Source organism: uncultured Devosia sp., assembly GCF_964244875.1.
Taxonomy (GTDB): Bacteria; Pseudomonadota; Alphaproteobacteria; order Rhizobiales; family Devosiaceae; genus Devosia.
On record NZ_CAXTKA010000006.1, the window covers coordinates 109341 to 165124 of the forward strand.

At 64.2% G+C, this 55784-nt stretch carries 57 protein-coding genes and 1 tRNA gene (1 of these 58 only partly in view); 24 read left to right on the plus strand and 34 right to left on the minus strand.

Annotated features, from left to right (window positions below):
• A protein-coding gene (locus ACFE8X_RS09245) for a L,D-transpeptidase (RefSeq protein WP_375451172.1) crosses the window boundary here: on the plus strand, window positions 1–633 show its 3' portion. 15 nt of this gene lie to the left of the window's left edge; only the last 633 of its 648 coding nucleotides appear in the window; its start codon lies beyond the left edge, outside the window; it ends in the stop codon at window positions 631–633.
• Window positions 634–826: 193 nt separating this feature from the next.
• Here the strand turns inward: ACFE8X_RS09245 and infB are convergent, their stop codons facing one another.
• The 4 genes from infB to rimP form a co-directional block, all read right to left on the minus strand.
• A complete protein-coding gene (gene infB, locus ACFE8X_RS09250; protein WP_375451173.1) occupies window positions 827–3706 on the minus strand; it encodes a translation initiation factor IF-2 in 2880 nt (959 codons plus the stop codon).
• 66 nt (window positions 3707–3772) lie between these two features.
• Window positions 3773–4450 carry an RNA-binding protein gene (locus tag ACFE8X_RS09255; protein WP_375451174.1) on the minus strand — a complete coding sequence of 226 codons (678 nt, stop codon included), beginning with the start codon at window positions 4448–4450 and terminating at the stop codon, window positions 3773–3775.
• Window positions 4428–6026: a transcription termination factor NusA gene (gene nusA, locus ACFE8X_RS09260; protein ID WP_375451175.1), complete on the minus strand. Its 1599-nt coding sequence runs from the start codon at window positions 6024–6026 to the stop codon at window positions 4428–4430. Before nusA ends, ACFE8X_RS09255 begins: the two co-directional genes overlap by 23 nt.
• On the minus strand, window positions 6026–6691 hold the full coding sequence (rimP, locus tag ACFE8X_RS09265; RefSeq protein WP_375451176.1) for a ribosome maturation factor RimP: 666 nt from the start codon (window positions 6689–6691) through the stop codon (window positions 6026–6028). Before rimP ends, nusA begins: the two co-directional genes overlap by 1 nt.
• Window positions 6692–7209: 518 nt before the next feature.
• On the opposite strand from rimP, the gene ACFE8X_RS09270 reads away from it, so the two are divergent.
• Window positions 7210–7485, plus strand: coding sequence for a hypothetical protein (locus ACFE8X_RS09270; RefSeq protein WP_375451177.1), 276 nt, complete (start codon window positions 7210–7212; stop codon window positions 7483–7485).
• 103 nt (window positions 7486–7588) lie between these two features.
• Here ACFE8X_RS09270 and ACFE8X_RS09275 read toward each other — a convergent pair whose 3' ends face one another.
• The 6 genes from ACFE8X_RS09275 to lnt all read right to left on the minus strand — a co-directional run bounded on the left by ACFE8X_RS09275 (window position 7589) and on the right by lnt (window position 12540).
• Complete coding sequence (locus tag ACFE8X_RS09275) at window positions 7589–7975, minus strand: winged helix-turn-helix transcriptional regulator (protein ID WP_375451178.1); 387 nt, start codon at window positions 7973–7975, stop codon at window positions 7589–7591.
• Window positions 7976–8088: 113 nt separating this feature from the next.
• Window positions 8089–8793, minus strand: a complete 705-nt coding sequence (gene trmB, locus ACFE8X_RS09280) for a tRNA (guanosine(46)-N7)-methyltransferase TrmB (RefSeq protein ID WP_375451179.1) — start codon at window positions 8791–8793, stop codon at window positions 8089–8091.
• A gap of 8 nt (window positions 8794–8801) precedes the next feature.
• Window positions 8802–9131 (minus strand): DUF5615 family PIN-like protein, encoded by a 330-nt coding sequence (locus ACFE8X_RS09285; RefSeq protein ID WP_375451180.1) that lies wholly within the window; start codon window positions 9129–9131, stop codon window positions 8802–8804.
• Window positions 9131–9370, minus strand: coding sequence for a DUF433 domain-containing protein (locus tag ACFE8X_RS09290; protein WP_375451181.1), 240 nt, complete (start codon window positions 9368–9370; stop codon window positions 9131–9133). The genes ACFE8X_RS09285 and ACFE8X_RS09290 overlap by 1 nt, the downstream gene beginning before the upstream one ends.
• Before the next feature lie 66 nt (window positions 9371–9436).
• A complete protein-coding gene (metK, locus tag ACFE8X_RS09295) occupies window positions 9437–10693 on the minus strand; it encodes a methionine adenosyltransferase (protein ID WP_375451182.1) in 1257 nt (418 codons plus the stop codon).
• Between the two features lie 245 nt (window positions 10694–10938).
• Window positions 10939–12540 (minus strand): apolipoprotein N-acyltransferase, encoded by a 1602-nt coding sequence (lnt, locus tag ACFE8X_RS09300; RefSeq protein WP_375451183.1) that lies wholly within the window; start codon window positions 12538–12540, stop codon window positions 10939–10941.
• A 250-nt stretch (window positions 12541–12790) separates the two neighbouring features.
• Here lnt and tsaB point away from each other — a divergent pair, with 250 nt between their 5' ends.
• The 5 genes from tsaB to ACFE8X_RS09325 all read left to right on the plus strand — a co-directional run bounded on the left by tsaB (window position 12791) and on the right by ACFE8X_RS09325 (window position 15498).
• Window positions 12791–13408, plus strand: coding sequence for a tRNA (adenosine(37)-N6)-threonylcarbamoyltransferase complex dimerization subunit type 1 TsaB (gene tsaB, locus ACFE8X_RS09305; RefSeq protein ID WP_375451184.1), 618 nt, complete (start codon window positions 12791–12793; stop codon window positions 13406–13408).
• Complete coding sequence (rimI, locus tag ACFE8X_RS09310) at window positions 13405–13884, plus strand: ribosomal protein S18-alanine N-acetyltransferase (protein ID WP_375451185.1); 480 nt, start codon at window positions 13405–13407, stop codon at window positions 13882–13884. Before tsaB ends, rimI begins: the two co-directional genes overlap by 4 nt.
• Before the next feature lie 89 nt (window positions 13885–13973).
• Entirely contained in the window at window positions 13974–14366 is a 393-nt protein-coding gene (locus ACFE8X_RS09315) for a Fur family transcriptional regulator (RefSeq protein WP_375451268.1), read from the plus strand.
• A complete protein-coding gene (locus tag ACFE8X_RS09320) occupies window positions 14363–15169 on the plus strand; it encodes a lysophospholipid acyltransferase family protein (protein ID WP_375451186.1) in 807 nt (268 codons plus the stop codon). The genes ACFE8X_RS09315 and ACFE8X_RS09320 overlap by 4 nt, the downstream gene beginning before the upstream one ends.
• An 86-nt stretch (window positions 15170–15255) precedes the next feature.
• Complete coding sequence (locus tag ACFE8X_RS09325) at window positions 15256–15498, plus strand: hypothetical protein (protein ID WP_375451187.1); 243 nt, start codon at window positions 15256–15258, stop codon at window positions 15496–15498.
• On the opposite strand, the gene ACFE8X_RS09330 is transcribed toward ACFE8X_RS09325, so the two are convergent.
• Together ACFE8X_RS09330 and pncB are read right to left on the minus strand one after the other, a co-directional pair.
• Window positions 15495–15755, minus strand: coding sequence for a hypothetical protein (locus tag ACFE8X_RS09330; RefSeq protein WP_375451188.1), 261 nt, complete (start codon window positions 15753–15755; stop codon window positions 15495–15497). The two genes, ACFE8X_RS09325 and ACFE8X_RS09330, sit on opposite strands and share 4 nt — an antisense overlap.
• 124 nt (window positions 15756–15879) lie before the next feature.
• A complete protein-coding gene (pncB, locus tag ACFE8X_RS09335) occupies window positions 15880–17187 on the minus strand; it encodes a nicotinate phosphoribosyltransferase (protein WP_375451189.1) in 1308 nt (435 codons plus the stop codon).
• A gap of 288 nt (window positions 17188–17475) precedes the next feature.
• Here pncB and ACFE8X_RS09340 point away from each other — a divergent pair, with 288 nt between their 5' ends.
• Window positions 17476–19269: a methyl-accepting chemotaxis protein gene (locus ACFE8X_RS09340; protein ID WP_375451190.1), complete on the plus strand. Its 1794-nt coding sequence runs from the start codon at window positions 17476–17478 to the stop codon at window positions 19267–19269.
• A gap of 27 nt (window positions 19270–19296) precedes the next feature.
• Here the strand turns inward: ACFE8X_RS09340 and ACFE8X_RS09345 are convergent, their stop codons facing one another.
• From ACFE8X_RS09345 to ACFE8X_RS09355, 3 genes are all read right to left on the minus strand, one after another.
• Complete coding sequence (locus ACFE8X_RS09345) at window positions 19297–20445, minus strand: winged helix-turn-helix domain-containing protein (protein WP_375451191.1); 1149 nt, start codon at window positions 20443–20445, stop codon at window positions 19297–19299.
• Window positions 20446–20759: 314 nt separating this feature from the next.
• Window positions 20760–20835 (minus strand) — tRNA-Ala (locus ACFE8X_RS09350).
• Between the two features lie 194 nt (window positions 20836–21029).
• Window positions 21030–21437 (minus strand): TIGR02300 family protein, encoded by a 408-nt coding sequence (locus ACFE8X_RS09355; protein ID WP_375451192.1) that lies wholly within the window; start codon window positions 21435–21437, stop codon window positions 21030–21032.
• A 170-nt stretch (window positions 21438–21607) separates the two neighbouring features.
• On the opposite strand from ACFE8X_RS09355, the gene ACFE8X_RS09360 reads away from it, so the two are divergent.
• The 5 genes from ACFE8X_RS09360 to ACFE8X_RS09380 all read left to right on the plus strand — a co-directional run bounded on the left by ACFE8X_RS09360 (window position 21608) and on the right by ACFE8X_RS09380 (window position 25392).
• Entirely contained in the window at window positions 21608–22249 is a 642-nt protein-coding gene (locus tag ACFE8X_RS09360; protein WP_375451193.1) for a (d)CMP kinase, read from the plus strand.
• Between the two features lie 177 nt (window positions 22250–22426).
• The gene (gene rpsA / locus ACFE8X_RS09365) at window positions 22427–24163 is read left to right on the plus strand and encodes a 30S ribosomal protein S1 (RefSeq protein ID WP_375451194.1); all 1737 of its coding nucleotides are present in this window, start codon (window positions 22427–22429) and stop codon (window positions 24161–24163) included.
• A gap of 71 nt (window positions 24164–24234) precedes the next feature.
• Window positions 24235–24741 carry a GNAT family N-acetyltransferase gene (locus ACFE8X_RS09370; protein ID WP_375451195.1) on the plus strand — a complete coding sequence of 169 codons (507 nt, stop codon included), beginning with the start codon at window positions 24235–24237 and terminating at the stop codon, window positions 24739–24741.
• Window positions 24742–24788: 47 nt separating this feature from the next.
• Window positions 24789–25079, plus strand: coding sequence for a BrnT family toxin (locus tag ACFE8X_RS09375; protein WP_375451196.1), 291 nt, complete (start codon window positions 24789–24791; stop codon window positions 25077–25079).
• On the plus strand, window positions 25060–25392 hold the full coding sequence (locus tag ACFE8X_RS09380; RefSeq protein ID WP_375451197.1) for a BrnA antitoxin family protein: 333 nt from the start codon (window positions 25060–25062) through the stop codon (window positions 25390–25392). The genes ACFE8X_RS09375 and ACFE8X_RS09380 overlap by 20 nt, the downstream gene beginning before the upstream one ends.
• Window position 25393: 1 nt before the next feature.
• On the opposite strand, the gene ACFE8X_RS09385 is transcribed toward ACFE8X_RS09380, so the two are convergent.
• The gene (locus ACFE8X_RS09385) at window positions 25394–25819 is read right to left on the minus strand and encodes a GNAT family N-acetyltransferase (RefSeq protein ID WP_375451198.1); all 426 of its coding nucleotides are present in this window, start codon (window positions 25817–25819) and stop codon (window positions 25394–25396) included.
• Window positions 25820–26020: 201 nt separating this feature from the next.
• On the opposite strand from ACFE8X_RS09385, the gene ACFE8X_RS09390 reads away from it, so the two are divergent.
• From ACFE8X_RS09390 to ACFE8X_RS09425, 8 genes are all read left to right on the plus strand, one after another.
• Entirely contained in the window at window positions 26021–26302 is a 282-nt protein-coding gene (locus ACFE8X_RS09390; RefSeq protein ID WP_375451199.1) for an integration host factor subunit beta, read from the plus strand.
• Between the two features lie 28 nt (window positions 26303–26330).
• Window positions 26331–26693, plus strand: coding sequence for a lipopolysaccharide assembly protein LapA domain-containing protein (locus ACFE8X_RS09395; protein WP_375451200.1), 363 nt, complete (start codon window positions 26331–26333; stop codon window positions 26691–26693).
• A 36-nt stretch (window positions 26694–26729) separates the two neighbouring features.
• A complete protein-coding gene (locus ACFE8X_RS09400; RefSeq protein ID WP_375451201.1) occupies window positions 26730–27377 on the plus strand; it encodes a phosphoribosylanthranilate isomerase in 648 nt (215 codons plus the stop codon).
• 60 nt (window positions 27378–27437) lie between these two features.
• Window positions 27438–28649, plus strand: a complete 1212-nt coding sequence (trpB, locus tag ACFE8X_RS09405) for a tryptophan synthase subunit beta (protein ID WP_375451202.1) — start codon at window positions 27438–27440, stop codon at window positions 28647–28649.
• 152 nt (window positions 28650–28801) lie between these two features.
• A complete protein-coding gene (gene trpA, locus ACFE8X_RS09410) occupies window positions 28802–29626 on the plus strand; it encodes a tryptophan synthase subunit alpha (protein ID WP_375451203.1) in 825 nt (274 codons plus the stop codon).
• 151 nt (window positions 29627–29777) lie between these two features.
• Window positions 29778–30755 carry an acetyl-CoA carboxylase, carboxyltransferase subunit beta gene (gene accD, locus ACFE8X_RS09415; RefSeq protein ID WP_375451204.1) on the plus strand — a complete coding sequence of 326 codons (978 nt, stop codon included), beginning with the start codon at window positions 29778–29780 and terminating at the stop codon, window positions 30753–30755.
• Between the two features lie 162 nt (window positions 30756–30917).
• Window positions 30918–33425 carry a methyl-accepting chemotaxis protein gene (locus tag ACFE8X_RS09420; RefSeq protein ID WP_375451205.1) on the plus strand — a complete coding sequence of 836 codons (2508 nt, stop codon included), beginning with the start codon at window positions 30918–30920 and terminating at the stop codon, window positions 33423–33425.
• A gap of 366 nt (window positions 33426–33791) precedes the next feature.
• Window positions 33792–35084, plus strand: a complete 1293-nt coding sequence (locus ACFE8X_RS09425; RefSeq protein ID WP_375451206.1) for a bifunctional folylpolyglutamate synthase/dihydrofolate synthase — start codon at window positions 33792–33794, stop codon at window positions 35082–35084.
• Between the two features lie 3 nt (window positions 35085–35087).
• On the opposite strand, the gene ACFE8X_RS09430 is transcribed toward ACFE8X_RS09425, so the two are convergent.
• From ACFE8X_RS09430 to rpmI, 12 genes are all read right to left on the minus strand, one after another.
• Window positions 35088–36758 carry a glycoside hydrolase family 3 protein gene (locus ACFE8X_RS09430; protein WP_375451207.1) on the minus strand — a complete coding sequence of 557 codons (1671 nt, stop codon included), beginning with the start codon at window positions 36756–36758 and terminating at the stop codon, window positions 35088–35090.
• 115 nt (window positions 36759–36873) lie between these two features.
• The gene (trxA, locus tag ACFE8X_RS09435; protein ID WP_375451208.1) at window positions 36874–37197 is read right to left on the minus strand and encodes a thioredoxin; all 324 of its coding nucleotides are present in this window, start codon (window positions 37195–37197) and stop codon (window positions 36874–36876) included.
• A gap of 79 nt (window positions 37198–37276) precedes the next feature.
• On the minus strand, window positions 37277–40711 hold the full coding sequence (gene addA / locus ACFE8X_RS09440; protein ID WP_375451209.1) for a double-strand break repair helicase AddA: 3435 nt from the start codon (window positions 40709–40711) through the stop codon (window positions 37277–37279).
• Window positions 40708–43704, minus strand: coding sequence for a double-strand break repair protein AddB (gene addB / locus ACFE8X_RS09445; RefSeq protein WP_375451210.1), 2997 nt, complete (start codon window positions 43702–43704; stop codon window positions 40708–40710). The genes addA and addB overlap by 4 nt, the downstream gene beginning before the upstream one ends.
• Window positions 43701–44393 carry a nucleotidyltransferase family protein gene (locus tag ACFE8X_RS09450; RefSeq protein ID WP_375451211.1) on the minus strand — a complete coding sequence of 231 codons (693 nt, stop codon included), beginning with the start codon at window positions 44391–44393 and terminating at the stop codon, window positions 43701–43703. Before ACFE8X_RS09450 ends, addB begins: the two co-directional genes overlap by 4 nt.
• 96 nt (window positions 44394–44489) lie before the next feature.
• Window positions 44490–46916 carry a phenylalanine--tRNA ligase subunit beta gene (gene pheT, locus ACFE8X_RS09455; RefSeq protein WP_375451212.1) on the minus strand — a complete coding sequence of 809 codons (2427 nt, stop codon included), beginning with the start codon at window positions 46914–46916 and terminating at the stop codon, window positions 44490–44492.
• A complete protein-coding gene (locus ACFE8X_RS09460) occupies window positions 46913–47560 on the minus strand; it encodes a 3'-5' exoribonuclease domain-containing protein (RefSeq protein ID WP_375451213.1) in 648 nt (215 codons plus the stop codon). The genes pheT and ACFE8X_RS09460 overlap by 4 nt, the downstream gene beginning before the upstream one ends.
• A complete protein-coding gene (locus ACFE8X_RS09465; protein ID WP_375451214.1) occupies window positions 47557–48021 on the minus strand; it encodes a hypothetical protein in 465 nt (154 codons plus the stop codon). The genes ACFE8X_RS09460 and ACFE8X_RS09465 overlap by 4 nt, the downstream gene beginning before the upstream one ends.
• A gap of 20 nt (window positions 48022–48041) precedes the next feature.
• On the minus strand, window positions 48042–48341 hold the full coding sequence (locus ACFE8X_RS09470; RefSeq protein WP_375451215.1) for a hypothetical protein: 300 nt from the start codon (window positions 48339–48341) through the stop codon (window positions 48042–48044).
• A 21-nt stretch (window positions 48342–48362) separates the two neighbouring features.
• Window positions 48363–49493 (minus strand): phenylalanine--tRNA ligase subunit alpha, encoded by a 1131-nt coding sequence (gene pheS, locus ACFE8X_RS09475; protein ID WP_375451216.1) that lies wholly within the window; start codon window positions 49491–49493, stop codon window positions 48363–48365.
• A gap of 204 nt (window positions 49494–49697) precedes the next feature.
• Window positions 49698–50102, minus strand: a complete 405-nt coding sequence (rplT, locus tag ACFE8X_RS09480; protein ID WP_375451217.1) for a 50S ribosomal protein L20 — start codon at window positions 50100–50102, stop codon at window positions 49698–49700.
• Between the two features lie 20 nt (window positions 50103–50122).
• Entirely contained in the window at window positions 50123–50323 is a 201-nt protein-coding gene (rpmI, locus tag ACFE8X_RS09485) for a 50S ribosomal protein L35 (protein ID WP_375451218.1), read from the minus strand.
• Between the two features lie 286 nt (window positions 50324–50609).
• Between rpmI and ACFE8X_RS09490 the strand changes: the two genes are divergently transcribed.
• Window positions 50610–50924 (plus strand): hypothetical protein, encoded by a 315-nt coding sequence (locus ACFE8X_RS09490; protein ID WP_375451219.1) that lies wholly within the window; start codon window positions 50610–50612, stop codon window positions 50922–50924.
• Window positions 50925–51039: 115 nt separating this feature from the next.
• Here ACFE8X_RS09490 and ACFE8X_RS09495 read toward each other — a convergent pair whose 3' ends face one another.
• The 4 genes from ACFE8X_RS09495 to ACFE8X_RS09510 form a co-directional block, all read right to left on the minus strand.
• Window positions 51040–51600, minus strand: coding sequence for a methyl-accepting chemotaxis protein (locus ACFE8X_RS09495; protein WP_375451220.1), 561 nt, complete (start codon window positions 51598–51600; stop codon window positions 51040–51042).
• Window positions 51549–51860, minus strand: coding sequence for a HAMP domain-containing protein (locus ACFE8X_RS09500; protein WP_375451221.1), 312 nt, complete (start codon window positions 51858–51860; stop codon window positions 51549–51551). Before ACFE8X_RS09500 ends, ACFE8X_RS09495 begins: the two co-directional genes overlap by 52 nt.
• 20 nt (window positions 51861–51880) lie before the next feature.
• Entirely contained in the window at window positions 51881–52741 is an 861-nt protein-coding gene (locus ACFE8X_RS09505; RefSeq protein WP_375451222.1) for a hypothetical protein, read from the minus strand.
• Between the two features lie 74 nt (window positions 52742–52815).
• Window positions 52816–53694 carry a glycosyltransferase family 2 protein gene (locus tag ACFE8X_RS09510; RefSeq protein ID WP_375451223.1) on the minus strand — a complete coding sequence of 293 codons (879 nt, stop codon included), beginning with the start codon at window positions 53692–53694 and terminating at the stop codon, window positions 52816–52818.
• Between the two features lie 126 nt (window positions 53695–53820).
• Between ACFE8X_RS09510 and ACFE8X_RS09515 the strand changes: the two genes are divergently transcribed.
• Both ACFE8X_RS09515 and ACFE8X_RS09520 read left to right on the plus strand, forming a co-directional pair.
• Window positions 53821–54240: an Hsp20 family protein gene (locus ACFE8X_RS09515; protein ID WP_375451224.1), complete on the plus strand. Its 420-nt coding sequence runs from the start codon at window positions 53821–53823 to the stop codon at window positions 54238–54240.
• 15 nt (window positions 54241–54255) lie between these two features.
• The gene (locus ACFE8X_RS09520) at window positions 54256–54543 is read left to right on the plus strand and encodes a DUF1150 family protein (protein WP_375451225.1); all 288 of its coding nucleotides are present in this window, start codon (window positions 54256–54258) and stop codon (window positions 54541–54543) included.
• A 99-nt stretch (window positions 54544–54642) separates the two neighbouring features.
• Here ACFE8X_RS09520 and ACFE8X_RS09525 read toward each other — a convergent pair whose 3' ends face one another.
• Complete coding sequence (locus tag ACFE8X_RS09525; RefSeq protein ID WP_375451226.1) at window positions 54643–55110, minus strand: PTS sugar transporter subunit IIA; 468 nt, start codon at window positions 55108–55110, stop codon at window positions 54643–54645.
• A gap of 45 nt (window positions 55111–55155) precedes the next feature.
• The gene (locus ACFE8X_RS09530) at window positions 55156–55731 is read right to left on the minus strand and encodes an HPF/RaiA family ribosome-associated protein (protein ID WP_375451227.1); all 576 of its coding nucleotides are present in this window, start codon (window positions 55729–55731) and stop codon (window positions 55156–55158) included.
• Between the last annotated feature and the right edge of the window lie 53 nt (window positions 55732–55784).

The window sequence follows — 55784 nt, forward strand, 5'->3', positions numbered from 1 at the left end:
CTTTTCATGATCGGACTGCCCCTGACGCTTGCCGCATGCGCCACGGGCGGCCGCGGCCGGGTGGCAGAGGGCCCGATGATCAATCCGGAATATGTCGCGATGTATTCCACCCCGCTCAATGAACCGTTCCTGATCGCTCCAGTCGACTTGCGTCGCGTCGATCCGCAATGGTGGCGCCAGCAGGTGGAATATGCCAGCACCGAAAAGCCCGGCACTATCGTGGTCGACACGCCCGCCCATCATCTCTACCTGATCGAGGGCGGCGGCACTGCCATGCGCTATGGCATCGGCGTCGGCCGTGAAGAGGCGCTGCAGTTCAAGGGCCAGGCCTCCATTGGCCGCAAGGCCGAGTGGCCGACCTGGACGCCCACGCAGAACATGATCCGCCGCGATCCCGAGCGCTATGCCGATTATGCTTCCGGCCTGCCCGGCGGCCTGGACAATCCGCTCGGACCGCGCGCGCTCTACCTTTACAAAGGCGGTCGCGATACCTATTTCCGCCTGCATGGCACCACCGAGCCATACACCATCGGCACCAATGTTTCCTCGGGCTGCATTCGCCTGATGAACCAGGATGTCATCGATCTTTATGGCCGCGTTCCCACCGGCGCCCGTGTTGTAGTCTTGAGCTAACCCATATTCGGGTCATTCCCGCGGGAGCGGGAATCCTTGTTTCGGTCTCCGTAGTCACCCGAAACGAAGATCTCCGCTTTCGCGGGAATGACCCGGACAGACCAAAAGCGCAGCCTCCGGGCTGCGCTTTTTTTTGACATGAAAAAAGGGCGCGGGGATAAGCCGCGCCCTGGTTCATACCGGTGCTGGCACGCTAGAGCGTGCGCTGTACCGTTTCGACGCGGAAGCATTCGATGACATCGCCCTCGCGCATGTCTTCGTATTTCTCGAACGCCATGCCGCATTCCTGGCCCGTCTGGACCTCGCGCACTTCGTCCTTGAAGCGCTTGAGCGTCGACAGCTTGCCTTCGTGCACCACCACGTTGTCGCGGATCAGGCGCACGCCGGCGCCGCGTTCCACGATGCCCTCGGTAACCCGGCACCCGGCGACCTTGCCGACCTTGGAGATGTTGAAGACTTCCAATATCGTCGCATTGCCGATGAAGGTCTCGCGGCGCTCGGGCTTGAGCAGGCCGCTCATCGCCGCCTTCACGTCATCCACCAGGTCGTAGATGATGTTGTAGTAGCGGATTTCGATGCCGTCGCGGGTCGCGAGATCGCTCGCCTGCTTGTTGGCACGCACGTTAAAACCGATGACGATGGCGTTGGACGCCGCTGCCAGGGTCACGTCCGACTCGGTGATGCCACCGACTGCCGACATCAGGATCTGCGCCGAAACTTCGTCGGTCGACAGCTTGTTGAGCGAAGCGGTGATCGCCTCGACCGAACCCTGCACGTCCCCCTTAATGATCAGCGGGAACTTGGCGATGCCGGCGACCTTGAGCTGGTTCATCATCTGCTCGAGGCTGGTGGCGCCGCCACCCGCCGTCTTCTCGCGAATGGCCCGCTGGCGGTATTCGGTCACTTCACGGGCGCGTGCTTCGCTTTCGACCACCGAGAACCGGTCGCCCGCATTGGGCACGCCGGTAAAGCCCAGCACTTCCACCGGAACCGACGGCCCGGCATCCTTGACCTGCTCGCCCTGATCGTTGATCAGCGCCCGCACGCGCGCGAACTCGGTGCCGGCCACGACGATATCGCCGATTGCCAGCGTACCGCGCTGCACCAGCACCGTCGCCACCGCTCCGCGACCGCGATCGAGCTTGGCTTCGATGACCAGCCCTTCGGCGCGGCCGTCGCGGGCCACTCGCAATTCGAGCACTTCGGCCTGCAGCAGGATGGTTTCCAAAAGCTTGTCGAGACCCGCCTTGGTCACCGCCGAGACTTCCACGTCCAACACATCACCGCCCATGGATTCCACGAACACTTCGTGCTGCAACAATTCGGTGCGCACCCGCTGCGGATTGGCCGATGGCTTGTCCATCTTGTTGATGGCCACGATGATCGGCACGCCCGCTGCCTTGGCGTGGCGGATCGATTCGATGGTCTGCGGCATGACGCCGTCATCGGCCGCCACCACCAGCACCGCAATATCGGTCGCCTGCGCACCACGCGCACGCATGGCCGTAAACGCCTCATGGCCCGGGGTATCGAGGAAGGTGATCTTGGCGCCGCTCTTGACCACCTGATAGGCGCCGATGTGCTGGGTGATGCCGCCGGCCTCGCCCGAAACTACATTGGCCTCGCGGATCGCGTCAAGCAGGGAGGTCTTGCCGTGATCGACGTGACCCATGATGGTCACCACCGGCGCACGATCGGTCAGATCCTCTGCCAGATCGTCGGCGACGATATCGTAGAGACCTTCCTCGACGTCGGCATCGGACACGCGGCGCACCGTATGGCCCAATTCGATGGCGATCAGTTCGGCCGTATCGCTGTCGATCACGTCGTTGATCGTCGCCATCGTGCCCTGGGCCATCAACATCTTGATGACGACCACGGAACGCTCGGCCATGCGATTGGCCAGTTCCTGCACCGTAATGGCTTCGGGAATGATGACTTCGCGGCTGAGCTTGGGCGCGGACTGCTGGTTGCGGCCCATCTTCTTGTCGCGGCGGCGGCGCATGGCGGCCAGCGACGGCCCCTTGTCGCGATCACCCTCGACGCCGGCATTGGTCACCGTCAGGCGGCCACGCGCATTGGCGTCGTCGCCCCGGCGCACCGGGCGCTCGGGCGCCGCACGCGCGGCGCGGCGGGCATTTTCCAGTTCGGCCTCGGAGGTGGGACGCACCTGCGGCGCGCCGGTCCGCATCTTGCGGCCGTCGGCTTCGCTGGGCGGCGCGGGCGGCACATTGCCGATCGGCGCCATGCCGGCGCCGGCCGGACGCGGCCGTTCATTGGCGGGACGGCCCGCAGTGCCCGATGGCCGCAAGGCGGCACCCGCGCCGCGTTCGCTGGCGGGCCGGGCATTGGGATTGATGCGCTCGCCGGCGGGCGGGCGAGTGGACGCGGGACGCGGCGGCTGGCCGGGACGGCCGGCAACGACACGCACGCTGGACGGACCCGCATTGCGCTGCGACGACGGCACGAACGGCGCCGCCGGACGTTGCGGCGCCGCCGCCGGCTCGGCCGGGCGCGGCTGGGCGATTGCGGCCTCGGGTGCAGTGGTGATTTCGGAAGCGGCACTGGGCGCGCTGACTTCAGGCTGCGCCGCTTCCGGCGCAGGGGCGGCCGTTTCGCTCAGGCGGCGCTCCTCGTCCTGGCGGGCAGCATCCTCGCGCACCTGGCGGCGGCGCGCATCTTCTTCGACGCGGCGCGCTTCCTCGGCGGTAAACCGGGCCTGGTCTTCGGCGGCGCGGGCGCCCGCTTCGCGCAGCACATTGCGCCGCGCTTCGGCTTCGGCTGCCGACAATCCGGCTGCCGGACGCTGCGATTGCACCGGCCGGGTCTGGGGTGGGCGCTGGCTCTGCGATGGCGCGCCGTTGCTGGGCGTGATCACCGGCGCGCGCTGCGGGGCGACGCCACTGGGCGCACCTGGCTTGGGCACCAGCCGCGTGCGCTTTTCGACAACCACCGTGCGCGACTGCGGACGTGCCATGCCGGGGCGATTGCCGAGGCCCGGCCCGCCCTTCAAGGTCAGCGTCTTTTTCGCGCCGGAATTGTCGTCGGTGCGCTTGTCGTCGTTCTCAGCCATACTTCTTGCGTCTCTTACACTATCGCGTCTGGCAAAACGACACCGTCAACCGCGGGGCGGCCGGTGTCATTTTACCGTCTGTTTGGCGCTGTAACGAGCCAGTCGCCTGGCTTTTTCGAGCGCCGCCTGGGCTGCAGCCCCTTTTGTGAGCGCAGCATGTATCACATTTTCGAGCCCGAGTGCCAAACCCAATTGCTCAGAACTGAGCATTTCGAAATGTGGTATCGAAAACCCTGCTCTTTCGTCTTCTTGCGCCGCGTAATGCAGGGCCTTGAGCGGCCCCGTCATCTTGCTGCGACCGTCCGGCGCGGCATCGCTTGCGGTGATCAGGGCCACGAGATCGCCCGTCGCCAGCGCGGCGCGCACCTTGGTCGCCCCGAACGTCAACTGGCCCGCCTTGCGCGCCATGCCCAGCGCCGAAAACAGGCGCTGTTGCAGTCGCAACTGCGTCAGGCCCGGCAAATCCTCGGGCAGCCCGACCTCGCTCTTGAGGCTGCGCCCGAACACCTTGCGCTTGACCGCTTCCGCCACCGCGTCGCGATCCAGCGTGATCCACACGCCCCGTCCCTGCGCCTTCGCCTCGGTATCGGGCACCAGCATCCCGTCGGGGCCGAGCACGAACCGGATCAGCTCCGGGATCGGCAGCTGCGCCCTGGTCAGGGCGCAGAACCGCGTCGTGTCCTCGCGCCGTCCCACCGGGCGGCCCTCATCGATCTCGCCGTCAGGCGGATTCTTCTGTGCCAACCTCGCCAACTTCCTCGACGGGCTCGGCGTCGGCTTCGATCCAGCCGGCCTTGACGCGCGCCTGCATGATCATGTCTTCGGCTTCTTCCCGCGACACCGGGAAATCCTTGAAGGTGCCTTCAAAGCGCTTGGTCTCGCCGTCCTTGCGTTCGCTCCAGCCGACCAGATCGTCGGCGGCGCAACCGGCAAAGTCTTCCACCGTCCTAATCTCTTCCTGGCCCAGCGCCACCAGCATGGCGGCGGTCAGCCCGGCAATCTCGTAAAGCTCGTCCGCAACGCCCAGCTTGACGCGCTCTTCGTCATGGCCGCGATCGATGGCCGCCAGGTATTCGGCGGCGCGGTTCTGGATTTCCCCGGCGGTCTCTTCGTCGAACCCCTCGATGGAGGCGATTTCATTGACGTCGATATAGGCCAGTTCCTCGACCGACGAGAAACCTTCGGAAGCCAGTAATTGGGCAACCATCTCGTCAACGTCAAGGGCCGCGATGAACAAGCTCGAGCGTTCGGTGAATTCTTTTTGCCGGCGTTCGCTTTCTTCCTGCTCGGTCAGGATGTCGATATCCCAGCCGATCAGCTGTGACGCCAGGCGCACGTTCTGCCCGCGCCGGCCGATGGCGAGGCTCAACTGCTCGTCCGGAACCACCACTTCGATGCGCTCGGCCTGCTCGTCCAGCACCACCTTGGCTACGTCGGCCGGCTGCAATGCCGAGACCACGAGATCTGCGATGGTATCGGTCCAGGGAATGATGTCGATCTTTTCGCCCTGCAACTCGGCGACCACCGCCTGCACGCGCGATCCGCGCATGCCCACGCAGGCCCCGACCGGATCGATCGAGCTGTCCGAGGAGGTCACCGCGATCTTGGCGCGCGAGCCCGGATCGCGCGCGATCGAGCGGATGGTGATGACGCCGTCATAGATCTCGGGCACTTCCTGCATGAACAGCTTGGCCATGAACTGCGGATGCGTGCGCGACAGGAAAATCTGCGGGCCCCGCTGTTCGCGGCGCACGTCATAGACATAGGCGCGTACGCGATCGCCATAGCGGAACATTTCGCGCGGGATCAGTTCGTCGCGCCGGATGATGGCTTCGCCCCGGCCCAGATCGACGATCACATTGCCATATTCGACGCGCTTGACCGTGCCGTTGACGATCTCGCCGATGCGGTTGAAATATTCGTCATACATCCGCTCGCGCTCGGCATCGCGCACCTTCTGCACGATCACCTGCTTGGCCGACTGGGCCGCGATGCGCCCGAATTCCATCGGCGGTAGCGGCTCGGTCAGGAAGTCGCCGACCTTGGCGGTCGGGTTCTTGGGCAAGGCATCCTTGAGCGCGACCTGGCGGCTGTTTTCCTCGACGGCCTCCACGATCTCGAGCAGGCGCCACATCCGCGTCTCGCCCGAGCGCGGGTTGATCTCGACCTTGATTTCGGTTTCGGCGCCATAGCGGCCCTTGGCGGCCTTTTCCATCGCGTCCTGCATGGCTTCGATCACCACCATGCGGTCGATCGATTTCTCGCGGGCAACGGCATCTGCGATCTGCAGCAGTTCCAGTCGGTTCGCGCTCACAGCCATCAATGTATCTCCTGAGTCTTTGCTTTGCCTGCGGTATCCGCGGCCGCGTCGGCCTGCGGATCGTCAAGCGCGTCTGCGTCGGCAATTTCGATCGTCTCGGTTTCGTCGTCGTCCAGCGGATGGGCTTCCTGGTCGATCCGCGCCTTTTCCATCAATGCATCGGTCATCACCAGTTTGGCCTCGGCCAGATTGGCGAGGGCAAGTGTGTGATCCGGATCGGTGCCGGCCGGCGCATCGGGGAGGGTGATGGTGAAGCTGTCGGCATCGGCAGCCTTGATGGTGCCGCGAAAGCGCTTGCGCCCGTCGACCATGTCCGCCAGCTCGATCCGGGCCTCATGGCCGATATAGGCGATGAAGTCGCGGGCCCGCACCAGCGGCCGGTCGATGCCCGGGGAGCTCACTTCCAGATGGTACTCGCGCTCGATCGGGTCTTCCACGTCCAGCGCCGGCGACACATCCTTGCTCAGGGTCTCGCAATCCACGATGGTGAACCGCCCGGTCTCGTCCTCGGCCATGATCTGCAGCGTCATGCCGTTTTCCTGCGAGATCCGCACGCGCACCAGCGCATAGCCCAGACCATTGGCCACCGGCTCCACGATGGCGGCGATGCGGGCCTCCAGCCCGGTCTGCTTGATGTAGCGCGGTTCGTCGAGTTGGAAGCTCATCGGCCCTTCGGGTAATAAAAAAGAGCGGGGCCGGGAGGCGCCCACTCTGCAAACTTGCTGAGATGTTGCCTGCTCTATACGCCCGAATGCGCGATGCCGCAAGGGCGCCCTGCGCTCCGGGGCACCTGTACGGCGCGTCGTTGTCGCGGGCCGACAGGCCATGACTGGCGCGTCCAGGGCCGCCAGCCCAAAATAATGTCACTTTTGCCGACATTTTTCCGGCGCCTCACGACGCCGTCCCGACCGGCAAGAACGCTGCGGCCAGAAGCCTGGCGCGCGCCTTGGCAATGCAGGATCGGGGCCCACAGCACGGCGCAAACGCCCGGCCGGCAATTCGTCACCATGGCGAAACCCGGTAGCGCCGGCGATACTGGCGCACTTTTTAATGCCTTGATATCTTTGGTAAAACTCTCGTCACTCGCCGGCCAAGGTCAAGTGCTTATCACCCGTTTCTTTGATCTTGCGCCATGCGGGGCGCACGATCATTTCCGGTGTGTTCAAACGAAAGGAACACCAAAATGATCAAGACCTCAATCATCGCTCTCGTCACTGTTGCTTCGCTGGCCGGCATTGCTGCTCCTGCCTTTGCGGCAACCAGCCTGCTCGAAACCACCATCAACGACCGCACCGAATGGTCGTCCCAGGACGCTCTCGTGCGTCTGCAGCAGCAGGGCGTCCGTGCCACCGCTGCCGAGGACTGGGGCCATCTGGTGCGCGCCGACGTGACCCTCGAGGATGGCACCCAGGTCACGCAGTTCTTCGACCGCGATACCCTCAAGCCCGTTTCGCTCTAAGCTTTGGGCGACAGCGTCAATCCTGGGTTGGAGCGTGCGCGCTCCGGGCTAACTAACCGTCCAGGCGCCGCCGGCAATGTCCGACGGCGCCGGAACGGAACTTCTAATCGCTGCTGGTCAGGCGGATCACCGCCCCTTCGCCCGCATGATCGAACCGCACCCGCGCCGCTTCCACCGAGGCCCGGTGCTGCGCCGCGAACTGGCGCCACGTATCGGCAAGATCCAGAAAATGATGGCCCAGTTCGGTCAGTTCATAATCGACCCGCGGCGGGATCGTGGGAAACAGCGTCCGCGACACGAAGCCGTCGCGCTCCAGTTCGCGCAAGGTCGACGTCAGCGTCTTTTGCGAAATGCCGGTGATATCGCGGCGCAATTCATTGAATCGCCGCTTGTCGCGTCGCAGCCGCGTAATCACGATCAGCGTCCATTTTCCCGGCTTGACCACCAGCAATTCGTCGGGTGCGGCAGGGTCATAAGCGATAGAAGACATGCTGGCCTCGAAGTCGGTTCGACCCGATATGGGTTGCCGTTCGTCCGCTTCCAGACCTTGGCTGGATTAAACTTTGACATGTGGCGGAAACTTTTCGTTCGCCCGGTGCCGCCTCAAGCGCGCCGAAAGCTGAAGTAAAAGCTCACCAGCCGGCCCTCGCGCCGCGCCTTTTGCTCGTAGCGCGTGGCCTGCCAGCCTGGATAGGGCCGATGCCAACTGCCCGCTTCGCCCGGCGCGAAGCTGAACTGGGGCGCCCGCAAGATATGGGCCAGCGTCCAATCGGCATAGTCCTCGATATCGGTGGCGACATGCAATTGCCCGCCCGGACAGATCACCCGTGCCAGCTCGGCAAGCGTCGTCGGCGACACGAACCGCCGCTTGTGGTGGCGCGTCTTGGGCCACGGATCGGGATAGAGCAGATAGACTTCATCGAGACTGGCCTCCGGCAAAGCCATGAGCAGCTTGAGCGCATCGTCGGTATAAAGGCGGATATTGCCCAGGCCCTGCGCATTGATGGCCTGCACCATCTTGCCGATGCCCCCGGTAAACACCTCGCAGCCGATATAGCCGGTTTTGGGGGATCGGCCCGCCTCCAGCGCCAGGTGCTCGCCCCCGCCATAGCCGATCTCGACGATGATCTTGTCGGCTTCGGCAAACAGCGTCCTGGGATCGAGCGGCTCATCGAGCCTGATCTCGAGCGAGGGCAGGCTCGCTTCAAATTCGGCGCGCTGCCCGCCATGCAGCGTCTTGCCCGAACGGCGGCCGAAAAAGGCGCGCGGTTGGCCGGCACGAGTTTTGGGGAGCGCGTGTTCGGTCAAGGTCAGTCCTAACGAATCTCGATGATGCGTGTGCCCGCCATAATCGTGATAATGACAGCAGGCAATACCGTCTCGATCCTCGCCCAGAGCGCTGCCGTGCTTGTGTTCTCGATGCGCAGCCAGATAACGCTATGATCAATTAGGCCGCGTCGGGACAGGTCCGAAAAGTCGGCATCCTTGGTTACGACGCAGGCGGCAAGGGAGTTTGCCAGGAAGGCTATCTCGGGGTCCTTGGCCCCGACCGGCAAATGCTCGTAGACGTGACTGGACGCGTATCCCGCTGCAATAAAGTGCTTCACCAGACGGCTAGAGAGTTGTGCATCCAAAAGGAAATGCATTACTCGGCAGCGATGATAATTGACCGGTCGGCGCTCTGCGCGGCGTAGTAAAGCGCAGCCTGAATATCCTCCAGCACAAGCCAGGGAAGCTCATCTACGATCTGTTCAGGCGTTTCGCCTGTCGCCAAAGCTGCCAGAATGTGCCCAACGCCCACCCTGGTGCCCCGGATATGGGCTTTGCCTCCAAGCATGTCCCGATCAAAGGCGATGCGATCGAGCAACGCATCTTTGTCCGTCATGAAAAACTCCGAAGCCTGTTGATACCTCGCAGACTACACCTCGCAGCAATTCCAGGCAAACCGCGCCTACTTCACCGCCGCCTTCAGCGCGCCGACCAGGTCGGTCTTCTCCCAGGAAAAGCTGCCGTCGCGGCCCGCCTTGCGGCCGAAATGGCCATAGGCGGAGGTCTTGGCATAGATGGGCTTGTTGAGCTCGAGATGGGTACGGATGCCGCGTGGCGTCAGGTCCATGACCTTGCCGAGCACGCCCTCGAGCACGGTCTCGTCCACCTTGCCGGTGCCATGCAGGTCCACGTAGATCGAGAGCGGCTGCGCCACCCCGATGGCATAGCTGAGCTGGATCGTGGCGCGATCGGCAAGGCCTGCGGCCACCACGTTCTTGGCCAGATAGCGCGCGGCATAGGCGGCCGAGCGATCCACCTTTGTCGGGTCCTTGCCCGAAAACGCGCCGCCGCCATGGGGGGCCGCCCCACCATAGGTATCCACGATGATCTTGCGCCCGGTCAGGCCCGCATCCCCGTCGGGGCCGCCCACCACGAACTTGCCGGTGGGATTGACGTGCCAGACGGTGTCGGGGGAAATCCAGCCCTCCGGCAGTGCCTCGCGGATATAGGGCTCGACTATTCTGCGCACGTCGGTCGAAGTCAGCGTTGCGTCCAGATGCTGGGTCGACAGCACGATCTGGGTCACCCCCACCGGCTTGCCGGCTTCGTAGCGCACGGTCACCTGGCTCTTGGCGTCCGGTCCCAGCTTGCCGGCGGGGCCGTTATTGGCCTTGCGGGCAAGGGTCAGCGTTTCGAGGATCTTGTGCGCATAATAGATCGGCGCCGGCAGCAATTCGGGGGTTTCGCGGCTGGCATAGCCGAACATGATGCCCTGGTCGCCCGCGCCGACGTCCTTGTTGCCGCTTTCATCGACCCCCAGGGCGATGTCGGCCGATTGGCCATGCAGCAGCACATCGATCTTGACGGTCTTCCAGTGAAAGCCCGCCTGCTCGTATCCGATGGCGCGGATCGCCTTGCGGGCGGCCGATTTGAACTTGGAGGGATTGACCACCGGATTGCCCGAGCCATCGGTGAGCACCTGCCCGTCGCGGTCCTTTTTCAGCAGCGTCTCGGGCACCCGCACTTCGCCCGCGATGATGACGCGATTGGTGGTCGCCAGCGTTTCGCAGGCAATGCGCACCTTGGACGGGTCCATGCCGGCCTTCTTGGCTTCGCGGAACACCAGATCGACGATCTCGTCGGAAATGCGGTCGCAAACCTTGTCGGGATGCCCCTCGGAAACCGATTCCGAGGTGAAAAGATAGGATGAGCGGACCAAGTTGACGTTCCTCAAACTGCAGAAAATGCTCAAAAACACGCTATTCTGCCGGGTTTGTGACACCCGGCCAGCCTGCGGTCAAGCTGGATATAAAGAAAGCTTGATATGAGCTGGGATGCGATGGGGCAACAAAATGCCCATGCCGAAACGCCGCGCGGTTGTACCGGGGGGTTAGCGCCATTCAAGCGCAGTTCTCATGGTCTTCTCCCGTCAAATCGCTCCCGCGGAGCGATTTCCCGCCATCCTTATCGTTTCCGCCGCCCCCGCGTCGCTAGCAAGGAGATCAACACCCCCAATCCCAGCGCCGCCAGCAGCGGCCAGGAGCGCAGGCGTGAGAATACGGTGCCGTCCAGCCGCTCGTGCGGGCGCACGTCGAGGACGCCCATTTGCATCGGCGCCAGCTGCGCCACGATCCGGCCCCAGGGATCGGTGGCAAACGTCAGCCCGGAATTGGCGGCGCGGATCAGGCTCATGCCTTCCTCGACCGCGCGCAGCCGGGCGTGGTGGGCGTGTTGGGCCGGCCCGATCGAGCCGTCGAACCAGGCATCATTGGTGATGTTGAACAGGTAGGCGGCATTCGCCGTGTCGCCCAAATCGCCCGAAAACAGGATTTCGTAGCAGATCAGCGCCAGGAACGACGGCGCGCCGGCCAGGCTCATCAGCCGGCGCTTGGCGTCGCCATGGCCCCAGCCATTGGCGCCGGGCACGAACTGCTTGATCCCCAGACGCGCAAACCAGTCCTGAAACGGCAGGAATTCGCCAAACGGCACCAGATGCGATTTGTCGTAGCTGCCCACCACCTCGCCATCGCTGTCGATGGCCAGGATGGCGTTGAACGGCGCCCCGTTGGCGCCATTGGGCTCATATTGCTCGCGCGGCGCCCCGGCCAGCAGGATCGCGGTGTCCGGCAGCATGCGCGCGATGCGCGCCAGGGCGTCGGGATATTGGCTGAGGAAGAACGGCAGCGACGATTCGGGCCAGACCACTTGCGTAATATCGGCCAGGCCCTTGTCGTCCGGGCCGGTCTGCAGTTCCGACAGCATCAGCAATTTGTCGATCAGCGCCACCGGATCGACCTTGCCCCAATCGGCATGCTCGTAGATCAGCGGCTGCACCAGCCGCATGGCGACATCGCTGCGCTCTGGAGACGGTGGTTCCCCCAGCCGGTTCAGCCCATAGCCCAACTGCCCGGCCAGCACGGCGATGGCAAGGAAAAACGGCAGGAGCCGGCGGCTGAGCCCGCGTCCATCCGCCGGCCAGATCAGCGCCGGGCTCATCGCCAACAGCGCCGCCAGCAGGGTCAGCCCATAAACCCCGATCACCGAGGCCAGCTGCATCATCTCGTCGGTGCCGGTCAGGCTATAGCCGAGCAGGTCGAACGGAAACCCGGTCAGCACATGGCCCCGCGCCCATTCGGCAATGCTCAGCGTCGTCGCCAGGGTCACGATGCGCCAGGGCCCGTTCGACCACAAGAGATGAGCGGCGGCGCTGGCCACGCCCCAGAACACGGCGATCAGCGCCGCCAGCAGGAGGATGGCGAACGGCATCAGGGCGATCATCACGCCCCCTTCGATAAAGAAGGCGGCGCCCAGCCAGTGGAACGCCACTGTGAAATAGCCCCAGCCAAAGGCAAAGCCGATCCGGAACGCCGGCCCGAACACCTTGCCCAGGCTCCGCCGCCGCTCGGCGCCATCCAGGCACCACACCCAGATCGGCAGGGTCACGAACAGCGCCGGCAGGATGAACCAGGGCGGGATCGACAGCGCCGCAATGGCCCCCGCCAGCACCAGCAGGACGAAGCGCCGCCAGCCGTGGCTGAGCATGGCGGTCTCGGCCAGCCAGGTCATCGGGGAGTGCTCGGCGAATCAGGATGCATGGGGGCAAAGTCGCTGCCGGGGGCAGGGGCGTCAAGGCGGTGGACTTACCGCGGCGGCGGCGCTAGGAGGCACAGGCCCCCTCATCCGCCCTGCGGGCACCTTCTCCCACGAGGCGAGAAGGGGAGCACCGAATGCGGACACCCACGGAGCCACCCCTTGCCCCTTGTGTGGGAGGGTGGATCGCGCAGAGCGCGAGACGGGTGAGGGGTCGGGAGCCCGCGTGTCGCATTTGCCCATCACCCTCGCCATCGATACCGCCGCGCCGCGCCTGCAATTGGCCGTGCTGCGCGCCGATGGCACCGTGGATGTGTCGGTGGACGACATCGCGACCGGCCATGCCGAACTGATCTTTGCGCGCATCGCGACGCTGCTCGCGCGGAACAATCTTGGCTATGCCGACCTCGCCCGCGTCGTGGTCACCACCGGGCCCGGCTCGTTCACCGGGCTGCGCATCGGCCTTTCCGCCGCGCGCGGCATTGCCCTAGCGCGCGATATTGCTGCCATCGGCGTTCCGAGCCTGCTGGCCCTCTCGCTTGCCGCTCCGGCCAACCAGGCTGTGACGGTCCTGCTGGACGCCCGCCGCGAGGAGGCCTATGTCCAAAGCTTTGCCGTGCCTGGCCGGCCTATCGCTCCGGCCCGCATCCTGCCCATGAACGAGGCGCGCGCAGCCATCGTGCCGGGGTCCACCCTGCTCGAAACCCCCTTCGTCGATATTGCCTTGCTCGCCGTCTATGGCGCCGCGGCCGATCCTGCGATGCACCGGCCCGAACCCGATTATGTGCGCGCCGCCGATGCCAAGCCGCAAACAGCGGCGCAGATCGCGAGACGCACCCCATGATGAAACTCTGGATAGCCCCGGCGGGCCTGCATGTGGAACCCGCACAAGGGCGCGATGCCGGTGAGCTGGCGCGCATTCACGCCCAGGGCTTCTATCGGGGCTGGCCGCGCGAGGAATTTAGCGGATTTCTGGGTGAGCCGGACACGCCGGTCTATATCGCCTGCGACGCCCGACGCCGCATTGCCGGTTTCGCCCTGATCCGCCAGGCCGCCGACGAGGCCGAACTGCTCACCATTGCCGTCGATCCCAAATGGCGCGGCAAGCATGTGGGCCGGGCCTTGCTGCGCGCGGCGCTGGATGACTTGCGCATGAGCCCGGCCCGGCGCATGTTTTTGGAAGTGGACGAGCAGAACGCCGCCGCGATCCGGCTCTATAGCGGGCAGGGCTTTACCAGGATCGGCGCGCGCAAGGGCTATTATCCGCGCCCGGACGGCTCCGCCGCGACCGCGCTTGTCATGGCGCGCGATCTTGGATAACCCGGATCAGTGAGACGATCACCAAGGGGGCTGCGGTGAACAAGAGCCAGACCGAGCCGACATTGGAAGAAGCCTGCGTGGCCAAGGGCATGCGCATGACCGACCAGCGCCGCGTCATCGCCCAGGTGATCGAGGCGGCCGCCGACCATCCCGATGTCGAGGAACTCTATCGCCGCGCCGCGGCGCTCGACGATCGCATTTCGCTGTCCACCGTTTACCGCACCGTCAACCTGTTCGAAGAGGCAGGGCTGGTCACCAAGCATGATTTCAAGGACGGCCGCGCCCGCTTCGAGCTCATCCCCGACGAACACCACGACCATTTGATCGATATCCGCTCGGGCAAGGTCATCGAATTCCGCAACGAGGAGATCGAGGCCATCCAGGAGCTGATCGCGCGCAAGCTGGGCTATCGGCTGGTCGATCATCGGCTGGAACTTTACGCCGTGCCGCTGGACCCCAAGGACCAGGGCGGCAAGCCATGACCGTGCTGCGCGCGCTGTTCTTCGTCTTCGTCTTCATTCCCGTGCTCGTCGTGGTCATTCCGGCCCAGGCGCTGATCAACGCGCTGCGCTTGCCGTTCTGGAACGTCTTGCCGCGCGTGTTTCATCGCGTCGGCTGCATCTTTCTCGGCCTGCGCGTCAGGGTGGTGGGCCAGCCGGCGACCGGGCGGGCGACGCTTCTGGTCTCCAACCATATCTCCTGGACCGATATCGTCGCCATCGGCGCGGTCGCCGACGTCACCTTCGTGGCCAAGCGCGAAGTGGGCGACTGGTTCTTCGTGGGCATGATGGCGCGGCTGCAAAAGACCATCTTCGTTGATCGCACCCGGCGCAGCGACGCCGCCCGCACCAGCCGCGAAATGGGCGCGCACATGGCCGGCGGCAATGCCGTGCTGCTGTTTGCCGAGGGACAGTCCGATGTCGGCACCCACGTGCTGCCGTTCCGCTCGGCTCTGGTGGGCGCGGCCCAGCACGCCATGATCGAGGCCGGCGCTACCGACGTTTTGATCCAGCCATTGACTATCGCCTATACCCGCCTGCAGGGCCTGCCTGTCAGCCGGGTCGAGCGCGCTTTGATCTCCTGGGTCAAGTCCAAATCGCTGGGGCAGAACATCCGCGAGATCCTCTCGGGCGGCGTCAAGGACGTCACCATCGCCTTCGGCACCCCCATTCCACTGGGCGAGCAAGCCGATCGCAAGGCGGTCAGCAAGGCCGCCGAGACGCAGGTGCGCCAGATGCTGGTCGCGCTCAATCGCGGCCACGACCTGTCCGTCGCCGGACGCTGACCCCCACGTATTAAGCCTAATGGCGGCCTTCGCTGGCCGGTTAAGCTTTGGTTAGCTATGCTCCAGGCGAAGTTGGGGAGGCGGCAATGATCTGGCAATTGGCGGCCATGTGGCTGATCGTGGGGACGACCATCGTCTGGTTCGTGCGCGACGAACGGCGCCTGCGCCACGCAACGCTCAGCGCCCAGGCCCTCCATTTCAGCAAGGTGCCGCACGACCGCCGTCCCGCCGCCGACGGTGCGCTCCCGCCCGCGGCGCGGGTAAGCGTCATGAGCGGCACCGACCAGGCGATCCGCAGCGAATTCCTGCGCAAGATCGGCGCTCTCTAGACCCCCTCGCCACGGCTGAGATTGGCCTTGAGCCGGGCTACGATGGTGGCCGCCTTGAGCATCAGGGCCATGTCCACGTCGCCCTCCGGCCTGGTTTCGGCAAACTGCGCCCAGACCGGAATGAACAGCTCGTGGGTGGCGTCACGCCCATCCATGGTCTCGCGCAGGATCACCCGCACCTTGCCCGTGACGCGACCCTCGAGGCGCGGATGGGGGTGTTTTTCACTGACGGCAATTTCGATGAGATCATAGGGCACGTCATCCGGCTCCGGTTGGAGCCCCCGCGCATGACGCTAGGCGCGGATGGTTCACAAGAGCTTAACGGCGCTTGCCGGCGCAAGGTTCTCCACAATTGGCGCAGCGCGCCGGCTTGGTACGAAACTACACCTTGACGGCGTGCTCCACCATGCCGGCATCCCCGAACAGGCGTAGATAGCGCGCGATCTCCGCCGGCTTGCCGGTGGCCTTGGCGGGATTGTCGCTGAGCTTGACCGCGGGGCGCCCGTCCGCTTCGCTGACCTTGATGACGATGGAAATCGGATCGAGCTGCGCATTAGGCTCGGGCGAGCAGCCCTCGAAATCATTGGTCAGATTGGTGCCCCAGCCAAAGGCCATGCGCACCTTGCCGTCGAAATGCAGGTACGCTTCCTCGATCATGTCGACATCCAGCCCGTCCGAAAAGATCAACAGCTTGTCGCGCGGATCGCGGCCGCGTTCCGTCCACCAGGCGATGATGCGCTCGCCCCCCTCGATTGCCGGGGCGCTGTCGGGGCGGAACCCGGTCCAGTCCGCCACCCAGTCGGGCGCGTGCTTCAAGAACGAATCGGTGCCGAACGCATCGGGCAAGACGATCTTGAGATTGCCCCCGTAATAGCTCTCCCAATCCTGCAGCACCTGGTAGGGCGAGGCGATCAGCGCCGCATCGGTCTTGGCCAGGGCCGCCAGCACCATGGGCAGTTCATGGGCATTGGTGCCCAGGGCTTCGAGGTCATTGTCCATCGCCAGCTTGACATTGGAGGTACCGGTAAACGCGTCCCCGATGCCTTCCTTGAGCGCCTCGACGCACCAGCGCTGCCACAGGAACGAATGGCGCCGCCGCGTGCCGAAATCGGAAATGCGCAGGTCCGGCAGCTTTTGCAGCCGCTCCACCTTTTCCCACATCTTGGCCTTGGCGCGGGCATAGAGCACATCCAGTGCGAACGGCCCGTAATGCTTCATCGCCGCGCGACTGCGCAGTTCGTTGATGATGGCCAGCGCCGGAATTTCCCACATCGAGGTTTCCAGCCACTTGCCGGCAAATTCCAGCACGAACTGCCCGTCACGCTTTTCCAGCCGGTATTCGGGCAGGCTGAAGCCTTCGAGCCATTTGAGAAAGCCCGGCTCGAAAATCTGCCGCGAGCCGTAAAAGCTGTTGCCCGCCAGCCAGATCATTTCCTTTTTGGAAAACCGCACCGTGCGGGCATGGTCGAGCTGGGCGCGCAACTCACCTTCGTCGATCTCCTCGGCCAGGTACACGCTGGTGGTGCGGTTGATCAATGCAAACGTCGCATCGACCTTGGGGTAGAGACCCCAGATCATCTGCAGCATCAACAGCTTGTAGAAATCGGTATCGAGCAGGCTGCGCACGATGGGATCGAGCTTCCAGGTATGGTCGTAAACCCGCCGGGCCATGTCGGTATAGGTCGCCATCGGATCTCGCTCGCTCGAAAAAATGCGCCCGCTTTTAACGCGACCAAACGCGCATGGCTAGTCGAGTGCGCCGACCTCCCTCGGGGCAACGCCGCAACCGGTGCAGGCCAGACCGGCTCGGCCGCAACCTGCAAGCAATCGAGTAGGCCTGTAAAGATATACAAAATGTATATTCGTGGCGCGAAGCGGTCTTGCCGCCGAAATTTTCAGGGTTTTTTAAGTTAACATACGTAGTTTTCACAAGCTGGTGCAACACCTGCCTAGTGCACTGACCGCCGGGGGGCTAACGTGTTCGCAAACATCTTGTCGGGTGGCGCCGCACGCCGCATTGCCGCTGCCCAGGCCGTTTCGATTATCGACGCCATCTCGCGCTCCCAGGCCAGCATCGAATTTTCGCTCGACGGCACTATCCTCGACGCCAACGAGAATTTCCTCGCCGTGTTCGGCTATGAACGTGCCGACATCATCGGCCAACACCACCGCCTGTTCGTTGACCCCGACACTGCCGCCAGCCCGCATTATGCGCAATTCTGGCAGAGCCTGGCCCGCGGCGAGTTTCAGGCCGCCGAGTACAAGCGGATTGGCAAGGGTGGCAAGCAGGTCTGGATCCAGGCGTCCTACAACCCGGTCCTGGGCCGCGACGGCAAGCCGGCCAAGGTGATCAAGTTCGCCACCGACGTGACCGCCAGCAAACTCGCGGCCGCCGATTGGGCCGGCCAGTTGGCGGCGATCTCCAAGTCCCAGGCGGTGATCGCCTTCAACCTCGCGGGCGAGGTGCTGACGGCCAACGCCAATTTCTGTACCGCGCTCGGCTATCGGCTCGACGAGATCGTGGGGCGTCACCATCGCATGTTCGTGCTGCCCGAACAGATCGAGTCGCCCCAATACAAGGCGTTCTGGGCAGCCCTGGGCCGGGGGGAATATCAATCGGCCGAGTATTTGCGCGTCGGCAAGGGCGGCCGGCATGTCTGGATCCAGGCATCCTACAACCCGATCTTCGATCTTGACGGCAAGGCCTTCAAGATCGTCAAATACGCCACCGACATTACCGCCCGCAAAGCCTCCGTGGATGCCTTGTCCCAAGGCCTGTCGCGGCTGGCAACCGGCGATCTCACCACCACCATCGACACCCCGTTTCTGCCCGACATGGAAGATGTGCGCGCCACGTTCAACCGCACCACAACGACGTTTTCCGACATCATCGGCCAGATCCGGCAAACCTCCGGCGCGCTCAAGTCGGCCACCGGCGAAATCCTGTTGGGCTCCAACAATCTGAGCGAGCGCACCACACGCCAGGCCGCATCCATCGAGGAGACCTCGGCGGCCATGGAGCAATTGGCCGCCACGGTGCTGGACAATACCAGGCGCGCCGAATCCGCGTCCGCCGTGGCCCAGTCGGTCTCCGGCACCACCGAGCAGACCGGCACCGTCATGGCCAGGGCAACCGATGCCATGGAGCGCATCATGCAGTCCTCGGCCAAGATTTCCAACATCATCGGCATGATCGACGACATCGCCTTCCAGACCAATCTCCTGGCGCTGAACGCGTCGGTGGAAGCGGCGCGGGCGGGGGACGCCGGCAAGGGCTTTGCCGTGGTCGCCGTCGAAGTGCGGCGGCTGGCGCAGTCGGCCGCCAGCGCTTCTTCGGACGTCAAGGCGCTGATCGAGCAATCGGCAACCGAAGTCTTGGGGGGCTCCAAACTGGTCTCCGAAGCCAGCCAGAAACTCGAACTCATGCTCGACGGCGTGCGCCAGAACCGCACGCTGATCGAAGCCATCGCCAAGGCGAGCCAGGACCAATCCGCCGCCCTGGTCGAGGTTTCCAATGCCATCTCTGAAATGGACGAGCTGACCCAGCACAATGCCGCCCTGGTGGAACAGACCAACGCGGCCATCGGGCAGACCGAGAGCCAGGCGAGCAAGCTGGACCAGATCGTCGAGGTCTTCACCGTCGGCAGCGGCGTCGTGTCCGCACCGATCCAGAACGGGGCGGCACCAGGACCCGCGTCCGCCAAGCCCGTGGCCCGGTCCTACCGGAACGCGGGCAATGCCGCGCTCAAGACGGATTGGGAAGCCTTCTGAACCACTGAGGGACGGCGCGCCTGCGCCTCAACGCCCGAGCTGGAACGCCTCGAAGCGGCCCAATGCGGTTTCGATTGCCGCTTTGGTCCCGGCGTCTGCATCGACCAGCCATGTCCAGCGCCGGATCAGCAGCTTCCCCGCCGCCCGATCGGTCTTGAGGTCGAGCGCGGCCACCACCCGCTCGCCCACCAGCACCGGCAGGGCGAAATAGCCCAGCCGGCGCTTGGCCGCCGGCACATAGGCCTCGAAAAGGTGCTCATAGCCGAAAAACGCCGCCAGCCGCCTGCGCTGAATGACCAGCGGATCGAACGGGGACAGGATATGCACCAGACCGGCGGGCTCGTATGGCGTCTCCAAGGCCTCTGGCGTCACCCAGTGCTGCGCCTTTGGGGCATAAGCCAGATGCACCGGCACCAGCGCCTTGCGCCGCACCTGGCTCTCGATCAACGCCTTGACCGCGCCCTTGCTGGGCGCATCCAGATGGCAGATTGACTCCAGGCTGACGATCCCCTGCGACCGCAAGGCCCGCTCCAGCAGATATTGGCTGACCTGCCTGTCCGTCGCCGCCCTGGGCGCCCTGTCCCAGCCGAAATGGCGCTCCATGAGATCATAGGTCTTGACCATGCCGGCGCGCCTGCTGATCGCCACCAGCCCCTGGTAGAACATGATCTCGAGCACCCGCTTGCTCGGTTTCTTGCTGGCCCAGGGATGATCCTTGTCCACCAGCACGTCGTCCCCGATATCGCGGATCGACAATGGCCCGTCCCGTTGGATGCGAAGGACCATCTTGCGCACGTCCTGCGGCGCCGCCGCTCCAAACCAGCGACTGGGCGCCGCGCGATAGCTTTTCATCGCCGGCACGAAATAGTGGAAATCGGCCACCGGCACATAGGCCAAGGCATGGGTCCAATATTCGAACACCGACTTGTCCACCGACTGCGCCTGCGCGAGATGGGCGCGCCGGTAGTCCGGAATGCGCGTCTGCAGGATATGATGATGGCAGCGCTCGATGACGTTGATGGTGTCGATCTGCACATAGCCGAGATGCGCGATCGCCAGGCTTGTGGCCGCAGGACCGTCGCCGAACGGGGCAGGGGTGTCGAGCCTTTGCGCATGCAGCCAGATGTGGCGGGCGTGGGCGGGGTCGATGGCGTGAGATTTGGATGTGGCGGTCAAGGATCAGAGCCGCTTTGTCGCAGAAGCTCTGCCGGAAGCCGTTTTTAAACGCCTCGCAAGACGAGCTTTCAAGTCACCGGTCATACTGACAGGGTAACAATTTGGGTCGGACCGACTGCGAAGGATAGAGACGTGCTACATGAGCCCAGACTAGCCGGGCCGAATTGCATGTCAAATCGAGTTCGTGTCGAAAAAATTGTGTCCATCTTCGTTGCCATGCAACTGCGACGCGACAGCCTTCGCATCTACATGTCCGCCAAGCCTCGGCTGAGCCACGAGGGCTTGCCGAGCCGAAGCTGCAACGCAGCGAAGGCTGGTGGAGCCAAGCGGGATCGAACCGCTGACCTCTTGCATGCCATGCAAGCGCTCTCCCAGCTGAGCTATGGCCCCGTTTTGAGCAAGGCAGCGAAAAGGTAGTAACCGGCTTTTCGCGACGAGCCTTGCGGCATTCTGGTGGGTTCCGGCGGGCTTGCCCGGCCGAAGCGTGGCGCAACCTAGTGTAGGCATTGCACCGGCGCAAGTGCCTATTTGACACTTTTTTGTCGCCCTGGTTTGCGCCGCAAACCAGGGAAAATTAACGAGAATCAACGGTCTTCGTCGCCCCCGACATCGAAGGCGAGATCGTCGTCATCGTCCTCTTCCTCAAGGAATACGTCTTCCTCGTCGTCGCTGAGCTCTTCGTCCACTTCGACGTCGACATCCTCGGTATCGGGAATTTCTTCCTCGCCCGACTCTTCGGCATCGGCGTCTTCCAGCGACACGACTTCCACCGTTGCCGCTTCTTCGGTTTCTTCTTCTTCCTCGGTCTCTTCCTCGTCATCCACCTTGCGGGCGGTCACGGGGGCGGCCTTGCTGGCCACCACCGTCTCGAAATAGGAGCGCGGATAGGATTTGCCGGTATAGGGGGAGACGATCGGGTCATTACCCAGATCGTAGAATTTCTTGCCCGTATCGGGATCGGTGCGTTTGGTGCCGCGCTCGGAACTGGCCATCGAGGTTCCTTATCGTGAATTTGTGCGGGCCGGGCCCGCTTCGGTCAGTCCGGTTAGGGGGAAACATTTGCCCTGTCAAACCGAAAATGCCGCACGTACGCCCGGGGGGAGTGGCGCGCCGGCACGCGCTCGTGATAGGTCCGCCCTCAAATAGACGGGAGGCCGCGCCCATGATCATCGCCGTTGACGGCCCCGCTGCGTCGGGCAAGGGCACGCTGGCCGGCGGCCTTGCCCGTCATTACCGTCTCCCGTACCTGGATACCGGCCTGCTCTATCGCGCCGTGGGCCATGCCATTGCCGGCTATGAAGACGGCGCCGATTTCGAGGCCAGGGCGATCGCTGCGGCGCAAGCGCTCGATGCGGACCACCTGCGTGACAAGGAGGCGCTGACCTTGGCCGCCACCGGCGTTCTGGCCTCCAAGGTCGCGGTGATCGGCCCCGTCCGCCGCGCCCTGTTCGACTATCAGCGCAATTTTGCGACCCAGCCCGGCGGCGCAGTGCTGGATGGGCGCGATATCGGCACGCTCATCTGCCCCGAGGCGGACGTCAAGCTGTTCATTCAGGCCGACAGCAAGGCGCGCATGGAGCGCCGGGCCCGCCAGCTTGAGGCGCGGGGCCAGTCCGTTGACAGATATGGCCTCTATCACCAAATAGAAGAACGAGACGCGCGCGACATGGCCAATCCCCATGGCGGGTTTTACCAGGCCGGTGACGCGCACTTGCTCGACACCACGCTTCTCGATATAGAGAACGCACTCCGCGCCGCCGTCGCGATCGTCGATGGGACCATGGCCCGCAAGGCAGAGCTCTAAAGCTCTAATTTCCTCCTTGTGGCTTTCGTCCCCGCCGCTCACTCAGCGACCAGGCCGGGCCGACCAATTCCATTGCCGTTCCGAACGGTTCGCTCGTGCGCCGGCTGCTGATAGGTTCAGCAGGCGGGCGCCGTTTCTGGCAATGGCTCAACCCCTAACACCCGGCGCTCTGGAGAGATGAATTTGGCACAGCAAACTGTGAGCAAGGAAGATTTTGAATCGCTGTTGATGGATAGCTTCATCGACAACGAGCCCCTTGAAGGCGCCGTCGTCAAGGGCACCGTGGTCGCGATCGAAAAGGATCTGGCGATCATCGATGTCGGTCTCAAAACCGAAGGGCGCATCGCGCTCAAGGAATTCGGCCAGGCCGGTCGCGACGGCACCATCAAGGTGGGCTCGGTGGTCGAGGTCTATGTCGACCGCGTCGAGAACTCGCTGGGCGAGGCTGTCCTCAGCCGCGAGAAGGCCCGCCGCGAAGAGAGCTGGGTCAAGCTCGAAGAGATGTACAACGCCAACGAGCGCGTCGAAGGCATCATCTTCAACCAGGTCAAGGGCGGCTTCACCGTCGACCTCGAAGGCGCCATCGCCTTCCTGCCGCGGTCGCAGGTGGATATTCGCCCCATCCGCGATATCGCGCCGCTGATGAACGTGCCGCAGCCGTTCCAGATTTTGAAGATGGACAAGCGCCGCGGCAATATCGTTGTATCGCGTCGTGCCATTCTTGAAGAGTCGCGCGCCGAACAGCGTTCGGAGATCGTCCAGCAGCTCGAAGAGGGCCAGGTTGTCGACGGCGTGGTCAAGAACATCACCGATTACGGTGCGTTCGTGGATCTCGGCGGCATCGACGGCCTGCTGCACGTCACCGATATCGCCTGGCGCCGGGTCAATCACCCCACCGAAGTGCTCACCATCGGCGAGACCATCAAGGTCCAGATCGTGCGCATCAACCACGAGAGCCACCGTATTTCGCTGGGCATGAAGCAGCTTCAGGCCGATCCATGGGATGGCATCGAGGCCAAGTATCCGATCAATGCCAAGTTCACCGGCCGTGTCACCAACATCACCGATTACGGTGCCTTTGTTGAACTCGAGCCCGGCATTGAGGGGCTGATCCACGTCTCGGAAATGAGCTGGACCAAAAAGAACGTCCACCCCGGCAAGATCGTCTCGACCTCCCAGGAAGTCGAAGTCGTCGTGCTCGAGGTCGATCCCGACAAGCGCCGCATTTCGCTCGGTCTCAAGCAGACCCTGGCCAACCCATGGGAAAGCTTCGCCGAGAAGTTCCCCGTCGGCTCCACCATCGAGGGTGAAGTCAAGAACAAGACCGAGTTCGGCCTGTTCATCGGGCTGGACGGCGATGTGGACGGCATGGTGCACCTCTCCGATCTCGATTGGCAGAAGTCAGGTGAAATCGCGCTCGAGGACTACAATCGCGGCGACATGGTCACCGCCAAGGTGCTCGACGTCGATGTCGAAAAGGAACGCATCTCCCTGGGCATCAAGCAGCTGTCGACCGGCGAGAATTCGTCTTCGGCTCCCGCTGCGTCATCGGGCGAGACCGGCGCTGAGGCCGGCGGCATCCGCAAGGGCTCCGTCGTCACCGGCACCGTCACCGAAGTCAACGATGGCGGCATCGAGGTGCGCATCGCCGACTCGGACATGACCGCCTTCATCCGCCGGGCCGACCTGTCGCGCGATCGTAACGATCAGCGTCCGGAACGCTTCTCCAAGGGTGAAAAGGTCGATGCCCGCGTCGTCCAGTACGATCGCAAGACCTCGCGTATTTCCCTCTCCATCAAGGCGCTGGAAATCGCCGAGGAAAAGGAAGCCGTGGCCAATTACGGTTCGTCCGATTCGGGCGCTTCCCTGGGCGATATCCTGGGCGCTGCCCTCAAGGATCGCGACCAGAAGTAAGCCTGGCTGGTGATGCAAATATCGAGCCCGCGCTGTCCAGCGCGGGCTTTTTTGTAGGGTGGCTGGGGCAAATGGATCATCGCGGCATTCACTGGCGGGCTCTGAGCACGTTCGACCTGCCGGTGGTCGAGGCGATCGCCGCCGTAGTGCACCCCGATTTTTTCGAAGACACCGCGATTTTCGCCGAGCGCCAGCGACTTTATCCCGATGGGGCGCGCTTGCTGGAACTGGGCGGCGTCCCGGCCGGCTACAGCATCGGCCATCCCTGGACGTTCAAGGCCCTGCCAGCCCTGAATGCACGCCTCGGCGCCATTCCCCCTGACGCTTCGACGTATTACCTGCACGATCTGGCGCTGCTCAACACAGCCCGCGGCACCGGCGCCGCTGCCATGATCGTCGGCGAGACCATCGGCCATGCCCGCGCCCGAGGCCTCCCCCATGTCAGCCTCGTCGCCGTCAACGGCTCGCAGCCGTTCTGGTACAAGCACGGCTTTCGCGTGCTCGACCTGCCGGACCTGGCAGAGCAGCTGGCGAGCTACGAAGCCGCCGCGCGGCTCATGGTCAAGCCACTTGTGTAGCTACGGATTTGTAGTTACATTCGGGGTCTGGCGCGAAGGGGCAACGCGTGGAATTTGAGTGGGACGAGGACAAGCGACAGATAAATCTGGTCAAGCATGGCGTCTATTTCGAAGACGCGACTCTGGTCTTTAAGGACCCTAACGAACTGACTTTGCCTGCCAAAACAGTGTCGGGCGAAGCGCGGTTCAAGACTATCGGTCGGTTTGGTGCGAAGGCCATATTGCTGGTGATCCATACGCGCCGAGACGTCCACGGCGAAGGGTTCATCATTCGCATGATCTCGGCAAGACCCGCGTCGAGGGCAGAAAGGAAACGCTATGAACGACGAGAGTTCTAAGTTTGTGCGCTATGTGCCCGGCCCGATAACGCCAGAGCAGATCGAACGCATGGGTAAGCTGGCTGATCTGCCTGACAGCGAAATCGACTTCTCCGATATTCCCGAACTGGATGACGCGTTTTTCGAGAATGCCAAGCAAGGCACGATGTATCGGCTAATGAAGCGCCAGACAACGTTGCGCCTCGATGCCGATATCCTCGATTGGTTCAAGCGCCACGCCAAGAACGGCAAGGGCTACCAGACCGATATCAACAAGGCCCTGCGTGCCTATGTGGTGGCGCAGGAGCGCCGGGCGGCCAGGAAGGCGGGGTGAGCTAGCGCAAGCGCTTGCGATAGATCACTTCGGGATCCCCCTCATCCAGACCCTCGATGAGGCCGCTATGGACAAACCCCGTGCGCTCGAACAGGCTTTGCATGCCACGGTTGGAAAGATTGGTTGAACTCCACAGCGTGTCGGTTCGGCATAATGTTTCCAAAAACGCCAGCAGCCCCGTGCCGAGACCGTGCTGCCGGAACGGTTCGGCGATCATCAGCATCTCGATCATGCCGGCGTGAAAGAAAGTGTGGGTGATAACGCCATATCCGGCCACCACCCCGTTTTGGATCGCTACATGGGCGGCGCCCGCCGCGATCCAGGCCGCAATCTGGGGGCCACGCGCGGGATCGGTCGGCGCGCTGGTATCGAGCGCACATAGCCTGGCAAGGTCGGTTTCGCTGGCCGCTCTGAACTGTATGGACATGGCTTTTGCTCGCGCGGGCCCGCGCGGGTGTCAACCCCGCCATGGCCACTTTGGGCGTGCCGATTGCCCCGATGGACAGGCCTGTTCGGCGCTTGGTCCACTCGCGTTATACCCATCACGCTTGACGGGGTGGCCTTGCTTTGGCAGGTTGGCTCGGCATTGGGGGCGAGGGGCTGCGCCAATGCACGTCCGGAGTAGGCGATGATCAAGTCTGAACTCGTCGAAAAACTTGCAGGGGAAAACCCGCATCTGTTTCAGCGCGACATCGAAAACATCGTCAATGCCATCCTTGACGAGATCGGCGATGCCATGGCGCGCGGCGATCGGGTCGAGTTGCGCGGCTTCGGTGCGTTCTCGGTCAAGAACCGCCCGGCACGGGTGGGGCGCAATCCGCGCACTGGCGAGCAGGTCGATGTCGGCGAAAAATATGTTCCCCAGTTCAAGGCCGGCAAGGAAATCCGCGAGCGGCTCAACCGCCAATAGCGGCTCGGCGTTAAGGCACTCAAACGCAATGGTTAAGCGCATAATCGGCTGGTTGGTTTTGGTGCCCTTATGCGCGCTGCTGATCGTGTTTGCCCTGGCCAACCGGCAGGTCGTGGCGCTCAATTTCAATCCCTTCGTGTCCCCCGACCTCCTGCAGACCTCCGGCTACGGCGTGCCGTTGTTTTTGGTACTCTATGTGGTGCTGCTGGTGGGCGTCATGCTGGGCGGCGTTGCGACCTGGTTCGCCCAGAGCCAGCACCGCCAGCGCGAACGGCACTGGCGCCGCGAGGCCCACGCCCTCAATGGCGAAATCGAAGCGCTGCGCAAGAGCCAGCGCCATCCTTCAGGGGCGCCGCTGGGCGAGGTCGATGATCTGCTGGAGTTGCGATGATCGCCTGTTTTCCCCCCAACCGAGCATGACGACCTGATGGCCGAACCTTTGATCATCAAAATCTGCGGCATCAAGACACCCGATATCCTGGAAGCCACGATCGCGGCCGGGGCCGATATGGTGGGGTTCATGCACTTCGTGCGCTCGCCACGCCACGTCAGCATCGAGGAGGTCGCGTCCCTGATTTCCGAGGCGCGCGGTCGCGTCCAGACCTGCGTGGTGCTGGTCAATCCCGACAATTCCTGCGTGGCCGAAGTGGCAGCGCTGGGCCCCGACTGGATCCAGCTGCACGGACCCGAAACCCCGCATAGGGTCGAGGCCATTCGGGCCGAAGCCGGCGTCGAGATCATGAAGGTGCTGCCGATCGGCTCGCCCGAGGACGTCGCCCATGTCGCCGATTTCGTCGATGTCGCCGACCGTATCTTGCTCGATGCCAAGCCGCCCAAGGGCGCCGACCGCCCCGGAGGCCTGGGCGACACCTTTGACTGGACTTTGCTCAAGGCGCTTGACCCGGCCTTGGAGTTCATGCTTTCGGGGGGGCTGACGCCGGACAACGTCGCCGGGGCGATCAAACAGGTCCGCCCCTTCGGTGTCGATGTCTCATCGGGGGTGGAGAGCGCCCCCGGCGTCAAGGATGCCAGGCTCATCGAGGCGTTCATCCGCAACGCCCGGGCAGCCCGGTAGTCCCTACCGCCTTGGCCATTCCTGGCTGCGGGCGGCCCTGACCAAGATAGGCGCAACGATATGGATGGCATCAATTCCCTGCGCAATGGCCCCGACGAGCAAGGGCGCTTCGGCATCTATGGCGGCCGCTTTGTCGCTGAAACGCTGATGCCGCTGATCCTGGACCTGGAGGCCGCCTACCGCGCCGCCAGGCGCGATCCGGCTTTTGCGGCCGAGCTGGGCGATCTGTCGACCAACTATGCCGGCCGACCCAGCCCGCTCTATTTCGCCAGGCGCCTGACCGAGCATCTGGGTGGCGCCAAGGTCTGGTTCAAGCGCGAGGAGCTCAACCACACCGGCTCCCACAAGATCAACAATTGCCTGGGCCAGATCCTTCTGGCCAAGCGCATGGGCAAGACCCGCGTTATCGCCGAAACCGGCGCCGGCCAGCACGGCGTCGCCACCGCCACGGTCTGCGCCAAGTTCGATCTGCCCTGCGTCATCTTCATGGGCGCAACCGACGTCGAGCGGCAAATGCCCAACGTGCTGCGCATGAAGATGCTGGGCGCCGAGGTGCGCCCCGTCACTGCCGGTGCCGGCACGCTCAAGGACGCCATGAACGAGGCGCTGCGCGACTGGGTCACCAATGTGGAGAATACTTATTACCTGATCGGCACCGCCGCGGGCCCCCATCCCTATCCCGAAATGGTGCGCGACTTTCAGTCCGTCATCGGCACCGAGCTCAAGGAGCAGTTCCACAAGGCCGAGGGCATTCTGCCCGCCGCAGTCGTGGCCTGCGTCGGCGGCGGCTCCAACGCCATCGGCACCTTCCACGCCTTTCTCGATGATCCCGAGGTCGCCCTCTACGGCGCCGAAGCGGGCGGCCACGGCATCGACGTCGAAAACGGCCACGCTGCCTCCATGACCGGGGGTCGCCCCGGTGTGCTGCACGGCAACCGCACCTATCTGCTGCAGGACCGGGACGGCCAGATTCTGGAAGGTCATTCGATCTCGGCGGGGCTCGACTATCCCGGCGTCGGCCCCGAACATTCGTTCCTGCACGACACCAGGCGCGTCACTTACGTGCCGATTACCGACAAGGAGGCGCTCGACGCCTTCCAGCTCTGCACCAGGCTCGAGGGCATCATCCCGGCGCTGGAATCCGCCCATGGCCTGGCCGAGGTGATCAAGCTTGCCCCCACCATGGACAAGGACCAGTCGGTGGTCCTCTGCCTGTCGGGCCGCGGCGACAAGGACGTCGAGAGCGTCGGCAAATATCTGGGGCTGCTCTAGCGTGTTGTCGTGCTTCACCAACACCATCCAATTTTTCGCTGGACGGGATGAGGATTTGTTTGGCGGAATGCACACCTCTTGGACAATTCCTCCTTCAGTCGGCAAGCCCGTCGTCGGCCCAATATTTTGAGCGAACCAAAAAGCCCCCAAGCATGACCAACCGCATCGACACCCGCTTCGCCGCGCTCAAGCGTGAAAACCGTCCGGCGCTGGTCACCTTCGTCATGGCCGGCGACCCGGACCTCGCCACCGGCCAGGCGATTCTGGAGGCGCTGCCGCAGGCGGGCGCCGACATCATCGAACTGGGCATGCCCTTTTCCGATCCCATGGCCGATGGCGTCGCCATCCAGCTGGGCGGGCAGCGGGCTTTGGCCTCGGGCCAGACCCTGCGCGGCGTGCTCGCCATGGTCGAGGATTTCCGCCGCAAGGACGAGACCACCCCGGTGGTGCTGATGGGCTATTATAACCCCATCTACGCCATGGGCGTCGATCGCTTCCTTGCCGCCGCCAAAGCCGCCGGCGTCGACGGCCTGATCGTCGTCGACCTGCCGCCCGAGGAAGATGGCGAACTCTGCCTGCCCGCCTTGGCCGCCGGCCTCAACTTCATCCGCCTGACCACCCCGACCACCGATGACCGGCGCCTGCCGGCAGTGCTCAAGAACACTTCGGGTTTTGTTTATTACGTCTCCATGACCGGCATTACCGGCGCCGCCATCACGGCGCGCGGCGCCATCGGGGACGCGGTCGAGCGCATCAAGGGCCATACCGACCTGCCCGTGGCCGTGGGCTTCGGCATCAAGACCGCCGATGACGCCGCCGAATTCGGTCGCCACGCCGATGGCATCGTCGTGGGCACCGTGCTGGTCGATGCCGTCGCCAGATCCCTGCACGAGGGCAAGGCGACGGACCGGACGGTGGGCGCGGTGCGGGCGCTGGTGGCGGACCTGGCAGCCGGTGTGAAGCGGGCGCGCGCATAGGCGCCGACCCCCACCTGACCTTTCCTGGCAGGAGGAGGTCAGGTTGGCGGTACTCCTTCGCGCCGACCTTTGCCCTGCCGTCATCCCCTGATAACATTCGCCACAATTGCCGCTTACCTCAAGCGAGCTGCACCCTGCGAGGCCAAAGACCATGAACTGGATCGATAACTTCGTCCGCCCCAAGATCCGCTCCATTCTCGGCAACAAGCGCGAGATTGCCGAGAACCTGTGGGTCAAGGATCCCGAGTCGGGCGAGATGGTGTTTTATCGCGATCTGGAAGCCAACCAGTGGGTGGTGCCCAATTCGGGCTACCACATGAAGATCAAGCCGGCCGATCGGCTGGAAACCTTTTTCGATGGCGGCAAGTACCATCTCGTGGGCGTTCCTGCCGTGCCGGTCGATCCGCTCAAGTTCCGCGACCAGAAGCGCTATGTCGATCGCCTCAAGGAAGGCCGGGTCAAGACCGGTTTCGACGACAGCGTCATCGTTGCCACCGGCAAGCTCTATGAGCGTGACATGACCGTGGCGGTGCAGGATTTCGATTTCATCGGCGGCTCGCTCGGCATGGCGGCCGGGCAGGGCATCATCACCGGCCTCGAAACTGCGGCCAGCCGGCAGACGCCCTTCGTGTTGTTTGTCGCCTCGGGCGGCGCGCGCATGCAGGAGGGCATTTTTTCGCTGATGCAGATGCCGCGCACCACCGTGGCGGTGCTGCGCCTGCGCGAGGCGGGGCTGCCGTTTTTCGTGGTCTTCACCGATCCGACCACGGGCGGCGTTACCGCCTCCTATGCCATGCTGGGCGACATCCACATCGCCGAGCCGGGCGCGCGCATCGGCTTTGCCGGCGCCCGCATCATCGAGCAGACCATTCGCGAAAAGCTGCCCAAGGGCTTCCAGCGCTCCGAATATCTGTACGAGCACGGCATGGTCGACATGGTCGTGCATCGCCACAAGCTGCGCTCCACCATTGGCTCGCTCGCCGGCATCTTGATGCGCAACGAGCCCGTGGACGAGCTGTCCACCAGCGCCCTAACAATCACCACCCGTGTCAGCCTGCGCGATGCGGCTGTCGCCGCCGAGGGCGACGATGACCTGGCACTGCCGCCCCCGGCCGTCCACGCCGAATAGGGCACGACCGCGCCAATAAAACGCGTGCTGAGCCGCATTTGAGCGCGCCCGCCCTGTTGCCTTTACCGGCACTTAACCCCGTTCCGGCTAGTGTTGCGCGCTGCCAGTGTCGGCGCGTCTGAACGCGCCCGACCTCTGGCCAGACAGGCCAGGGGACGCTCCATGTTCAAATTCCGCTCGATGTCGATTGCCCGCAAGCTGCCTTTGGCCCTGATCGGCTCGGCGCTGCTGGTCAGTATCGGCGTCGGCAGCGCCAGCTATCTGATCGGCTCGCAAGCCCTGCAGAACGCGGCCGAGACCAATCTGCTGACTCTGGCCTCCGAGCGGGCGAGCCAGGTCTCCACCTATCTCAAGGCGGTCGAGGACGACCTGACCGCCACCTCGCGCTCCGAAGCCACGGTGCAGGCGCTGCGTGATTTCGGCGGCGCCTGGTTGAGCTTCAAGGTCAATCCCACCGAGGAAGTGCGTACGCTCTATGTGACCGACAATCCCGATCCGGCCAACCTGGCGGCGCTGGACACCCTGGGCACCACCGGCACCTACGACGTCACCCATACCCGTTTCCATCCCGGCTATCGCACCCAGATCACCCAGCGCGGCTATCGCGATCTGTATCTGTTCGATCTCAAGGGCGCGCTGGTCTATTCGGTCGACAAGGCCGAAGACTTCGGCACCAATTTCGTTGATGGCCCACTGGCCGGCTCGGCGCTGGGCCAGGTGTTTCAAAAAGCGGTCGCCATCGAAAATCCCGACGATCTGGTGTTCGCCGATTTCGCGCCCTATGCCGCTGCGGGTGGGCTGCCTGCCAGCTTTTTTGCCAAGCCGGTGTTCAACGCCACCGGCCGCAAGATCGGCGTCCTGGCGTTCCAGCTTCCCTCCGAACGGCTCGACGCGGTGATCGGCAATCGCACCGGCTTCGGCCAGACCGGCGAGGCGATCGTCGTCGGCCCGGACGGACTGTTGCGTTCGGACTCCACGTTTACCGACGCCAATGACGCGCTGGCCACCAGTTTTGCCGCCCCGGCGCTCGATACGGCACTGGCCGGCACCCCCGGCGAAGGCACCTCCACCGCCTATCGGGCCACCGAAATGCTGGTCGCGGCGGCGCCTGTGGCCACCCGTGCCGGCCCCTGGGCCGTTGTCGCGGTGATGGCCAGCAGCGAAGTTCTGGCCCCCGTCATCAATATGCGCAACATGATGCTCGTGATCGGCGCGGCGCTCCTCGCCGTCGTTGCCTTGGCCGGCTGGCTGTTTTCGCGCAGCATCACCCGCCCCATTACCCTGCTCACCGGGGCAATGCAGGATCTGGCCGAGGGCAATCTGGACATTGCCGTCAAGGGCGCCGGCCGCACCGACGAGCTGGGCGCCATGTCCCGCGCTGTCGAGGTGTTCCGCGAAAACGGCCAGAAGGTCGCCCGCATGACCGAGGCCGAGGCCGCGCAGATCATTGCCACCCAGGCCGATCGGGCCGCCATGATGCAGTCCCTGCAATCGGCCTTCGGCGCCGTGGTCGATGCTGCGATTGCCGGCGATTTTTCCAAGCGCGTCGATGCCCAATTTCCCGATACCGAGCTCAATAGCCTGGCCAAGAGCGTCAACGATCTGGTCGAAACCGTCGATCGCGGCCTGGGCGAAACCGGGCAGGTCCTGTCGGCCTTGGCCGATACCGACCTCACCCTGCGCGTGCGCGGGGACTATGAGGGCGCTTTCGCCCGGTTGAAGGACGACACCAATGCGGTGGCCGAAAAACTCGGCGAAATCGTGGGCCAGCTGCGCATCACCTCGGGCGCGCTCAAGACCGCGACCGGGGAAATCCTGGCGGGCGCCAACGATCTGAGCGAGCGCACCACGCGGCAGGCCGCCACCATCGAGCAGACCTCGGCCGCCATCGAACAACTCTCCGCCACCGTCCTCGACAATGCCAAGAAAGCCGAGGCCGCCAGCCAGCAGGCCGAAAACGTCACCCGCGTCGCCGAGGGCGGGGGCGCCGTGATGGCGCAGGCGAACGATGCCATGGAACGCATCACCCAATCCTCGGGCAAGATCTCCAACATCATCGGGCTGATCGACGACATCGCGTTCCAGACCAACCTCTTGGCGCTCAACGCCTCGGTCGAGGCAGCCCGCGCCGGCGACGCCGGCAAGGGCTTTGCCGTAGTGGCCGTCGAAGTGCGCCGCCTGGCGCAATCGGCGGCGAGTGCGTCCTCGGACGTCAAGGCGCTGATCGAGCAATCCGCCAACGAAGTGCGCGGCGGCTCGCGCTTGGTCTCCGATGCCGCCGGCAAGATTTCCAGCATGCTGGATGCCATCCGCGAAAATACCGCGGCGCTGCAGGCCATCTCCCACGACAGCCGCAAGCAGGCCGTGTCCATCGGCGAGGTCAGCACCGCCGTGCAGGTGCTCGATGAAATGACCCAGCACAACGCGGCCCTGGTGGAGGAAACCAACGCCGCTATCGAGCAGACCGAGGCCCAGGCCAGCGAACTCGACCGCATCGTCGATATTTTTACCCTCGCCGAAGCCCCGCCCCGCGCCCCAGCCCGCCCGGCGGCCGTCACCCCACCCGCCGGCATCCGCGGCATGCAGGAAAAACTCAAGGCCGTAGCCGGCACCTATCTGCGCCGCGGCAATACGGCAACTGCGGTGGACAAGGACTGGAGCGAGTTCTGAGACGAGGGTTCTCGGCTGCCGTCCCCCAAACGGGATTGGTGGAGTTTGCGTCTCCCATCGGGGGCAAGGCTATTGCCTATGATCAAGCCCCTGACGACAATGCCGCAGTCGACGCCTCCCCCTGCCAGGGGGAGGATCAAGGTGGGGGTTGACTAACACCAGTATCGCGGCTCCCGCACCCCACCCAACCTCCCCATCGAAGGGGAGGAGCGGTTCTGTGGGACTAGCACGATCGTGCCAAGCCCATGCGCCAGAGCTGCCCCGGAGGGGGCGAGGCGATAAAGACTGCAGCGGCACACGTCCATCCCCATTGAGCCCGCCGCGATTGCGCGCTAACCCATCGGTCCAACCACCCGGACCGCTTTCATGTCGCGCACCGACGCTATCCTCAAGCGCCTTTCAAGGCTGCACCCCAAGCTGATCGACATGGGTCTCGAGCGCCTCAACCGGCTGCTGGAGGATCTGGGCAACCCGCAGGATCACATTCCCCCCGTCATCCATGTCGCCGGCACCAATGGCAAGGGCTCGACCGTCGCTTTCCTGCGCGCCATGCTCGAGGCGTCGGGTAAATCGGTGCATGTCTATACCTCCCCCCATCTGGTGCGGTTCAACGAACGCATCCGCCTGGCCGGCAAGCTGGTCACCAGCCGCCGCCTCAATGGGGTGCTGGAACGGCTTGAAACGGTCAATGCCGGCCAGAACATCACTTATTTCGAAATCACCACTGCCGCCGCCTTCGTGCTATTCGCCGAAACGCGCGCCGACTACGTGCTGCTCGAAGTGGGCATGGGCGGCACGCATGACACCACCAACGTGGTCAAGCATCCCCTGGGCACCATCATCACCCCGGTCGACCTCGACCACATGGCCTTCCTGGGCAATACCATCGGGGTCATCGCGGTGGAAAAAGCCGGCATCCTCAAGCGCGGCGCCCCGGCAGTGATTGCCCGTCAGGCCGACGAGGGCCTTGCCAGCATCGACAGGGTCGCCCGCCGTCTCGGCGTTGTCCCCTTCGTCGCGGGGCAGGATTTCGACGCCTATGAGCAGGATGGCCGCATGGTCTATACCGATGAGACGGGCCTGCTCGATCTGCCGCGGCCGCGCCTCGTTGGTGCGCATCAATTCGAAAATGCCGGCACCGCCATCGCCGCCATTCGCCATTTTGCCTTGCCGGTGGATCAGCACGCCATGGCCACGGGCCTGCAAACGGTGACCTGGCCCGCGCGGCTATCGCCGATGCAGGGCCCGCTGCGCGACCTGCTCGGTGCCGGCGCCGAACTTTGGCTCGATGGCGGCCATAACGCGCATGGCACGCGCGCGCTGGCGCGCGCCTTGGCCGACATGAACGCCGTTCGCCCGGCGCCGCTGGTCCTGATCATGGGCATGATGAACACCCGCAAGCCCGCCGATGTACTGGCCCCATTCGCCGGCATGGCGCAGCGCATTCTGACGCTGACCATTCCCGGCGAACCCAATGCCCACAAGGCTCAGCTCATCGCCGCGCAGGCGCAAGAGGCCGGTTTCGACGCCGCGCCCGTCCGCTCGATCGCGGCTGCACTGCGCGCGGCGGGGGCGGTGCCCAATGCCCGCGTGGTGATCTCCGGCTCGCTCTACCTTGCCGGCCAGGTGCTGCACCGCAACGGCACGGTGCCGGACTGACCTTCAATATTTCCCCTGCTCGCTTCCCGTGAACGGATCGACGGGGTTGGTGCCCGCAAAGGTCGTGCGCCCCACGAGCGCTTCCAGCACCGCGGCCTGGATCGGCTCGCTGGTGCCGTAGGCGTTGATATAGGTCTTCACCCGCGGCGCATCGTACAGATAATAGGGATAACCGAACGAGATCATCAGTGTGGGCACCTCGTGCCAATAGCGGTGCATGGCGCCAAAGAGACTGCCGGTCAGTTTCATCCAATCGAGGAAAATACTGCCCCGCGTCAGCAGCGTTTCCTCCCCGAACAGATACAGCACCAGATCGAACGCCTTGGGATTGACCGCCATGCCGGGGCTGAACCGCGTGACCTCGAAGCCTTCGCGCACCAGCAGGTCCGGCAGGCTCAGCGCCACTGGCCCGGGCGCCAGCGGCAGGACGACATCGCCCGAAAACACCAATATCCGCCTATGCTTGTGCGGGTTGAGCGGCAACAGGTTCTGCTTGTCCTTGACCAGTGTCGGCACGCGGCTGGTGACCGAGTGTGCGGTGATCTGGCTCGCCGGATCGTCGAGCACCGCCCGCGCTGCCGTCACGCTCAACGGCGCTTGGCGCTTGTGCAGGCCAAGCGCAGCCTTCAGCGCCAGGATGCGGGTCACCGCCGCGTCCACCCGCTCCTGGGTCAGCCGGCCATCGGCGATCGCCGAAACCAGCCGCCGCAGATCGGCTTCCGGCTCGTCCGAGAACAGGATCACGTCGCAGCCATTGGCGACCACTTCGGGCAAGGTGATGTCGCGCGGACCCCAATCGCCCAGCCCGGCCATGGCCGTGGCATCCGAGACGATCAATCCGTTAAAGCCCAGCCGCTCGCGCAGCAGTCCTTGATTCAACGCCCCGCTGATCGATGCCGGCCGGAACGCCTCCTCGCCCGCCTGGGGATCAAGCGCGCGCACGAAAGCGGGAAAAGCGATATGGCCCGCCATCACCGCCATCACCCCGGCCTCGATCGCCGCACGGTACAGCCGCCCGAAATTTGCCTCCCAATGGGCGATGTCCAGAGGATTGACCGTCGTGACCAGATGCTGGTCGCGCGCGTCGAACCCTTCGCCCGGCCAGTGCTTGACGGTCGCCGCGACCCCTTCGCCCTGGAAAGCTGCGATCTGGGCTAGGGCATGACGCTCGATCCGGTCCACCTCGCTGCCATAGGAACGCGTGCCGACAATGGCGCTTTTGAACGCCGCATTGATATCGATGACCGGGGTAAAGCTCCAGTTCAGCCCCACCGCGCGGGCTTCGCGCGCCATGATCCCGGCAATCGCCTCGGTGGCGCTCACATCGTCGACCGCCGCAAGGCCCAGCGGATTGGGCACGGACGTGCCGAACGGCAGGCTCATCCGGCTGCCCTCGAGATCGGCGCTGATCAGCGGCGCAATCGCGCTGCCGGCGATGAAGTCGCGGGCCAGCCCCAGTTCGTCCTCGAGATCGGGTGTATACAGCCGGGTGATGCCGCCCGGCTTGAACCGCAGCAATCCCTCCAGCACGGCGTTCGGTTCGCCGCGCACCATCAACACGAACAATTGTGCCAGCTTGTCGCGCGGCGTGAGGCTCGCCAGCGTCGTCGCTACCCAGGCCTGTCCATCCTCGTCCAGGTTGAACGGGGCTGCCGCCAGATCGATCGCTGCCATCGCGGCACCTCCAGGTCCTGGTTTTTTGCAAAACTAGCAGAGCCTGACCGCGTCGGCACAAACAAAAACACCGCCGGACTGCTCCAGCGGTGTTTTGCAGGCGATCAAGTCAGCCTCAAGCTGCGTGTCCGGTCAGCCACTTGGTCAGGCCTGCCTTGGGCGTGCCCGCGCCGATTTTCATGTCGGCGGCTTCCCCGCCCTTGAACAGGATCATGGTGGGGATCGAGCGCACGCCATACTTGGCGGTGGTCGAGGGGTTTTCGTCCACATTGAGCTTGACGATCTTGACCTTGCCGGTCAGCTCGGTTGACAACTCGTCGAGCACCGGGGCGATCGCCAGGCAAGGCCCGCACCACTCTGCCCAGAAATCCACGAGGACGGGCTCTTTGGAGTTAAGGACTTCCTCGCCGAAATCGGCGTCGGAAACATGTTGAGTCATGAAGTTTGCCTTTGGGGTTGAAAGCGACGGTTTGTGTGATCCAAAAGCTGGTGCGAGTCCAGCCTGTCTTCAAGTTAGCTCACCCAAGGGTGAACTCGGCGCGCGCTGCCGCCAGCAAGTCTGGCGGCAGATACATCAGTGATTCCAATGCTGTCCACAGAATAGCTGCATGCACGGTCCGTCCGAGGAACAGCTGACCTGCAACCAACGCATAAAGTCCCAGCTGCGTTCGATAATTTTGTGCCACCTGCTCCGGGCTATCCGGCACGTTCGCGTCGGACTTGTAGTCCACCACTATTACACTGGAGTCGTCAACGACCAGCCGATCAATCCTGCCGGCCAGCTGCACCGGTTCTCCCCGGCGCCGGGCCTTGATCAAGAACGGCACTTCGGCCCGGCTGTTGATGCCGAACAGCTGCGCAAGTTCAGGCCGCTGCAGGATCGACATCGCCCGCTCGCCGATGGCCTGGTGCCGCACCGGCGCGCCCGGCAGCAGGACCGGCATGGCCCGGGGCACCACCAGGGGCCAGAGCGCGCGATCGATCTTGCCCAGATGCTGCAGCAAGGCATGCAGCGCCAGGCCCTCCTGGCGCGCCATATCCGCATCCACGAGCCGCTCGGCGGCGCTGTCCAGCACACCGATGCCGGCATGTTGCTGGGCTGAGGAAGGGCTGACCACGGGCGTGGCGACATAGGTGGGCAGGGGCGCCAGAACGGTGGCAGGTGCGGGCGCGACAGTGGCGGGCGTGGTGGAAACGACCGGCTTGGGCCGCGGCCGGACCTTGGGATAGATCAGCGCCGTTTCGCGGCCCTGCTCATCCACCTGGCTCTCCCCAAGCGGGCGCAGCGCCTCTTCGATTGCGGCATACCAGGTGCCTTCCAGTTGCTTGCCGGCGTCCTTGCCCGGCGTCAGCGCGCCGGTAATGTAAAGCTCGTCCTCCGCCCGCGTCATGCCCACGTAAAGTTTGCGCCAATATTCCTGGTCCAGCCTGGCGCGGATGCTGTCGCGCTGCTCCAGGGTCTGCGGCACATGGGTTTTTTCGCTGGCGGCGTGGATCAGGAGCGGGCCGGGCGCTTCGGCGATCACATGCAGGGGCGTGCTCAACTGCTTGCCGCTGGGCCGGCTGGCCGCATCGGCCAGGATGACGATCGGCGCCTCCAGCCCCTTGGCCCCATGCACCGTCATCACTCGCACGCCCGATCCGGTTTCCGCCAGTTCGCGCTTGATCGACACGTCGCGTGCGCGCATCGCCGCAACGAACCCTTGCAGGCTCGGCTGGCTGGTCTGCTCGTGGTCCAGCGCCAGTTTCAGCAGTTCGGCGAACACGTCGTCGACCTCATGGCCCAGCCGCGCGTGAAAGCGTTGCAACCCACCCTCGGCATAAAGCACAGCCGCAAGAAACTCGAAGGGCCGCTCGAAATCGAGCTGGCCGCGCCAGCGCGCGAGCTTGTCCAGCGCTGCCACGCAAGGGGGCAGGGGGCAGGCCTGCAACGCCTGCCACAGCGTCTCGCCCCGGGCGCGGGGCTGCGCCAACCCGAACAGCGTGTCCTCGGAAACATCGAACAGGGGCGAGCGCAGCAACGCCGCCAGTTGTAGATCGTCCGCCGGGTTGAGCACGACATCGCACAGCGCCAGCAGGTCCAACACCGCAATATGCCCGCTCACCTTGAGCCGGTCCGCCCCCGGCGTCGGGATCCCAGCATTGCGCAACGCCCGGATGATCTCGGCGAACAGCGCATTGCGCGATTGCACCAGGATCAACACATCGTCCGCCCGCACCGCCCGCTCGCGATTGGCCAGCGGCCGTTCAGCAGCGATCCAGCCTGAAATCGCGCCGGCGATGCGCTCGGCCACCTGGCGCGGGGCCGTGCGCTCCGCCTCGACCGGCTCGATGGGCCATTCCCCGGGTTGAATCACGCCGTCGGCCTGTTGCAACGGCGACCACAGCGTCACCGTGCCGCCGGGCTCGGCGCGCGCGGTGTCGTGATGCACTTTTTCGCTCGACAGCAGCGCTTGCTGGATATCGCTGCGGTCCGACACCATGTCCACCGCCTCCAATATGCCGCGCAGGGTGCGAAAGCTGGTATGGAGCGGCAGCCATTCGAAACGCCGTTCGGCATTGGCGGCCAATTGCCGGAACGCCTTGCCGGTCTCCCCGAACAAGGCCGGCTCGGCCCCCTGGAAGGAATAGATCGACTGCTTCTGGTCACCCACCGCAAACAGCGAGCGGGGCCTCGTAACGGCGCTGTCGCCACGAAAGAATTCGTCGGCAATGGCCCGCACCACCCGCCATTGCTCGAGATTGGTATCCTGGGATTCGTCGACCAGGATGTGATCGATCCCGGCATCGAGCTTGTATTGCACCCAGGGTCCCAGCTGGGGGTTCTCGAACAGATCCCCCAGCTTTTCCACCAGGTCGTCGAAATCCAGCAGGGCCCGCGCCCGCTTGCGCGCCTCGTAGCTGTCCGAAATGGCGCCCACCACGTCCAGCACCGCTTCGCTGCGCCCGATCAACTGTGCCTGCCGGCGCAAACCCGCCAGGTCCGCCAGGCGCTCCGCCTCGGCCAGCAGCAGGGCCGCCAGGGCCGGATCGGCTGAACTGACCGCCTTGGCGGGAAACCGGGCCGGAACGGCGTCGTCCTTGGTCAGGAACGCGCCTTGCCAATGCTGCGGCGTCGGCTGGCGCACATCGAGCCGGGCCAGCTTGTCCTCGAGGCTGCGATGGCCGCCCTTGGGCGGACAGATCTCGAGCAGTCGCGCCACCTCGACCGGTCCGACCAGCCGCCGGCTGACGATCAGTGCGTCGATCTCGGCGCTGTCCGGACCATCGCCAAACCCGGTCAATGCCCGTAACCGCGCCTTGGCCGCCGGCCGGTCGGCCAAGACTTTTTTCAGCTTGCGCCCATCCGCCAGCGCCGCCGCGATCGCTTCGGCGATGGAATGATCGCTGAGCAGGCCGAAGAGAGTTTCCACGGCCTGGGCATGCGCCCCCGCCTTGATCCCGTCCGCCAAAACCGTTTCACGCGCGGAAAGGATCATCGCCGCCCGCTCGTCATCCTCGATCACGCTGAAATCGAACGGCACGCCCGCTTCCAGCGGAAACCGGTGCAGCACCGATTCGCAAAACGCGTGGATGGTGACGATCTTGAGCCCGCCGGGCGTTTCCAGCGCCTTGGCAAACAGGGTCCGCGCCCGGGCCCGCAGATCGTCCTCGATCGGCCCGGACACCACTTTGGCCAGTTCGGTCTCGAGAGCGGCCGGGCTGGCGATGGCCCAGTCGGCCAGGAGCTTGGACACCCGCCGCCGCATCTCGGCCGCCGCCGCCTTGGTATAGGTCAGGCACAGGATCGATTGCGGCGCCACATTGGCCAGCAACAGTCGTAGCACGCGCTGGGTCAGCACATGGGTCTTGCCCGAGCCGGCATTGGCCTCCACCCAGATCGACCAGAGCGGGTCCGCCGCCTTGGCCTGATTGGCAAAGGTTTGCGCCGGTATGGCGAGCTTGCCCCTCATGGCTCCTCCTCGCCGTCCACCGCGGTCCATTCGGCGGTGCGCGCCAGATGCTCATAGGCCCCGGCAAAGCGCTGCCCGAACACGGGCAGGATGCGCGCCGCCATCGGCATGTCGCCAAACAGGAACACCGCGACATGCCGCTGCATGCGCCGGCCCGCTTCGTCCGCCGCGTCCATCAGCCCCCATTCGTCGCCCAGCACGAACTCCTTGGGCACAAAGGCTTCGGGCCCCAGCCCCACCTTCACATAGGTCAAGGCGCCGGTCTCGGCCGCGCCGATTCCCGCCATGGCGCCAGCCGCCCCCATTGCGGCTTCGAGCAGCAATTGCGGCGCTTCGAAGCTCTTCATCGCCCGATTGTCGGGCGGCGAGCCGGTCTTGAAATCGACGATTTCGAGCGTGCCGTCGGCCATTTCATCGACCCGGTCGGCCCGCCCCGTCAGGGTGAATCCGCTCGGCAAGCGCCATTCGCCCGCGATCTCGGCGTGCCGCTGTTTGACCCGCGCATTGCGTTCGCGCTCGAAGTCGAGGAAACGGCGCGCCGCCGTATCGAAGCGCCGCAGCCAGATATCGCGCCGCTCCCCGATCGCCTCGAGCCCGGCAAACCCCTCGATCGCCATGGCGTTGAGCGTTGCGAGGGCGTTCTCTGCCATCACGTCGCAGCCCTCGGTGACGAAGCGCGCGAAAATGTCATGGATGATATTGCCGCGTTCGCGCGCATCGGGATTTTCCCCCAGCCCATCCAGCGGCCGCAGCCGCAATATGTGCCTGGCATAGATGTCGTAGGGCGAGCGCATCAGCGTCTCGATCTCGGTCACCGACAATTTGCGCGGTCGCAGCGCCACTGCCGGATTGGGCTGTGGCCGCCTGGCGCGCACTTCCATCGCCACGGCATCCAGCTGCCGCGCGGCATCCAGCCAAAGCTGGCCCCTTGCCCGCATGGCGCGCGCGCATGCGTCGCCCGCAAACGCCTCCAGCCGCTGCACCAGCCGCGAAGCGATGGCTGGACTGGTGCCCAGCCGTTCGGAAAATGCCAGGATCACGCGCTCATTGCCCAGTGCCTGGGCAAAATCATGGGCTGCCAGCCCCGCCTGCCGCTCGGGCGGCTCCAGCCCGGCGGCCAGCCGCATGCCGCGGCTTAGCCAGGGTCCGGGGTCGGCCGGCTCGGGCCAGATGTCTTCGTTGAGCCCCGCCACGATCAACAGGTCCGGGTTCTGCAGCCGCGCTTCGAGCTGCCCCCAGATGAAGATGTCCTGCCGCCGGATTTCGAGTGTGCGCACCTGGAACCCCAGCATCAGGGCCGCCAGCACGCTGTCGAGCCCGCGTGGCGCGAACCGCAGGCCCTGTCCCTTCTGGTTTTCGAGCTCGCTTGCCCAATCGTTCAGCTCGCCTCGTCCCGGAATGTGCGCGCCATCGGCGACCGCCTCGAAAGCCGCCATCAGGCAGGCGCAAAACTGCCCCGCATCGGTATCGCGCGCCTCGAGCAACTCCAGCAGCGGCGCCAGCGCCGCTTCGATGCGAGCGAACAGGGCCTCGATCTGCGCGCCATCGTCCGGGTTTAGCCGTTTGGCCGGATAAGGCGTGCGCTGTCCGATATTGTCGTCGAGCAGCGCACGCAGCCCGGCCAGCCCCGGATTGGCGCGCTGCCCGCGCAACAGCCCCAATTCGATCTTGTCCGCCAGCGCGCTCGTCTGAAACCGGTCCATCCCGAACAGTGCCGCACGATTGCGCAACAGTGCCATCAGGTCGACCGCGCCGCAGCCATTGACCGCCAGCGCCAGGATTTCGCGCGCCAGCCGCCCCGCCGCCGACTGGAACAGCGGCGCGCCTGCCGCATCGTCGACAAGGACCCCGAACCGGCCCAGCTCCGCCGCGATCCGCCGCGCCAGATTGCGATCCGGGGTGACAATGCCCACGGTGCGGCCATCTGCCAGCCCGTCGCGCGCCGCCAGTGCCACGGCGCGAGCCTCCTCGTCCTCGGTGCGTGCGCTGATCAGCACTATGCCTTCGCTCGCCCGCACCAGTGCCGCTTCCGACAGTTTCTGGTCCGCCCAATGGGCGGTATCGTCGGTCAGCGCCAGGGCCCGCCGCACCAGCACTGTGCGCTCGGCTTCGGTTGGCGCTAGCTCCACCACATCGCCGACGCCGGCCCCCAGGGCGCGCAGCAGTTTGGCCAGCCCATATTGCGGATGCCCATGGGGGTTCTTGGCGTCGTTCAGCAAGTCCCCATGCCCGCCCGGCGTCATGCCGGTATCGAACCCCGGCAAGACGATTGCCCCGCGCGGCAGCTTGGCGATTGCCGCCAGCAGCCGCGCCGTGGCCGGGATCGAGCCGGTCGACCCCGCCGCGATCACCGGCCGCCCGCCGTAAACGAGCGGGGCCGCAGCCGCCTGCCGGTCCAGCCGCGCATTGCGCAGGAATACCGCATCGGCCGTCTTGGCGGTCTTGAGGCGCTCGGGCCAATAGCTCAGAACGATCTTGAGGAAGTCCAGCGTCTGTTGCCAGTTTTGCGCCAGATCGTCGGGCACGATGTCCTGCAATTGCCGCGCGCCCACATCCTGGGAGGTCAGCTCGTCGACAAGCCCGCCCAGCGATTCCGCCATTGCCAGGATTTCGGCGGCATTGGGCGGATTGGCAAAGGCCTGCTGTCCCCGCGCCGTCCGCGCCCAGGCCGCCACCAGCCAGGACAGCACCAGCCGCCGCTCCAGGCTCGATACCGCGCCCGGCAGCACCGGCAAATCGAATGGCGGCAGGAACGGCTCCTCGTCCTCCACCTGCCCGCCAAAGGTACGGATATCGGGCAACAGCCCAGCCCCGCGCCGGGCAAATTCTTCCGCCAGCGCCAGCTTGGCGCGCCGTGTCGGCACGACGATGGTCACATCGCTCAGCCAGAACGGTCCGGTCCGCGCCCAATCGCCCAACAGGGTTCCGTCCAGCACGCGGTCGGCCAGCGTCGCGAGGAACTTGGCATGGGGGGCAATGGAAAAAATGCTCATGCCAGCGCCGCCTCGGCCGCCGCCAGGCCGGCCGCATCGCCGACATGGTGCCACGGGGCCTGGAGCGCGACGCCCACCACGGTTTCGCGCTCCAAGGCGGTCTCGATCAGCCGGTAAAACGAAAATGGTCCCTCGGGCGTATCGGCGAACATGGCTTTGCTCACGAGGGCAACACCGCCATAAATCACCGGCGCGCCATAGTCGCGCGTCACTCGTCCCATGGGGTCGAGACAAAAATCATGGCTGCGGCCAAAACCGGTTGCCCGGCTGGGGTGCACGCAGAGCAGCGCCATCTCGGCGGCACCAGCCGTGAGTTTTTCCAGCATCCGCCCCAGCGGCCGATCGCTTCCCGCAGGCCAGAATGCGTCGGTGTTCATGACGAAAAACGGATCCGCATGCAGCATCGGCAGCGCCCGCTTGACCCCGCCGCCCGTGCCGAGCAGCGTCTCCTCATGGGAAATCCTCAGCCCGCCCGCGAAGTGCGCCAGCACCTGCTCGGCCCGGTAATGCGCATTGGCGACAAAGCGTTTCGCGCCCTCCGCCCGCGCATTGCCCATCACCCGCTCGATCAGGGACATGCCGGCAACCGGCACCAGCGGCTTGGGCATGGTCTCGGTCAATGGCCGCAACCGCATGCCGAGACCCGCCGCCAGCAGCATCACATCGGGGAATCGGGTGGTGGAATCCATGGGCGGATATGAGCTTGTAGCGCCGACCTTGTCCAGCAGACACCCTCGCGACAAACGCCACCTTCTCCCCGATGGGGAAAAGAACAAGGAAGCGGCTTATGCCCGCAATACCCCGCCCGTCGACTTCGTCACCGCCCCCACGATCGCGGCACTCACCGTCTCGATCTCCTCCTCGGTCAGCGTCTTGTCGCGGGGCTGCAGCGTCACCGCGATAGCCACGGACTTCTTGCCGTCCCCGACATGGCTGCCCTCGAACACGTCGAACACGCCGACATCGGTGATCAATCCCTTGTCCGCGCCCCGCGCCGCGCGCAGGATCGCTGCCGCCGTGACGCTTTTGTCGACCACGAAAGCAAAGTCCCGGCTGAGCGGCATCAGCGTCGACAAGTCCAGCGCCGGCTTGGTGCGGCTGGCTTTCTTTCTGGGTTCAGGCAGCGCGTCGAGATCGATTTCGAACGCCGCGACCGGCCCGTCCAAATCCAGCGCCTGGCTCCAGGCGGGGTGCAATTCGCCAAACCAGCCCAGCGTTACCTTGGGCCCCAGCGCCACGCGGCCGCCGCGCCCCGGATGGCTCCAGGGCGCGGGTTCTGCAAGCACTTGCACCTTGTCGATATCAACGCCAAGCGCATCCAGCGCCGCGGCCAGGTCGGCCCTGGCATCGAACACGCCGACATCCTTGGCCTTGCCGTCCCAGTGCCGCCCGGAACCGACGAGCCTGGCTGTTCCGGTGCGAATACCGCTGGCATGGCTGTGCTGTCCCTCGGGCGCATCGGACAAGAACACCTGCCCCACCTCGAACAGTCCCAGATCGGCAAAGCCGCGATTGGCGTTCCGCCGCGCCGCGGCCAATAGCCCCGGCAGCAGCGAGGGCCGCATGTCGGTCATGTCCGAGGCAATGGCATTGGCCAGCTGCAACGTCTCGCTTCCCCCGCCGAACCGCACGGCTTCCGCGTGGGAGATGAACGACCAGGTCACCGCCTCGTCCAGGCCGCGCGCCGCCAGCGCCCGCCGCGCGATGCGACGGCGGTTCTGGATCGGGCTCAGCACGCGTTGCGCCACATGGTTCAGCCGCGCCAATGGCTCGACGGGGATATTGTCCACGCCCACCATGCGCATCACCTCTTCGGCCAGATCCGCTTTTAGCGTCACGTCCGGCCGCCAGCTTGGCACGCTGACGTTGACCACGTCGCCGCGCCCCTCGATCGCAAAGCCCAGCTTGGACAGGATCGCCGTGGCGACGAACGGCTCGACCGCCAGCCCCGTCAGCCGCTGCACTTCGCTGAACGGAAACGCGATCACCGTATCGGCAAATACATCCTCGCCCGAAATCGCCGGCTCCAGCGGCTCGCCACCGCACAGCTCTAGCACCAGGCGCGTCGCCAGTTCCAGCCCCGGCTCGGTCAGCGCCGGATCGACCCCGCGCTCCAGCCGATAGCGCGCATCCGACACGATCCCGGTCTTGCGCCCGGTGCGCGCGATCAGCTCGGGGTCCCAGCTGGCGCATTCCAAGAACAGGTTGACTGTGGCGTCCGTCGTCCCGGATCGAACCCCTCCCATCACGCCGCCCAGGCACAGCGGGCCCTCCTCGTCGGCAATCACCGTCATGGTCTCGTCGAGCGTGTAAACCTTGTTGTCGAGCGCATCGAACGGCTCGCCTGCTTTGGCATTGCGCAGCACCGGCGCGCCGACGATCTTGTCGGCATCATAGGCATGCAGCGGCCTGCCCCATCCCAGCGAAACCAGATTGGTGATATCGACAATGGCGTTGATCGGTCGCAAGCCGACCGCCCGCAGCCGCTGCTGCAGCCAAGCCGGCGATGGCCCGTTTTTGATGTTGCGGAAGTACCGCCCGGCGAACTTGCGGATCGCCTTGGGCTCCCCCGCTGCGAACTGGTGCGGCAGCGGCGCGATCGGGCTTGGCCCCACGGACGCCACCGCGGACATGTCCGTGCTCTTGAGCGTGCCGATGCCGAATGCCGCCAGATCGCGCGCTACGCCGTGAACCCCGGCCGCATCGCCCCGATTGGGCGTGATCGCGATATCGAACACCACGCCATTGATGCCGGCATAGTCGACATATTTCACCCCGATCGGTGCATCGTCGGGCAGGGCGATGATGCCGTCGTGATCATTGCTCAATTCCAGCTCGGCGGCCGAGCACAGCATGCCGTTGGACGCCGCACCCCGGATCACCACGCCGGCCTTGAGCTCGAAATCCTTGCCCGGAATATAGGTGCCGGGGAACGCGAACACCGATTTCATGCCGGTTTTGACGTTGGGCGCGCCGCACACCACATCGATCAATGTGCCGGTTCCGGCATCGACCTTGCAGATATTGAGATGATCCGAATTGGGGTGCGGCTGGGCCTGGACCACCTGCGCGATGACGAATTTTTCCAGCGCCTTGCCCTGGTTTTCCACGCCCTCCACCTCCAGCCCGACCATGGTCAGCGTGGTGGAAATCTCCTCGACGCCCGCCGCGGTATCCAGATGTTCCTTGAGCCAGTCGAGGGTGAATTTCATCGGTACATGCTTTCATTGGCGTCGATCCGCGGCAGCGCCGCCGACAATTCGAACAGTTTGACCAGGACATTGGCAAAGCCGCGTGCGTCATCTATGGCCTTGTGGGAATGCACGATATGGCCGTACCACTCGGCCGGAACGCGCTGCATGCCCCAGTTCAGATAGGGTGCGCCGCGCAGGGTCCCGGCCATGGTATAAAGGCAAACCCCGCCGCCCCGGAAAATCTGCCGCGTCTTGAACGGCCCGCCCAACACCCGTGTACCGACGAATTCGTCCAGGTAATGGTCCATCCACAACCCGTCGAACATCATCGGCGCCGCCGCGAACACGCGGGGGGCAGGAAAACTCTCCACCCAGTCGGCAAAGCGCGGCATGACGATCTCGGCCGGCTCGGCCTTGTCGGTGGCATGCGCCCAGGCTTCGGGCTGGGTCTGCCACCAGGCCATGGTAGTCTCGTCGCTCTTGCGGTCGGCGCGCGGCAAGAGGTTGGCCTCGAACTCGCCATAGTGCCGGCCCGCCGCATCCACCGCGACCGCGGCAAAGCTCAGCATGGAGGAATGCAAGGGCGTCGGCCCATCCGCCTCGATATCGGTAACGATGAAGATGGGATTGAGGGTTGTCTCTGGCGAGGTGGCGGCGGTCATTTTCGTTTACCGCTGAAATGCAGCGTTGTGGCCAAAGTGCGAACTTCCGGGCTACCGATTTGCAAAGCTTGAATTTGTTCAACGGTCTTGCGAGCCAGTGCCACCAATTGCTGCGCTTCAGGCAAACTAAAAACTCCCAGAACCGGGGGCGCATAATCCGCCTTGTGGCGCTCCGCTTGCAAGCGAACGACACTACCGCCAATCTCTGCGAGCGTGGCATTGTTCGTCAGCGTTGTTTGCCCGAAAGCCTGTTTTAGCGGTCCGTGATCGAGCGCTCTATAGACCCTGTTGTATTCTTCCGTGTCGCGCGGCGCGAAATGAGTAAGGTAGTCGGCGCACTTTCGCGTTAGCGCGTGAAAGACCCCATAATATGCGGTGCTCACCGCTCTGCGCCTGAACGCTGAGCTTCTCTGACCACTATTAAGCAATGTTTCGGCTGCATCGATCAGCTTGGCAGCCATTGTTGCGGTCGCCATCTACCTTATTCTTCCGCGTCTTCGAGATCGTCCGTAGCGGGAACGGCCGTCAGATACACAAAACGATCATCGCCCTGCTTGCGAAGTGCATTCATCGTTTCGCTCGTTGCCTCAATGAGATCGCTAGCCGGCACGATTTGTTTGACGTCTGCAATCAAGCGCAAGATATTCTCGTCATCAAAGTCTTTCTCTGCCGTTACGGTCAACCCACTAAAGCCAAAGGGTTTCAAGCGTTTACGCAGTAGGTCCAGTGCAATGGTCTGGATCTTCTGTGAGTCGAGAACTGCGTGTCCGATATAGCTCATGTCGTCTCCTCCAAATTTCAGTTAGCTGCTCAGCCCCCCGAACAGCGTCGGCAAATCCAGCGGGCGGAATCCGTAGTGATCCAGCCAGCGCTTATCGGCATCAAAGAACGCGCGCAGGTCGGGCATGCCGTATTTCAGCATGGCGAGGCGATCGATGCCGACGCCGAAGGCGAAGCCCTGGTACACGTCCGGGTCGAGCCCGGCATTGCCGATGACATTGGGATGCACCATGCCGCAGCCCAGGATTTCCAGCCAGTCCCGACCTTCACCGATCCGCACCTCGCTTCCGGAGCGGTCGCATTGCACATCCACTTCCATCGAAGGTTCGGTAAACGGAAAAAAGCTCGGGCGGAACCGCAGGACGACGTTGGGAACCTCGAAAAACGCCTTGAGAAACTCCTCCAGCACCCAGCGTAACTGGCCGATATGGCTGGTCTTGTCGATCACCAGCCCCTCTACCTGGTGGAACATCGGGGTATGGGTCTGGTCAGAATCGTTGCGATAGGTCCGGCCGGGGACGACCACACGGATCGGCGGATCCATGCGCGGGGTGATGTAGCTTGCGGCCGGCTGTTCGTTGCCGCGTTGCATGACCCGCATCTGCACCGGCGAGGTATGGGTGCGCAGCACCTTCTTGACCCCGTCCGGGCCCGGTTTCATGAAAAACGTGTCATGCATTTCCCGCGCCGGATGGCCTTCGGGGAAATTGAGCGCAGTGAAGTTGAAATAATCGGTCTCGATATCGGGGCCCTCGGCGATGGAAAATCCCATATCCGAAAAGATTGCGGTGATCTCGTCGATGGTCTGCGAGATCGGATGAATGCGCCCGGCCGCGGTGGGTGACGGGGGCAGAGGCAGGGTGATGTCCACGGTCTCGGCCTTGAGCCTGGCCTCCAGCGCCCCGGCCCTCAGCGCTGTACTGCGCGCCTCGATGGCGGTGGCAATCTCGTTTTTCAGCCCGTTGATCGCCGGCCCGGCGCTCTTGCGCTCTTCCGGCGCCATGCTCCCCAGCGACGCCAGTAGCGCCGAAACGCTACCTTTCTTGCCCAGGGCGTTGACGCGCACCACCTCGAGCGCGGCATCGTCGGCGGCCGCAGCGATTGCCGTGGACAGCTCGGCGCGAAGAGTATCGATCTGCGTATCGAGGGACATGGTATTTCTCAACTCAACGATTGCGGCGGTTAGAGCATTTTGGGCAAGTGGAGTCAGGTCCAAATATGATTTGGCTGGATGGTGTTTTCTTCCCCAAGGGGAGGGTGTCGCTTGAGGCAATCACACGGCCATGAACGAAAACGCCTCGCGCCAACCCTCTCAGGCGGCACAAGGCGCAATTTCAGGCCTCAGCAGAGGACAGGCTTAGGCGGCGGTGACCCGGGCATGGGTCGTAGCATCGACCCCTTCCAGATAGGCCAGCGCGGCCTTGGCCTTTTCGACCAGCACGCCGAACGCTGCAGGCTCGGTGATCGCGAGATCGGAGAGCACCTTGCGATCGACCGCAATCTCGGCCTTGCTGAGGCCGTCGATAAATCGGCCATAGGTCAAACCATAGTCGCGCACCGCGGCGTTGATGCGCTGGATCCACAGTGCGCGGAAATTGCGCTTCTTGACCCGGCGATCGCGATACGCGTACTGGCCGGCCTTTTCGACGGCCTGCTTGGCGATGCGGATGGTGGACTTGCGGCGGCCATAATAGCCCTCCGCGGCTTTCAGAACTTTCTTGTGACGGGCGTGATTGGTAACGCCTCTTTTAACGCGTGACATGTGTCAGCTTCCTCTCAGCGTTAGCGGTTGTAAGGCATGTACCACTTGACCAGGCCTTCATCGCCCTTTTGCAGGATCTTGGTCCCGCGATTGGTGCGAATATACTTGGCAGTATGGTTGATCAGGCGGTGACGCTTGCCGGCGACGCCTGCTTTGACACGACCGGTCGCTGTGAAACTGAAACGCTTTTTAGCGCCAGATTTCGTCTTCATCTTGGGCATTTTGCGGGTCCTTGGTGTTCTGGATCGGCCTGTGGGGCCTATCGCTTTCAAAGACCGCCACGGCATGCCTTTTGGCCGGGCGGTCCGGAGAAGTGGCGTCTATAGGGGCAAAGCCCGCCCAAGGCAAGGCCCAAGGCGCAGCCAGTGCGCACTGGAGTTTCAGCGTGAACTGTCACAAATCAGTGTTCAACCAGCCACGACAGTCCTGAAACCATTCCCGGCAGCCCTGCGTACTTACCTGCAAGTTCGACATTTGCCGAGCGTCACCTAAACCAAGGAAATCATTATGAAAATGTTAAAGATCATCGTCCTGGCCGCAACTCTTGCCGCCGGCACCACCGCGACCTTCGCCAGCCCCTTCACTGCCATGGGCGGCATCGACTCGCTCAATGACGTGCGCGATGCGAGCATTGCCACGGTCGAGACCGTCAACGACGCCGAAGCCCGTTCGCTGCGCATCGACACCGACAATGCCGCCCTGCACGCCCGCATTGCCGGCAACAAGGCACTCAGCCAGTCCCTGACCGCGCAGGGCTATAACATTGGCGACGTCGTGGGCGTCGATGGCACGGGTGCCAGCATCACGCTTTACGTGCTCTAAACCAACCTCGATTGCATGGTTTGTCCGGGCGGCTCCTCATCGGGCCGCCCGTTCGTTTTTAAGCCTTGGTTCCCAACCCGCGAGCCTTGGCTTCGCCGTAACCGCTCCGTTCCCCTTATCCGGCCCGTCGCAACGACACACCGCGTTCGGCGCGCAGGGGAGGTTGGGCCTGTGTGCGCGCAAACGCTGCCACGATGCCGTCCAATTCGCTTGCCTGCGCCTCAGTCTGCTCGATGGCGGCATTGGTTTGTTCCACCAGCGCCGCATTGCTTTGCGTCATTTCATCCATCTGCGCCATCGAACGGGTGACCAGCTGGATCGCGGCGGCCTGCGTGCGGCACGCACCGGCAATAGCGTGCATCAGCGTGCTGTTCTGGTCCACGGACGAAAGCACCGCTGCCAGCGTATCAGCCGCTTCCCCCACCAGCCGTGAACCACCGCTGACTTCGCTTGCCGACTGGTCGATCAAAACCTTGACGTCCGCCGAAGCGCTGGCAGCCGATTGCGCCAGCCGGCGAACCTCGACCGCGACCACTGCAAAGCCCTTGCCGGCGTCTCCGGCCCGCGCTGCCTCCACCGACGCGTTGAGCGCCAGGAGATTGGTCTGGAACGCAATATCGTCGATCAGCCCGATGATGCTGGAGATTTTGCCGGCCGATTGGGTGATCCGGGCCATGGCCGGCTCTGCCCGATCGCCGCCTGTCGCATTTGGGCGTCCTGCTGCTGCTGGTTGTTGCGCACGGCGCGGCCATTGGCGCCGAACACTTCCAGCGCCCGGGCGATCTGTCCCAATTCGTTGTGCTGGTCGGCGCCCGCCAGCGTCACGTCGAAATCGCCCTGCGCCATCTTGTCCATGGCCACCGACATCACCCGGATCGAGCCCGAGATCCAGCGTGCTATGGTGATCGCCAGCACCAGCCCGACCACCAGCGCCACCAACCCCGCTCCCAGCGCAATCAGGCGGGTCTGCCCGACTGCGCCTCGCCCGCTGCGCCCAGGGTCTGTTGCGCCTGCCTTGCGTCGGCGAGCTGGCCGTCATAGGCGGCTGCCAGTTCGGCATCGATCGCGGCCACCGTCTGCCCCAGGGACTGGCGCTGCGTGAGGCTCTGGTGTACCCCCACCATCGTCTGCGCGAATGGCGCCACCTGCGCGGCTACCCCGTCAACCTGTGCCACGTCCTCGGTCTTGAAGAAGATCGAGCGCAATTCGGTCAACGTCGCCAGCGTTTGCTGCGCCAGGTCCTGCGCCGCCGCAAATTGTCCGGCGTCCGTGGCGGCCAGTTGGCCGGCTGCGAGCCGCGTCTGCAGCAATTGCTGCATCGCCAGCCCCGAAATCGCGGCGGCCTTGGCATTGAGATTGGCAGATTGCGAGGCGTTGGCGATCATGCTCGCCAGTTGGGCAGTTGCCGCGTCGCCGGACTGCTGCATTTGCGTGGTCTGGGTCAGCACATCCTGGTCCAATGCGATCATCTGCCCCACCTGCGCGCTGTAGTCGGCCAGTTGCTCACCCAGCGGGGTCAGCCCGCTCACCGCCGCATTGGCGGTGCTGAGATCCGCCAACCGCGCTACGACCCCGGCGCCTGCTTCGGCGGTCGGGGTCACCTGGTAGCGCGAAAAGGCGAGCCTGGTGCGGCCCAGCTGGTCCACCAGCACGCCGATCTCGTCGGCTTGCGCCGCGACCCCGCGATAAAAGCTGAATGTGCCCGAAAGCGTTTGCACCCCCAGCCAGGCCACCACAACCAGCATGGCCAGAAGCGCGATCAACGCCGCAAAGGCACAATAAATACGTCCCGCAATGGACAGATGTGAAAGCGACATGGCCGGCCCTGGTGTTTGGAAATTGCGACGCAACTTCCCGACTAGGGCAGAAATGTTAACGAGCTTGGAACGCTTTAGTCATTGATCTGTATTATAATTTTGCGTTGTGCCCGATTTTCCAAGGCGAGCCGGGGCTCCAGATGATCCTCGAACAGCGCACGAGAATTTTGCCGTAAGGCGGCGAAAAAATCGCGCTCCGCCTGCAATGATACGCGCAGGAACCCCGCCATGCCCTCGACGCCGCCCGGCGCCAGCCGGTAATGCCCGCGCTCCAGCCGTTCCAGCAACGTGGTCTTGCTCGCAATCATGCCGGCAGTGGTCTTGGCGCCATTGCTCATCGACCCCGCCCGCTTGACGTAGTCATGCAGCGGCGTTCCGAGGTGAAACGATGCCGGCACGGTCCGATACAGCTGCAACAGGAATTCCAGGTCCGTCATGTTGCTCATGGTCAGATCATAGCGACCATCGGCCTTGGCGCGGTCCCAGGCAATCATGGAGTCCATCGATAGATTGACCCATTTATGCTCGCCGGGCCCCAGCGCCCGGTCCGGTCCGGCCGCAATGTCGCGCAAATGGGCAAAGCCTTCGTCCATCACGTCCAGCGCCGTGCTGACGATGCCATATTGCGCCAGGGCGGCTGCAACGCGCTCCAGCTTTTGTGGCTTCAGCCGGTCATCGGCATCCAGGATCGCAGCATAAGCGCTATCCAGCTGCTCCAGCGCCACATTGCGCGCCGCCGAGGCGCCCCCGCCGATCCGGCCGCTGCTCAATTGCCCGATGCGCCCGTCGACAATGCCGTGCCCTGCCAGGAACGCCGCGTAATCCGTTCCATCGTCGGAAACGATCACCAATTGCCAATGCGGATAGGTCTGCGCCAAGACGCTGCGCACCGTCGCAATGATCGTGTCCTCTGCCTTGTAGGCCGGGGTGATGACGGCGATGGTTTCGCTCATGCGTGTGCCCGTGCGCTGCGCAGATGGACTTGAACCGTCCCATCTCTTCCCCATATCCTGCCTGGGCGCCGGATGCCACTCCATAGGGTCCGGCCCAGACGTTGCTTGCTGATCAAGGACGCCCCGATGTCGCGTATTTCTGTGTTTTCCGCCCCGTTCCTGTTGGGCTTTGATGCGTTCGAAGAGCGGGTCGACCGGCTGGCCAAGTCCGCCGATGGTTACCCGCCCTACAATATCGAGCGCACAGTGCTGCCCGACGGCACCGAGAAATTCCTGGTTTCCATCGCGGTTGCGGGCTTTGCCGCCGCCGAGCTTGAAGTCATGGCCGAGGATAACCAGATCGTCGTGCGCGGCCGCCAGAAGGATGATCAAGCCAGGGAATATCTGCATCGTGGCATCGCCGCGCGGCAATTCCAGCGCTCGTTCCTCCTGGCCGACGGCATGATCGTGACAGATGCAACTTTAGGGCATGGTATGCTCGTTGTTGCTCTGGAGCGTCCGCAAGCGCCCAAGGTCGCCCGCCGTGTCGAAATTCGCTCAATATGAGGAAAGGGCCTGAAAATGTACGAAAAACGCCATGACGAGGCCACGAGCGGCGACGCTGTGCACCCGCTCAAGGATTTGACCAGCGCCCAGTTCGCCGCCCTTGGCGGCAATGCCGTCGCCTATCTGCGGCCGGTCAGCGGAGACGTGCTTTCCGCAATGATCACCGATGCCGAATTCGAGAACGACGCGGTCTATCAATTGCTGATGTCCGCCGATGGCACCCCGCTGCTCGTCACCGACACCGAAGCCGCGGTGACCGACTGGCTGGGTGACAAGAACCTTGGCCTCGCAACGCTGCACTAAGCCATACCTCGCACGCAAGCCGCCGTCTTCTCCGCGCTTACCGACTTGGTCACAGCCATGGCTTGGCCTTCCCCTCGCGGGGAGCGCCAGACCTGCACATTACGCCGCGCGGTGCGCCGCTACCGGGGCGGTCAGGGCTTGGTAGATCGCCGCGCTTGATTGCAACCCGCGCAATTGGTCCATCAGGTCTTCATTGCGCAGCACACGCGCCACGCGTGAGAGCGCCTTGAGGTGATCGGCGCCCGAGCCGGTCGGGGCCAGCAGCAGCATCACGATGTCCACCGGCAGATCGTCCAGCGCGTCGAATTCGATTGGCTCGTCGAGCCGGGCGAACACGGCGCAGACCTGCTTGAGGCCGGCAACCTTGCCATGGGGAATGGCAATGCCGTTGCCCAGCCCGGTCGAGCCCAGCTCTTCGCGGTTCTCGATTGCCGCCAAGAGCTCGCCGGCCGGCCGGCCGGTCAAGCCGGCGGCCGTGCTGGCGAGCTGTTCGAACAGTTGGTGTTTGGTTTTAACGCCGGTGCAAGTCAAAACGGCTTGCTCGGCCAGAATATCGGCCAATTCCATCAGTTTAGTCCTGCAATGACGCTGCTGGTTTACAACAATAGGGGTCTAATTGGCCCCAAGCGCCGGATCAATCCAGCCTATATTGCCATCGGAGCGGCGGTAGACCACATTGAGGCCGCCATGTCCAGCATGCCGGAACATGACCACGCCCGATTGCGTCAGGTCCAGTTCCATCACCGCCTCCCCGACACTGAGCGAACGCAAATTCTTGGTGGTCTCGGCAATCACCGGGGGCGCGTAATCCTCATCGAGTTCTTCCAGCTCGTCCGCGGCGCCCAGCACCGTATAGGCGGCCGTCGTGCCATCGCCATTGGCCGCCGCGCCCCGGCCGTGTGACTTGAGCTTGCGATTGTACCGTCGCATCCGTTTTTCGATATTGAGCGCCATGATCTCATAGGCCGAAATCGCGTCCCCGCCCTGCGCGCTCGATTGCAGAATGGCGCCGGAATCCAGATGCACGACGCAGTCCGCGCGAAAGCCGATGCCATCGGGCGTCAAGGTCAGATGTCCGTCATAGCCACCATCGAAATATTTGGCGACCACAGTTTTGAAATGATCCTCCGCCTTGCTGCGCAGGGCGTCGCCGACGTCCATGTTCTTGCCGGAAATGCGTAAGGTCATGGCTTCCTCTTTCGCTCTTTGGCGTCGAAAAACGACGCCTGGTTCGCCGAAAG

Excerpts from the sequence above, each read along its gene's own strand:
- ACFE8X_RS09460 (WP_375451213.1), bottom strand. The coding sequence starts at position 47,560 with ATGACCGCCGCCACCTCGCCAGAGACAACCCTCAATCCCATCTTCATC.
- ACFE8X_RS09285 (WP_375451180.1), bottom strand. The coding sequence starts at position 9,131 with ATGCATTTCCTTTTGGATGCACAACTCTCTAGCCGTCTGGTGAAGCAC.
- rpmI (WP_375451218.1), bottom strand. The coding sequence starts at position 50,323 with ATGCCCAAGATGAAGACGAAATCTGGCGCTAAAAAGCGTTTCAGTTTC.
- ACFE8X_RS09505 (WP_375451222.1), bottom strand. The coding sequence starts at position 52,741 with ATGTCGCTTTCACATCTGTCCATTGCGGGACGTATTTATTGTGCCTTT.
- ACFE8X_RS09515 (WP_375451224.1), top strand. The coding sequence starts at position 53,821 with ATGTCGCGTATTTCTGTGTTTTCCGCCCCGTTCCTGTTGGGCTTTGAT.
- ACFE8X_RS09530 (WP_375451227.1), bottom strand. The coding sequence starts at position 55,731 with ATGACCTTACGCATTTCCGGCAAGAACATGGACGTCGGCGACGCCCTG.
- ACFE8X_RS09320 (WP_375451186.1), top strand. The coding sequence starts at position 14,363 with ATGACCGTGCTGCGCGCGCTGTTCTTCGTCTTCGTCTTCATTCCCGTG.
- accD (WP_375451204.1), top strand. The coding sequence starts at position 29,778 with ATGAACTGGATCGATAACTTCGTCCGCCCCAAGATCCGCTCCATTCTC.
- ACFE8X_RS09325 (WP_375451187.1), top strand. The coding sequence starts at position 15,256 with ATGATCTGGCAATTGGCGGCCATGTGGCTGATCGTGGGGACGACCATC.
- ACFE8X_RS09400 (WP_375451201.1), top strand. The coding sequence starts at position 26,730 with ATGGCCGAACCTTTGATCATCAAAATCTGCGGCATCAAGACACCCGAT.
- ACFE8X_RS09450 (WP_375451211.1), bottom strand. The coding sequence starts at position 44,393 with ATGGATTCCACCACCCGATTCCCCGATGTGATGCTGCTGGCGGCGGGT.
- ACFE8X_RS09290 (WP_375451181.1), bottom strand. The coding sequence starts at position 9,370 with ATGACGGACAAAGATGCGTTGCTCGATCGCATCGCCTTTGATCGGGAC.
- pheT (WP_375451212.1), bottom strand. The coding sequence starts at position 46,916 with ATGAAATTCACCCTCGACTGGCTCAAGGAACATCTGGATACCGCGGCG.
- ACFE8X_RS09430 (WP_375451207.1), bottom strand. The coding sequence starts at position 36,758 with ATGGCAGCGATCGATCTGGCGGCAGCCCCGTTCAACCTGGACGAGGAT.
- ACFE8X_RS09370 (WP_375451195.1), top strand. The coding sequence starts at position 24,235 with ATGGATCATCGCGGCATTCACTGGCGGGCTCTGAGCACGTTCGACCTG.
- ACFE8X_RS09490 (WP_375451219.1), top strand. The coding sequence starts at position 50,610 with ATGAAAATGTTAAAGATCATCGTCCTGGCCGCAACTCTTGCCGCCGGC.
- ACFE8X_RS09465 (WP_375451214.1), bottom strand. The coding sequence starts at position 48,021 with ATGGCTGCCAAGCTGATCGATGCAGCCGAAACATTGCTTAATAGTGGT.
- pheS (WP_375451216.1), bottom strand. The coding sequence starts at position 49,493 with ATGTCCCTCGATACGCAGATCGATACTCTTCGCGCCGAGCTGTCCACG.
- trpB (WP_375451202.1), top strand. The coding sequence starts at position 27,438 with ATGGATGGCATCAATTCCCTGCGCAATGGCCCCGACGAGCAAGGGCGC.
- addA (WP_375451209.1), bottom strand. The coding sequence starts at position 40,711 with ATGAGGGGCAAGCTCGCCATACCGGCGCAAACCTTTGCCAATCAGGCC.
- nusA (WP_375451175.1), bottom strand. The coding sequence starts at position 6,026 with ATGGCTGTGAGCGCGAACCGACTGGAACTGCTGCAGATCGCAGATGCC.
- ACFE8X_RS09495 (WP_375451220.1), bottom strand. The coding sequence starts at position 51,600 with ATGGCCCGGATCACCCAATCGGCCGGCAAAATCTCCAGCATCATCGGG.
- rpsA (WP_375451194.1), top strand. The coding sequence starts at position 22,427 with ATGAATTTGGCACAGCAAACTGTGAGCAAGGAAGATTTTGAATCGCTG.
- ACFE8X_RS09275 (WP_375451178.1), bottom strand. The coding sequence starts at position 7,975 with ATGTCTTCTATCGCTTATGACCCTGCCGCACCCGACGAATTGCTGGTG.
- ACFE8X_RS09355 (WP_375451192.1), bottom strand. The coding sequence starts at position 21,437 with ATGGCCAGTTCCGAGCGCGGCACCAAACGCACCGATCCCGATACGGGC.
- ACFE8X_RS09520 (WP_375451225.1), top strand. The coding sequence starts at position 54,256 with ATGTACGAAAAACGCCATGACGAGGCCACGAGCGGCGACGCTGTGCAC.
- rimP (WP_375451176.1), bottom strand. The coding sequence starts at position 6,691 with ATGAGCTTCCAACTCGACGAACCGCGCTACATCAAGCAGACCGGGCTG.
- ACFE8X_RS09525 (WP_375451226.1), bottom strand. The coding sequence starts at position 55,110 with ATGGAATTGGCCGATATTCTGGCCGAGCAAGCCGTTTTGACTTGCACC.
- rimI (WP_375451185.1), top strand. The coding sequence starts at position 13,405 with ATGATGAAACTCTGGATAGCCCCGGCGGGCCTGCATGTGGAACCCGCA.
- ACFE8X_RS09270 (WP_375451177.1), top strand. The coding sequence starts at position 7,210 with ATGATCAAGACCTCAATCATCGCTCTCGTCACTGTTGCTTCGCTGGCC.
- addB (WP_375451210.1), bottom strand. The coding sequence starts at position 43,704 with ATGAGCATTTTTTCCATTGCCCCCCATGCCAAGTTCCTCGCGACGCTG.
- ACFE8X_RS09420 (WP_375451205.1), top strand. The coding sequence starts at position 30,918 with ATGTTCAAATTCCGCTCGATGTCGATTGCCCGCAAGCTGCCTTTGGCC.
- ACFE8X_RS09385 (WP_375451198.1), bottom strand. The coding sequence starts at position 25,819 with ATGTCCATACAGTTCAGAGCGGCCAGCGAAACCGACCTTGCCAGGCTA.
- lnt (WP_375451183.1), bottom strand. The coding sequence starts at position 12,540 with ATGACCTGGCTGGCCGAGACCGCCATGCTCAGCCACGGCTGGCGGCGC.
- ACFE8X_RS09470 (WP_375451215.1), bottom strand. The coding sequence starts at position 48,341 with ATGAGCTATATCGGACACGCAGTTCTCGACTCACAGAAGATCCAGACC.
- ACFE8X_RS09380 (WP_375451197.1), top strand. The coding sequence starts at position 25,060 with ATGAACGACGAGAGTTCTAAGTTTGTGCGCTATGTGCCCGGCCCGATA.
- ACFE8X_RS09360 (WP_375451193.1), top strand. The coding sequence starts at position 21,608 with ATGATCATCGCCGTTGACGGCCCCGCTGCGTCGGGCAAGGGCACGCTG.
- rplT (WP_375451217.1), bottom strand. The coding sequence starts at position 50,102 with ATGTCACGCGTTAAAAGAGGCGTTACCAATCACGCCCGTCACAAGAAA.
- trpA (WP_375451203.1), top strand. The coding sequence starts at position 28,802 with ATGACCAACCGCATCGACACCCGCTTCGCCGCGCTCAAGCGTGAAAAC.
- ACFE8X_RS09510 (WP_375451223.1), bottom strand. The coding sequence starts at position 53,694 with ATGAGCGAAACCATCGCCGTCATCACCCCGGCCTACAAGGCAGAGGAC.
- infB (WP_375451173.1), bottom strand. The coding sequence starts at position 3,706 with ATGGCTGAGAACGACGACAAGCGCACCGACGACAATTCCGGCGCGAAA.
- ACFE8X_RS09315 (WP_375451268.1), top strand. The coding sequence starts at position 13,974 with ATGCGCATGACCGACCAGCGCCGCGTCATCGCCCAGGTGATCGAGGCG.
- pncB (WP_375451189.1), bottom strand. The coding sequence starts at position 17,187 with ATGGCGACCTATACCGACATGGCCCGGCGGGTTTACGACCATACCTGG.
- trxA (WP_375451208.1), bottom strand. The coding sequence starts at position 37,197 with ATGACTCAACATGTTTCCGACGCCGATTTCGGCGAGGAAGTCCTTAAC.
- ACFE8X_RS09390 (WP_375451199.1), top strand. The coding sequence starts at position 26,021 with ATGATCAAGTCTGAACTCGTCGAAAAACTTGCAGGGGAAAACCCGCAT.
- ACFE8X_RS09425 (WP_375451206.1), top strand. The coding sequence starts at position 33,792 with ATGTCGCGCACCGACGCTATCCTCAAGCGCCTTTCAAGGCTGCACCCC.
- ACFE8X_RS09395 (WP_375451200.1), top strand. The coding sequence starts at position 26,331 with ATGGTTAAGCGCATAATCGGCTGGTTGGTTTTGGTGCCCTTATGCGCG.